This window comes from Vibrio sp. R-1 (genome assembly GCF_035615595.1).
Taxonomy (GTDB): Bacteria; Pseudomonadota; Gammaproteobacteria; order Enterobacterales; family Vibrionaceae; genus Vibrio; species Vibrio cholerae.
Map to the genome: position 1 here is coordinate 1 of NZ_WPDC01000023.1, position 47,402 is coordinate 47,402.

A 47,402-nucleotide genomic window follows, 5' to 3' on the forward strand; every position below is an offset into this window, starting at 1 on the left:
ATCATTGAGATAAAAAAATACCGCTCTTCAAGAGCGGTATTTTCCAATGCTTAAATCGATTTTCGATTATTTTACAAACTCAACACCGATTTGAATGTCGCCTTTGAGCGTATCTAACATGCCATCCAGCGCGGCTTGCTCATAAGCGCTCAGTTTGCCGATATCCAGCAACGCTTCAACGCCATTTTTACCTAGCTTGATAGGTTGGGCAAAGAATGGAGCGTACTCCCCCTCACCTTCTACATACGCGTACTCAACAACATCAGATTCGCCTTGCAGTGCTTTAACCAGTGCAAGACCAAAACGACATGCCGCTTGGCCCATAGAAAGAGTCGCTGAACCGCCACCCGCCTTAGCTTCAACCACCTCGGTACCCGCATTTTGGATACGTTTAGTCAACGCGGCGACTTCTTCATCGGTAAAGCTTACGCCTTCTACTTGCGACAACAGAGGCAGAATGGTAACCCCTGAGTGACCACCAATCACAGGCACACGAACTTGGCCCGGATCTTTATCTTTCAGTGCGGCAACGAAGGTTTCAGAGCGGATCACATCCAGTGTGGTGACACCAAATAGCTTACGCTTGTCATACACACCGGCTTTTTTCAGCACTTCGGCTGCGATAGGGACCGTTGTGTTCACTGGGTTAGTAATAATGCCAACACAGGCTTTCGGACACACCACAGCAATTTTTTCTGCCAATGCTTTCACAATACCAGCGTTCACATTGAACAGATCCGCACGATCCATACCCGGCTTACGTGCAACACCCGCAGAAACCAGAACCACATCCGCACCTTCCAACGCAGGCGCTGGGTCTTCACCCGCATAGCCTTTGATGGTAACTGGTGTTGGGATATGACTCAGATCCGCAGCGACACCCGGTGTGACAGGCGCAATATCATACAGCGCGAGATCAGAACCAGCAGGAAGACGGTTTTTGAGTAACAGAGCAAGGGCTTGACCAATGCCGCCAGCGGCACCAATAACAGCGACTTTCATCGTAAATCTCCTTGAGAGTAATCTCTTATATGTTTGTAGGGTGATTAGGTGTATCCGACCGTCAAACGCTATAGCAATCACAATCTGATTACAATCAATTAACGTCAGCTTTGCGACTTTGCGCAATACTGCTGAGAAGGCGTTACAGCATCGAAGACGATTATCGGTTAATGTTCAATTGAGACAAAGAGTTATACAGCGATCTAACCTGATAACAAAAACATTTACAGTGACAGTGAAGACAATTTTAGCGAGTCGTTTGGTGTGTCGTGCATAGGTATGCGAGAATATGCACAAATCGATCATTTAACCAAAGTAAGAAGAACCATGCGTAACGTAGATAAACAAGACAACCTAGTCCGAGCCTTCAAAGCCTTACTAAAAGAAGAACGCTTTGGCTCACAAGGCGATATTGTTGAAGCGCTAAAAAATGAAGGCTTTGACAACATCAACCAATCCAAAGTATCGCGCATGCTGACCAAGTTTGGCGCGGTACGTACCCGTAACGCTAAGATGGAGATGGTTTACTGCTTGCCTGCAGAATTAGGCGTACCGACAGCGAGTAGCTCACTGCGTGAATTAGTGCTGGATGTGGATTACAACAACGCGTTGGTGGTGATCCGCACAGGTCCGGGAGCGGCACAATTGATCGCTCGCTTGCTCGACTCTCTCGGCAAATCCGAAGGCATTCTCGGGGTAGTCGCTGGCGATGACACGATTTTTATCACCCCGACCTTGGATGTTCCAGTGAAAGAGCTGTTCCACTCTGTGTGCGAATTGTTTGAATACGCCGGTTAACCACTTTCTCATTTAATGATGTTTAGTCACGCCATAGTGCGTGACTAAACTCACATCTTAGAAACATCATTACTCACCATTTAAACAGACTAAGCATTTGAAATTAAAAGGGTATATTTACGGAATACTCAACGCTTTGCTGTTTAATAAATGAGTCAATCACACTATAAATTTTAACAGTTGTGTAATTATCTGTTGTTTTTTTGGTATGATTCCGCTGCTTTATCGTTCTTTGCCGCGAATAAAGCAACGTTTCTCAGGCAGGAAAGCTCGAAGCCGCGCTGACGCTTTGGGTTACATTACCAATGAAGGAAGGGAAATTCATGTCATTACCTAAAATAATCAAAATGGGTGCTATCGCAGCCGCAGTTATCGGCTCTGGTGTCGCCAGCGCGCAGGATTTCATTACTATCGGTACCGGTTCGGTTACTGGTGTTTATTACCCTACGGGCGGCGCTATCTGTAAATTAGTGAACAAGGATCGTAAAGATCACAACATTCGTTGTTCCGTTGAATCGACTGGCGGCTCTATTTACAACGTCAACACTATCCGTTCTGGCGAATTGGATTTCGGTATTGTGCAATCAGATTGGCAGTACCATGGCTACAACGGCACGAGCGAATTTGCAGAACAAGGCCCGTACAAGAAACTGCGCGCCGTATTCTCAATGCACACCGAGCCTTTCAATATCATCGCGCGTGCTGATTCAGGCATTGAAAACGTGAAAGACCTCGCGGGCAAGCGCGTGAACATTGGTAACCCAGGCTCAGGCGATCGCGCCACTATGCAAGTGGTGATGGATGCCTTCGGTTGGAATAACGACAGCTTTAAACTGGCGGCGGAGCTCAAAGGCTCAGAGCGCTCACAAGCGCTGTGTGACAACAAGATTGATGCCTTCATCTACATGGTTGGCCATCCAAATGGTGCCATCAAAGAAGCGACCACCTCTTGTGCTGCCAAACTGGTTCCCGCTACGGGCCCTGAGATCGAAAAGATCGTCGCCAACAACCCTTACTATGCTTACAGCGTTGTACCGGCTGGCATGTACAGCGGCACAGATCAAGAAGTGAAAAGCTTTGGTGTGGCAGCAACGTTAGTCACCACGGAAGATGTGTCTGAAGCGGTCGTCTACAACCTGACCAAAGCGGTATTTGAAAACTTCGATACCTTTACTCGCCTCCACCCAGCGTTTGCTAACTTGAAAAAAGAAGACATGGTAACCGCAGGGAACTCTATCCCACTCCACCCAGGTGCAGTGAAATACTACAAAGAAGCGGGTTTGATTAAGTAACGCGTTTCAACTGAGAAGGGAGAGGAAATCCTCTCCCGTAAAAATAAAAAAAGAGGAGGCAAATGCCTCCTCATTAGTATCACGTTCACGTTTGGTGATACTACTTTCAGGTACAACACTCTCAGTACCGATGACAAGTCTATGGAACATCAATAATAAGGATAAGGTACATGACGCAGACAACAACACCGTCGCAAGATGTGCAAGAGATGGTGGCGCAAGCAGACACTGGCGCTCGAGCCCCCAAAGGGCTTCCGGGGCGTGTGCTTTGGTTTGTTCCGCTCTGTTGGTCACTTTTCCAACTTTGGTACGCTTCACCACTCCCCTTTATCTTCGACTTTGGCGTACTCAATGATACGCAAGCTCGCTCCATTCACTTAACGTTTGCCGTTTTTCTCGCCTTCACGGCCTATCCGGCAATGAAAGGTTCGCCGCGCGATCGCATTCCTTTAACCGACTGGCTTTTGGCACTCGCGGGTAGCTTTTCCGCTGCTTATATCTATCTGTTTTACGCCGAGCTCGCAGGACGCTCAGGCGCACCCACTCAGTTTGATGTGATCGCCTCTGTGGTCGGCATGGTATTACTCCTCGAAGCGACACGCCGGGCATTAGGCCCACCACTGATGATGGTGGCCGCGCTCTTTTTACTTTACACCTTCGCTGGCCCTTACATGCCCGATGTGATTGCCCATAAAGGGGCGAGTCTAAATAAGGCGATGTCACACTTGTGGCTCACCACCGAAGGAGTATTTGGTGTCGCACTTGGGGTATCTACCTCATTCGTGTTCCTGTTCGTGCTTTTTGGTGCCATGCTGGAGCGGGCTGGCGCGGGCGCTTACTTCATCAAAGTGGCTTTCTCGATGCTTGGGCACATGCGTGGTGGTCCAGCCAAAGCGGCCGTGGTAGCGTCAGGCCTTTCCGGATTGGTTTCTGGCTCTTCAATCGCCAACGTGGTCACCACGGGAACTTTCACCATTCCTTTAATGAAACGTGTGGGTTTTCCCGGCACCAAAGCGGGTGCAGTGGAAGTGGCCGCCTCCACCAACGGCCAGCTGACGCCACCGATTATGGGTGCAGCGGCTTTCTTAATGGTGGAATATGTCGGGATTTCCTATGTTGAAGTGATCAAAGCGGCGATCCTACCCGCACTGATTTCTTATATCGCGCTGATTTATATCGTTCACCTTGAAGCGTGTAAGGCGGGCATGAGTGGTTTGCCTCGTCGTCATCAATCGACGGTGGCCCAAAAGCTGCTCTCATTTACCGCCACGATTCTTGGCTTATGCGTGATAAGTGCCGTGGTTTATTACGGTATCGGCTGGACTAAAGAAGCCTTTGGCGACGCAGCAACGCCCATCCTCACTGTGGTGTTATTGGCTGCTTATGTCGGCTTAGTGAAAATCTCCGCCCCCTACGCCAAAGAGGGTTTAGGGATTGATGAGAATTTGCAGTACGTCCCCGATGTCGCCCCGACGCTAAAATCCGGTCTACACTACTTGCTGCCGATTGTGGTATTGGTGTGGTGTTTGACGGTTGAGCGCTTCTCGCCCGGCTTATCGGCCTTCTGGGCCAGCGTGTTTATGATTTTCATCCTACTCACGCAACGTCCACTGATGGCTCTCTTTAATCGCACGGGTTCACTAGGTGATGCGGCGAAAGAGGGCGTGACTGACCTTTTTGAAAGCTTAGTCTCAGGTGCCCGCAATATGATCGGCATTGGGGTCGCGACCGCTGCCGCTGGCACAGTCGTGGGGGTAGTGACCCTGACTGGGATTGGTTTAGTGATGACCGACTTTGTCGAGTTTATCTCTGGCGGTAACTTGATGCTGATGCTGATTTTCACTGCCGTGATCAGCTTAATTCTGGGTATGGGCTTACCAACGACCGCCAACTACATCGTAGTTTCCACCTTGATGGCTCCAGTCATTGTCACTCTAGGCGCTGAACATGGCTTAATCATTCCACTGATTGCGGTGCATCTGTTCGTATTCTATTTCGGTATTTTGGCCGATGATACGCCTCCGGTCGGACTTGCCGCATTTGCCGCGGCGGCGATCGCCAAATCCGACCCGATCCGCACCGGTATCCAAGGCTTTGCCTACGATATCCGCACCGCGATTTTGCCTTTCATGTTTGTGTTTAATACCCAACTGCTGCTGATGGGTATTGATAGCTGGTGGCACTTAATGCTGACCATACTCTCTTCCATCACCGCCATGTTGCTGTTCTCGGCGGCAACCCAAGGGTGGTGGTTAACCAAGACCAAATGGTGGGAAGTCGTCGCGCTACTGGTGCTGACCTTCACCTTCTTCCGCCCCGGTTTTTGGTGGGACATGGTCTACCCAGCTCAAGTCATGTATGCCGGCACTAAGTTAGAGCAGATTGTCGAGCAAGCTCCCATTGGACAACCGATCCAAATGATCGTCGCGGGAGAGAATCTTAAAGGCGAATACACCTCTAAAACCGTGCAACTGCCATTTGAAGATCGCGCCGTCAGCGCTCAAGATCGGATCGCCTCTATGGGCTTAACTCTGCTTAATGATAAAAACCGCATGCTGGTAGAAATGGTTGAGTTTGGCAGCCCAGCCGAAGCGGCGGGCATCGATTTCGATTGGGAAATTCGCTCAGTGGTGGTCGATAGCGATCGACCAATGAAAGAGTGGGTATTCTTGCCTGCGATTTTGCTGACCTTACTGCTGGCTTGGAACCAAAAAAGACGGATAAAAAAGGCGTAACAAGGTGCTATGTCAATATGCCTGAGTCAAATCAGGCATATACTTATCCCGTCAATCAATCATCGCTAACGCATCCCTAAGACGCATGTTGCGGGATGACGAATAAACCCTAGAGAGCGTCATGTATAAACATATTCTTGTTCCGGTTGATTTGAATGAACAAGGCTTTGCCGACAAAGCGGTGCAACTTGCTGTCTGGCATGCTAAGCATTCCAATGCCGAAATTCACTTGCTGAACGTGTTGCCTGGTATTCACATGTCCATGGTGGCGACTTATTTTCCTAAAGACGCGGCCGCGCAGATGAAAAATGATGTGCGAGCACAACTCAAAGCCTTTGCGGAGAAGCACATCGCTGAAGAGGTGGTGTACAAACTCCACATCGCCGAAGGCAAACCTTACGCCACTATCCTTGATTATGCCGAGCGCTTAGGGGCTGACTTAATTGTTATGCCAAGCCACAAACGCTCACGCATCGATAAAGTGATGCTCGGCTCCGTGGCCAGTAAAGTAGTGGAAAATTCGCCCATTAATGTCATGGTCGTCAAACCACAAGGTTAATCGGCACTCATCTTCAATCGTTTATTCAAGGCGCATATTGCGCCTTTTTTGTTCACCGATTCCTATCACACTAATTGGTTTTGCCTGTTTGAATAACTGAGAACGATTATCGATAATCAACTCATCGAACAAGATCAGGTGGACTGAATCATGAAAAAGACATTAAGTTTTGCAGCAATACACTTTACCATCGCGTTTACGGTAGCGTATGTACTGACAGGCGATGTCATCATCGGCAGCCTGATTGCAATGCTCGAACCTATGGTGAACACCGTTGCGTTTTACTTCCATGAAAAAGCATGGGTGAAATCCGCTGCTTTACAACGCTTTGCGGGCGACCCAAGAATCAAAACGGCCAGCTTCGCGACGATTCACTTTACCGTAGCGTTCAGCGTGGCTTACCTGTTAACGGGCAGTTGGTTGGTCGGTGGGGTGATGGCGATGATTGAACCCAGCATCAACACTTGTGCCTACTACTTTCATGAGAAAGTTTGGCAAAGCAAACACGCAGGCCATCTTGGCTGCGCTCACTAAGTGATGCCAAAGCATCTTCAAACGCCTTCTTGATGAAGGCGTTTTGTATTGTTGATGCAAAAAACGTTACAGCGGGAAATGGCTAACACAATGCGCTTCACTCAAGCCCAGTCGGAAACGCTTAACTTGCCCATCCAACTGCACGGTGATCAGATACAGATCTTCTGCTCGCGGGTGGCGCACATCGTAAATCTTGGGGGCATCAACCTGAAAGAGTACGCTCGCATGATCGCTACGCACATCAATCGGCACTTGATAGGTTCGCCCATCAAATTTTACCGCAGCGGAAACCAAGCCCGGCGAATAGGTGGTGAAAAACAGGTTTACCAGCAACTCGCAACCGCTGTGATGCCAGATTTGCTCAGTTGAAACATGGGTCAGACGCAAATGACGGATGCATTGTAGATAAGGCGCTTTCCAGATCCCCATTCGCTGATCATAATTGGGCACATCCTGCTCGCCCAAGAAACACAACTCGCTCTCCTCTTCATCCAGCAACCCATCCTCATCCGCTTCTAAAAATAGAATTTCAAATCGGTTGCGACCCGGCTTCAATAATGGACGAATCTCTTTGCGGTAAATCGCTTGTGAGCCATCACAGTCAAACAGCGCCACACCGTTAAGGCGCACTTCAGCGTGGTAATCAATGCCTTCAATAACCAAATCAATAGCGGCAAAGCTCAACAAATCGTCATCCACCTCTATATCGTGCATTAAATGCCACTCTTGCTGCGCAATATCGTCTTCGCTCAATGTTTTGGGCAAAACGGCACTTAATGGCGCTGGAAAGGTGATGTCATCTTGAGGGATAGAGAGATCCGTCAGTGGAGAGAGTTGCCAAAGGCCGGCGAGTGAGAGCTGCATAAGGTTCCAATTCCTGTTGGTTTGCGCGCATTATACCCGAAGTGAAATCTATTGCAGCGTCCATGTAACACAGTGATTGTGGCTTACAATCGATTAGTACAGGCAAAAAAATACCAGCCCTGTGGCTGGTATCTTAGACTCGAGGATTAATGCTCGTCGTCTTCATCCTCATCTTCGTCAGAGTACAAAGCGTCTTCGCCTTCGTAATACGTACCCCAACCGTCATAAATGATGTCAAATTTTTCAGCCAGATTGACCAGTTTTTCCACTTGTTCATCAATCAGTTTGGCATCTAATGCAGACTGCATGGTGGCATCAAAGCAGAGCAGCTTATTACCATCTTCATCTTCCGTTTCTTCCGCTTCCAGCACTTCAAAACCCATTTTGAACGCTTCAACGGCCGCTTTTTCCAGCTTATCGAAATCTTCTGCAAACAGATGGTGCTCAATCTCATACAAGGCATCTGGATCACTGCCATCTTCGAGCAGGGCCTGAATAATATCGCGAGTCTCTTCCTTTTGGATCTCGATTAATTCTTCTACAGATAGATAATCATCTTGGTGAGACATGATGTGCTCCAGATAGTCAATGGGATCGGAAATTTGTGCGGCGCACTATCGCATGGATTGAAGGGAATTTCTAGCCACAAAACGATCTGGGAAGATCTTTCACTGAACTCACGATCCTTTCCTTATAAGGTTTTTAACATTTTTTTATCAAATGCCAAATTCAGCATAATCTGTGCTCTCTCTATCCGTTGAAATCGAGCGGCTGATTGCCTGTTTATGGAAAGATAATGCATAGCTAAAAACCGACTAAAAAAGGAAAAAATTCCACCCTTCCCTTCAAGCACTCACCCATTGTGAATAAATAGTTAATTAAAGAACCAAAAATGCATAAACACATCGGCTTATGCTGCGCATAGCTAAGCAAATTGAGCAACAACACACATCTTAGGTGCAAAAAGAATACAGCGCTAAAAACCACAGCTAAAAAAGACAAATAATCCAAAAAATAAAAATAAAGCGAAGTTTAATAACACAAAGCCAACTTGCAACTTCATAAAAATCTCTTCATAACTATATCGAACCGAAGAATTGGCAAGCAGGATGCTTGTTATACCCAAACTACTTGGAGTGGCAGGTAGGCAGCAAGAGAGTACATCCCCATGAGCATAGATAAACACTGCGACTGGGGTGAACGAACGTAGCCAACACCGCTGTAAATAGGAAAGGGATAAGCCATCGCTACCTACACATCGCTGCGGGTGGCACAAAAGAGAGGAAGGAAACCCGATGAATCGTTTGTATGTGGGCTCTGAAGTGGGGCAACTGCGCCGTGTATTGTTAAATCGTCCGGAGCGGGCACTCACCCATTTAACCCCCTCTAACTGCCATGAACTCTTGTTTGATGATGTACTGGCCGTTGAAGCGGCGGGCGTTGAGCACGATGCCTTTGCCAATACGTTGCGCACACAAGATGTGGAAGTGTTACTGCTGCACGATTTACTCGAAGAGACACTCGCCATTCCTGAAGCCAGACAATGGCTACTGAACACTCAGATCAGCGATTTTCGCTTTGGTCCAACCTTTGCTCGCGAGCTGCGCCACGCTCTTAACCATCTTGATGATCATCATCTCACCACGCTTTTACTGGGCGGGCTCGCTTTTTCTGAATTGCACCTCGAATCGGATTCCATGCTACCGAAAATGCGCCAGCCACTCGATTTTGTGATTGAGCCATTGCCCAATCACCTGTTTACTCGTGATACCTCATGCTGGGTGTATGGAGGGGTGTCACTCAATCCAATGATGAAGCCTGCTCGCCAGCGTGAAACCAACCATTTGCGCGCGATTTATCGCTGGCACCCGATTTTTGCCCAGCATCCTTTTATCCACTATTTCGGTATTGATGATCTGCACTACGACAACGCCAATATCGAGGGTGGTGATGTGCTGGTGATCGGCAAAGGCGCGGTGTTGATTGGAATGTCTGAACGCACTTCACCACAAGGGGTGGAAAATTTAGCGGCCGCACTCTTTAAACATGGTCAAGCCAGCGAAGTAATTGCGATCAACCTGCCCAAACATCGCTCATGCATGCATTTAGATACGGTGATGACTCATATAGATGTGGATACTTTTTCCGTTTATCCAGAGGTCATGCGTAAAGATCTGCCGACTTGGCGACTCACCCCCAAGGGCAACAACGGCGATATGCGCGTTGAGCAAGTCCCCAGCTATTTGCACGCTATTGAGCAAGCACTTGGAGTCGATTATTTGAAAATCATCACCACAGGTGGCAACAGTTACGAAGCCGAACGCGAGCAGTGGAATGACGCCAATAACGTCCTCACTGTCAAACCTGGGGTAGTGATTGGCTACGAACGTAACGTTTATACCAATGAGAAATACGATAAAGCAGGCATTAAGGTACTGACCATTCCCGGCAATGAGCTAGGACGTGGCCGCGGCGGCGCACGTTGTATGAGCTGCCCGATTGAGCGTGACGGGATTTAATCTCTCAACGCAAAACCACCGCGAATGGCGGTGGTTTTGCGTCGTAGTGTCTATTGTCAGGCTAACGGTTAGGACAACGAACCAGCAAAATTCGGTTACTCTGTCCCACCCACAGTCAGGGCATCCAACTTCAGAGTTGGCTGGCCAACGCCAACTGGCACGCTTTGTCCCGCTTTACCACACACGCCAACACCGCGATCCAGCGCCAGATCGTTACCGACCATAGAGACCTGCTGCATGGCTTCAATACCAGAACCAATCAGAGTTGCGCCTTTGATTGGACGGGTGATTTTGCCATTTTCAATCAAGTAGGCTTCTGAGGCCGAGAACACAAACTTACCGGAGGTGATATCCACCTGACCGCCACCAAAGTTCGGGGCGTAAATGCCTTTTTTCACCGAAGCGATGATTTCTTCTGGTGTGTGCTCGCCCGGTAGCATGTAAGTATTGGTCATACGCGGCATAGGCAGATGAGCGTAAGATTCACGGCGGCCATTCCCCGTCGGTGCTACGCCCATTAAACGGGCATTGAGCTTGTCTTGGATGTAGCCTTTCAAAATACCTTTTTCGATCAGCACGTTGTATTGACCACTCACCCCTTCATCATCCACGTTGAGAGAGCCGCGCAGATCTTTGAGTGTACCGTCATCGACAATCGTACACAGATCAGAAGTGACTTTTTTGCCGACTTTGCCTGCAAATACCGACGAGCCTTTACGGTTAAAATCGCCTTCCAGGCCATGACCGACCGCCTCATGCAGCAACACACCCGGCCAACCGGATCCGAGTACCACAGGCATGGTTCCGGCAGGAGCGGCTACCGCTTCAAGGTTAACGAGCGCTTGGCGAATCGCTTCATCGGCGAAAGAAAACGCGATTTTTTGTCCCGCTTCTTCTTGTAAGAAATAGTCGTAACCAAAACGGCCACCACCACCCGCGCTACCGCGCTCACGGCGATCGCCTTTTTGCGCTAGCACGCTAATCGAAAGACGAACCAGAGGACGAATATCCCCTGCGTACGTGCCATCAGTAGCCGCCACGAGGATCTGCTCATGCACACCGCTTAAACTGACTGACACTTCGGTGATGAGAGGCTCTTTAGTACGAATGTACGCATCAAGCTGTTTCAGCAGTTCGGTTTTTTGCTGTTTTTCCCAACTTTCCAGTGGGTTATGCGCGCCATAAAACTCAGGATGTTGCGCGCGCTTAAACGCTTGTACGGTGAGGTTTTGACCTTGTTGAGCAATCCCACGCGCCGCGATGGCACTCTGCTTTAAACCTTCTAACTGAATTTGATCAGAGTAAGCAAAACCGGTTTTTTCACCACTGACGGCGCGCACACCGACCCCACAATCAATATTGAATGAGCCGTCTTTAATGATGCTGTCTTCCAGTACCAGAGATTCATGCCAGCTGGATTGGAAATAAATATCGGCATAATCAATCTGGCGAGTCGCAATACTGGACAGCGTATCGGCAATATCCTGTTCAGTGAGCCCAGCGGGTGCCAGCAGTGCCGTTTCAATTTGGTTCATCGTCATCAGTGTGTGTTCTCTATTAATTGATGGGTAAAACGCGTGTGCTGTGTAATGGGCATTGCGCGTCTCACAGAATCGAGCGTTGCAAGATCGAACTCGACCACTTTACTTTGTACTTCGGCGCCTAAATTGGCGATCACTTCACCCCACGGGCTAATCACCATGGAATGTCCCCACGTCTCTCGTCCGCATGGATGATGTCCAGTTTGACCCACGGCAATCACCCAGCATTGCGTTTCAATGGCTCGGGCGCGTAACAAGACTTCCCAGTGGGCTTGGCCCGTCACCGCAGTAAAGGCCGCAGGAACCAGCAAAATCTGTGCACCTTGGCGCCGTAATTCTGCGTACAAGTGCGGAAAGCGCACATCGTAGCAAATCGATAGGCCCAACGCTCCAAACGGCGTTGAGGTGACGACCACCTGTTGCCCCGGCGTAAAGGTTTCGGATTCGCGATAACGCTGATGGCCATCAGCGACATCGACATCGAACATATGCAGTTTATCGTAAACCGCCACTCGCTCACCTTGTGCATTCCACAATAGGCTACTAGTGGTAATCCCGTCAGCGCGGCGGATCGGCATACTGCCTATTAATAACCATACACCATATTCTTTGGCGAGGCTCGCTAAGGCGTGCTGAACTGGACCGTGATCCAAAGATTCGGCTTGTTGATGGTATTGTTCACGATTCCCCAACAGCAGGGCATTTTCTGGTGTCACAATCCATTGCGCTCCTTGCTGAGCAAGCTTGGCCACCTCTTGTTTGAGATAAGTCAGATTACGACTTATCTCAGGGCCTGAGGTCATTTGCACCAGTCCAACTCGTTGCATTTTCTTCCCTATTCAGTCAGTTTACGCAGCTTTTCCGGCAACTTGAATTCGCCTTTACTGCGCGAAAGCTCTTTCACCGTCGGTGAATCGAGCGGTCCTTTTACTTCATAGTTGACTTGAGTAAACACTTCCACTACCGGAGAGATCACCGTGGTGATCGCCAGCACATACAAGGCGGTTTGCGGTGTCACCGCAAACGCCGTCAATACCGGAATGCCTGATGTAATGTCCGGGACGAAATTCACTTCTGCATCGACCGTGCGCGTATTGAGATCGGCGAGACCTTTAATCGTCATCTCTCCGGCCACCGCATCCATTTTGATGTTATTGGTGACAAAAATTCCTTGGGAAAGCTCACCACTGCCGGAGATCGAATCAAACGCCATCCCTTTATCAAATACATCGCTAAAGTCGAGCTGCATTTTGCGTATGATTGAATCAAGGCTAAATAGACCAAGTAACCTTGCCGCCCCACTCACATCGGAAATCACCCCTTTTCCAAGTTTGGTATCCACCTTGCCTTGCAAAGTGTTGACCTGCATTGACCACGGAGCGCCATCCCATTGCGTGCTTGCGGTAATCTCAAACGGCGCACGCTGGATACCTGAGTTGATCCCAAAACGTGCCATCAAGTCACTGTTGTTATCGCCCTTCATATCCAAATTCATTTGGGTTCGGCTCTGAGTATCAGTCAGCGTCCAAGTGCCATTAACATGCAGTTGGTTGGTACCACTAGTGAAATCAATGCTCTTCCACAGCAGCGTATCCCCTTGGCGCTGAAAATCGACATTCGCTTGGCCGATTTTGTAGCCTTGCAACCAAAAGTCTTTGATGGTCAACGTAAGGTTAGGCATCCATTGATGGAATTTACGATCAAAATCGGTGATAAGCGGTAATTTCTGACGATCAAGATCAACCAGCAACGCCTCTTCCCCCACCTCGAGCTGAGGCAAAAACAGATGCAGGCGCTCAAGCGCAATACTCAAATCATAAGGCTCAATATAATTGGCTTGGCCTTTGATCTCTTGGCTATCCAGATTGAGAAGCCAGCCGAGGTCTTTGCGCCGCGCATTAAGATCCACGTCATGCCAATCCAGCCCTGCAAAGGTCAGCTCTTTAACCGCCGCATCCACTCGCTCCGGCATTGGAAATGCCGGCGTATTTAAACTGGCCAGCTTAGATTTTCGCGATTTAGGCGCAGGCTTTTCATTCAAAATGGAGAGCCAATCATCCAGATTGAACGCTTGGCTACGCAACTGGACATGATGCCCCACCACTGGGCTAATTTTAAAACTGCCCTGCCCAAGCACCAGATTCGTGGCTTTCAGAACCGGTACTTTAGGCGTTAAATCGATCTCGGCCTGATATTTTGCTTGCGGCAGTTGCAAGCGCGCGGAAACCATCTCTTGATTGCCCGAGGCTTGCAACAGAGCCTGCCCTTTCACTTTGAGTGCTTTTTTAAGTGGGAAGGGGTAGCGGCTCTCTAACCCGCGCAAATCCGCCTTACCATCCAATTGGTAAGTAAAGCCCACATCATTGAGTTGAATGTCAACGCTCGCCTGCCAAGGTGCATGGCCTTTCACTCGGCTTAACCAGCGTTCGCCCACAAACGGGATCAGCGGTTTGACTTCCCAATCCCCAACCATATCAATGCCAACCGCATAACCCCGCTTGGCATCTTCGCCTTTAAAATCGATCGAGACGGGCTGTTTGAGCAAACGGGCATCAAGCCCCGCTGCACTCACGCGGTCATTATCGAACTCGATTTTGCCAGACACAGAGGTAAGGCTCATCGGCGGTGTATCAATATCCACCGCGTTATTGCTCAGCTCGGCAAAGCCCCAAGCCCGCGGCTCTGCGCCACTGTGGAATGGAATATTGAGTTGAAACTCTGAGCGCACCGGTCCTTTAACTTGAATCGTAGTCAGCGCCGCGCCTACGGAATCGACTAACGGGGTCGCCATCATGTAATTGCGAATCGCGTTACCTTGCTGGGCACTGGCTACCGCTTCAATCTCAATGTGACCCAGCTCGGCCAATTCAGGAATACGGCCGGTGATCCGTTCAGCACTGACTTCCATCAAGGTAGCAGAGCGCGAGTCGAGATACATGGCGTCATTTTCAAACAGCAGATCGAGCTGCAAATCGGTGATCGGTGGCCAAGCCGTATCAAAGGCAAATTTGGCCTCTTTTAAACCAACCCAAGCTTGGAACACGCCATTGTGCATACGATAAGGAAACTGATCTAACGCGCCATACCAGATCAGTTTCGCGGTATTGACTTGTCCCGCTTGAATCGCGGTCGAGAGATAATCGGTCAGCTCACGGCCTAACGCCAACGTCGGCAAGTAGCGCCATGTCTCCCCAGCATTAAAGAGATCGGCTTCGGCATAAAATGAGAGGAATGGGCTAGCATGATCCGGAAAATCGAGGCGAAATGCACCCAGCGCTTGCAAATCCGGCGTCGCTACCGTGACTTTATCGGACCAGAGCGACCATCCATATTGCTCTTGCTGCCAGACCAGATTCACTGCGCCTTGGCGGATATTCAGAGGAGCTTGAAACACCTCACCATAGGGCAACACGTCATCCACCATGCTGGCTTTAATGAGTGCTTTGCTCGGTGAGCCTTGAATTTGCGCTTGCAGAGCATTGACTTGGGGTAGCAACTCCCATTGCGCTATTCCGCCATCAATTAATGATGCCGAATAACGTAATGATTCTAACGTTGCGCCTTTGGCAATCCGCACATCTTCCAAAGTCCCTTTCGGCTTTAAGATTGTCAGCCAATGATTGAGCGTTTGTGACTCGGGGATCAACTTAGCCAGAGGTAACAGGTTCTCAATATTGAGCTGAGAGAGATTGAGCCGCCACTCATCGGGCTGCCAATCCATCGCCACATCCAACAGCGGCCATAGCTCATCATCACTTCGTAAACGCAGTGAGTGGGCATTTACTTGCCAACCTTTCTCGGTTGGTTTGAGTTCGACAATCCCTGACTCAAGCAGCAGTTCATGGGTCTGCTCACCGTTTTGCCACACCAACTCCGAAGGCTTAAATTCGACATAGCCATCTTTCGGCTGATTGTGCTCAAGGGTCGCCCAAGCATTTAAGCTTACTTGGCCTTTTTGAATGCCAGTTTGATCTTTTAAATATCGTGTTAGCCAAGGTAATACGCGCACTTTATCCGCACTGACATAGAAATCGCCCGACACATCGCGCAGCGAACCATGATCAATAAAGTTAGCACTTACCAACAAAGAGTTGATGTTGATGCCTGCAATACTGACCACCCCTTCAGCAAAGTGGCGTAGACCTTGGTTTTGCCAACGCAGTTTTTCAATATCGAGTTGGCGCAGATCGCCGGCAAAAGTGCGATACAAAATCGCTGAGTTTTTGAGGGTGAAATCATCCAGTTGACGCAGTAAGAGATCATCGAGCTGTTTGACTACGCGACCTTGACGCGACTGTTTCGGATTAGGATTTTGCTCTAAGGCCAGCCAGTCGATCGCCCGTAAATCAAGGACTAAACCATTGACAGTAAGATCGGCAACCACAGGTTGCCGCTGCCACACTGATTGCAGCAGGTCGAACTCAATCTCGACACTGGCCGCATTCAGCTGAATATCGTTACTGTCCGGCCAATGGGCTTGTAAGGTTTGCAGTGAGAGGGAGGGGTGCGTATTGCGCCAGTAACCTTGAACATCAGCAATCGCCACTTGTACCGACGAGTTTTGATTCAGCCAATGCTGAATTTCCGCCTGAAAACGGTTCATCTGTGGCAGCAAAATGCGCAGGGCTGTGACGGCCAAAGCCAACACAATCAGCAGGCTGACCAGCAGCCACATAAGGATCCGCCCGAGGCGGGTTACTGTCGAAATCACCCGATGCCCTATTTACATCATCACAACATCAAATTGCTCTTGGTTGTAGAGTGGTTCTGCTTGAATTCGCACTTCTTTACCAATGAACACTTCCAACTCCGCCAAGGCATGTGACTCTTCACCTTGCAAAGTATCGGCCACTGCCGGTGAAGCATAAACCACGAATTTGTCCGCATCGTAAGCTCGATTCACGCGCGTAATTTCGCGCAAAATCTCAAAGCACACCGTTTCCACAGTTTTCACGCTGCCTCGCCCTTCACACGTTGGACAAGTCGAACAGAGCACATGTTCAATGCTTTCTCGGGTTCTTTTACGCGTCATCTCCACCAACCCAAGCTGAGTAAAGCCATTGATGTTGGTTTTGACCCGATCTTTCATCAGCGCCGCTTCTAAAGAGGTGAGCACTCGCTTACGGTGCTCATCCGACGCCATATCGATAAAGTCAATAATGATAATCCCACCCAGATTGCGCAGACGCAGCTGACGAGCAATGGCTTGAGTCGCTTCAATATTGGTGTTGAAAATGGTCTCTTCGAGATTACGGCGGCCAACAAACGCGCCCGTATTGATGTCAATCGTGGTCATGGCTTCGGTCTGATCGATGATCAGATACCCCCCCGATTTGAGCTCCACTTTGCGTTCGAGAGAGCGCTGAATCTCATTTTCCGTATCGTACATGTCAAAAATGGGCTTATCGCCGTGGTACAGCTCTAATTTAGCCGTCAGCTCAGGGACATATTCGGAGGTAAACTCTTTGAGGTTTTCGAACTCTTGTCGTGAATCGATGAGAATTTTGGTCAGTTCGGTGCCGACAAAGTCACGCAAAATGCGCTGCGCCAGACCAAGCTCGCCATACAGCATAGAGCGGTTCTTGTATTTGCTGCGCCGCTCAATCACTTTTGACCACAAACGCTTAAGAAACGCCGCATCTTGAGTCAACTCTTTTTCGTTTGCCCCTTCTGCTGCTGTTCGGATAATGAACCCGCCATGCTCATCGCAATAATGAGAAACGATTTTCTTTAGGCGCTCGCGCTCCGCTTCGCTTTCGATGCGTTGTGATACGCCGACATGGCTTGCCCCCGGCATAAAGACCAGATAACGAGAAGGGAGTGTGATATCGGTAGTTAAACGCGCGCCCTTAGTACCAAGCGGGTCTTTGACCACTTGCACCACAATATCTTGCCCTTGGCGCACCAGCTCGGAAATATCACGCACTTGGAACTGCTGCTTCTCACTTTCGGCAACACACTCGGTGTGGGGCACAATATCCGAGGCATGTAAAAAAGCGGCCTTGTCGAGTCCAATATCCACAAAAGCAGCTTGCATGCCCGGTAATACCCGGCTGACTTTGCCTTTGTAAATATTGCCAACAATGCCGCGTTTGGCTTCACGTTCAATATGGATTTCCTGAAGGATTCCCCCTTCAATCATCGCCACCCGAGTTTCACTCGGGGTGACGTTTAACAGCAACTCTGCACTCATGAGCGCACCTCAATGATTAAAATGATTAGAATTTGTGCAGAAGCTGGTCAGTCTCGTAGAGTGGCAATCCGACTACCGCGTGGTAGCTGCCTTCAATCCTCGTAACAAATCGTCCACCCAATCCCTGAATGCCGTAACTGCCAGCTTTATCGCAGGGCTCACCACTTTGCCAATAGGCTTCTATTTCTTGTTCTGACAAAGTTTTAAACCACACCTCCGTAGTTACCACCACGGAGTGAGTGATACCGCGGCAAGTCACGCTCACCCCGGTCATCACTTGGTGTTGGCTACCGGAAAGCTTGAGTAACATGCGTTTTGCATCAGCAAAATCACGCGGCTTTTCCAACACCTGTTGATCTTTCACAACTATCGTATCTGAACCAATCACGACCGCTTCGGCCGTGACCAAGGCCGCTCCCGCTAAGGCTTTATCGCGAGAAAGCCGTTCAACATATTGCGCAGGCGACTCAGCCGCTGCGCGTTTCTCTTCAACATTCGGAACCACGACTTCAAACTGGTAGCCCATTTGAGCGAGCAGTTCACGACGTCTAGGGGATCCCGAAGCCAACACTAATTTCGATATTGTCATTTCACATGCCAATGGCGTCGAACTCGGCGCAGTAATAAAAACAACCACGGCCAAAGTATACAGGCAATCACTCCACTCCAGAGTGACAAAGGATTGAATGTCACATTCTGGATCAGGTACTCACCACAGAAAATCAGCACTTCCAATCCTATCGACAGCAAACCAATCACAATCGCTTGCTGCCATAGAGCCATGTTGCGCAGTACCAAGAAATTCATCGCGACCAGATAGATGATGATCGACATCATCATGCCGCGAATACCTAAGGTGGAACCGAGTAATAAGTCCCACAATAAGCCCATGACCAAAGCGCTGCCGACATTCACTCGGTGCGGCAGTGCCAATACCCAGTAACAACAGACCAGCAGCAGCCAAGGTGGCCGGAACAGATCTAAGGTTCCCGGCCATGGGATGGTTTGCAAAATCAGCGCCAGTAAAAATGAGGCAAGAATGACCATGCGGCCTTTAATATCACTGCTGAGCATTGGCTTCTTCCTCCAATAGCACCTGCGGATCAGCCTGCATCACTTTTTGTAAGCGATCTTCGTTTGGCCAAATCAGCAATAAGTAGCGCAAGCGATCAAATTCCACTACAGGATCGGCTTTGATCGAGGCAAACTCACGGCGCGTGTCTTTATCCACCTGTGACACAATCGCCACTGGGTAGCCTTCAGGGTAAACCCCACCCAAGCCAGAGGTGACGAGCATATCGCCGACTTCAATATCGGTACTGGTCGGTATATGTTCCAGTTGGATTTGATCGGTTTGTCCATTGCCTGAGGCGATGACTCGAATATCATTGCGAATGTTCTGTACCGGAATCGCGGTATTAGGGTCAATCAGGAGCAAGACTCGGCTATTGTGTGCTGCCACAAAGGTGACTTGTCCAACAATGCCTTTTTCATTGATGATCGGCTGACCTTCGTATACTCCATCTACTCGGCCTTTATCGATCACAACTTGGTGACGATAGGGCGACGTATCGACCGCCATCACTTCGGTCACCACCTTTTTCTCATCGCGCAAAAAGGAGGAGCCGAGTAACTTACGCAGCCGTTGGTTCTCTTCTTTGTACTGCTCAAGCAGTAACAGATTACTTTTCAGGGTCAGGACTTCACGTTTTAGCAGTTGGTTATTTTCCCGTAACTGCTGATGAGAGCTGATGCTGTCATAAAAATCGTCAAACAGTACGCGCGGCATATCCGCTGCGTACTGAATAGGCGCAACCAGACTATTGAGCAGAAAGCGTACATGTGAGAATGCACCTAAACGACTATCAGCCAGCATAAGGCTGGCTGATAGCATAACCGCAAAAAATAGCCGTAGCTGCAGAGAAGGTCCTCGACCAAAGATAGGTTTCATCCAATAACCATCCTAACTCTGAGCAAAGTGCCATGCATAAGGCACAACACTACGGTTTATTCTTCGCTAAACAGATCGCCGCCGTGCATATCGATCATTTCTAAGGCTTTACCACCCCCACGCGCCACACAGGTCAGCGGGTCATCGGCGATCACCACAGGAATGCCAGTTTCTTCCATTAGCAGACGATCCAGATCTTTCAGCAGTGCACCACCGCCTGTGAGAACCATACCGTTTTCAGAGATATCTGAAGCCAGCTCTGGTGGACACTGCTCGAGTGCAACCATCACCGCAGACACAATCCCCGTCAGCGGCTCTTGCAGCGCCTCAAGGATCTCGTTCGAATTCAGTGTGAAACTGCGTGGTACACCTTCTGCTAGGTTACGACCGCGCACTTCGATCTCTTGCACGTTATCGCCCGGATAAGCTGAGCCGATTTCGTGTTTGATCTTTTCTGCAGTGGCTTCACCAATCAAGCTACCGTAGTTACGGCGCACATAATTAATGATCGCTTCATCAAAACGGTCACCACCGATACGTACAGAAGAAGAGTAAACCACGCCATTGAGCGAGATCACCGCCACTTCCGTCGTACCACCACCGATATCAATCACCATTGAACCGGTTGGCTCAGAAACGCGCAAACCAGCACCGATGGCGGCCGCCATTGGCTCATCAATCAAGTAAACCTCACGAGCGCCCGCACCCAGTGCCGATTCACGGATCGCACGACGCTCAACTTGGGTTGAACCACAAGGAACACACACCAGTACGCGTGGGCTTGGCTTTAACACGCTGTTGTCGTGCACTTGGCGAATAAAATGCTGCAGCATTTTTTCAGTGACGTAGAAATCTGCGATCACACCATCTTTCATTGGGCGAATGGCTGAAATATTACCTGGGGTTCTACCGAGCATCTGTTTTGCGGCATGGCCAACCGCTGCAACGGTTTTACCGCCACGACCTTTGTCTTGACGAATTGCAACAACAGAAGGTTCATCAAGAACAATTCCCTGTCCTTTGACATAAATAAGTGTGTTGGCGGTACCTAAATCGATCGATAGGTCGTTAGAAAACATGCCACGAAGTTTTTTGAACATATTCTTCGTTCGTCCTGCAAGAAATGAGAAAAGGAAAATTGCACTAAATGTACCAATGCCTTGCCGTCACAGCAAGGCGTTGATCCATAAACATGGACTGAAACACGCAATTTCTAACAGTTCTCTAACGGAATGAGAGAAATCTGGATCCATTGAGTGCTTAATCGTTAATTCGATTCGCGCCACCAGATCACCCGATCACTGCCGCGATACAAGCCAAATTGCGCTCGACCTTGGGTGGTTTGATCAAAATTGCCGTCACCATCTTTGTCTTCGGCAAGCCACAGCAAGTTGTGCGCATTGAGATCCAACACCGAATCAATCACACCAAGAGCCCCTGCTCCCGGCGCACTAAAGCGGATGGAGCGCTGACCTGAATTTAAATTAGCCGCCGAATGCTCAGCCAAGACTTGGGGAGGAACCGCAACGCCAGTGGTCAATACGGTATAACCGTTGTTATTAGGATCCGATTGCAAGGTAAAGCCTGTGATCGCAGGCAGTGCGGTGCAACTGTCCTCAATCGTACGAACAAAACCATTGTTGGTGAAATGCTCGACATAGATGGGTTGCTCTAAGGCTTGAGTCTCTGGCCCATACACATCTTGAATGACTAATTTGCCCCAATACAGCGGCATGGCTCCATCAATGTGTGAAAACGTATATCCCAAACAAGGGGATGACGCATTTTGTCGGTAACAAACCCCATCCTGATCGGTTAAGTTAGAGTCACTCAAAGTCAAATCAAACGCCGCATTAAACACAGGTTTAGGTTGTAACGGTTTTTGATACCACACCCTTTCACCATTTAAGACAATGCCACTGTTGTTTGATGCCTGTCTGCCGATGGGCGAAGTCTGCAGATTATCGAAACCAAGATTCACACCGTTTGCGCTATCACTGTAAGTGCGACCATTCCATTGATTGTTATAACGCCACCAAGGGTCGATGAGGTAATTTTGCGTATCCGCATTATTGGCGGATTTAGGCTGTAAATAGAGTCCCGGACTATTGGAATACTCGAACGGCTGACCGAGATAACTAAAGGCATTACCGGTTTTACATGCCGCATCTAAGGTGACATTACTCATCGGAGATACCGAAAAGTAAGCGGGAATAAAGCGCCCAATCGATCCTGTTGACGTCACCGCAATCGGTAGATTGGCGCTGGCTAAGTCAAGGCCAAGATAATGGGTGGGTGCGACCAAAGAGAAATCAAACACCCCGACTTCGCTCACTTTTTGCGCAACGGTCGTTGTACCCCCAAGTAGATGAGTGTATTCATTTACGCCTAACACGCCCGACTGCCCTGTAGATGGCTGCACCAGAGTGTGTTGTAGCGCGATATTTTGTTGCTGGTAGTTATAAGCCGTTAAATTGTTTGTGAAATCATTATCTTCAATGGGCGCAGCAACAACGGCTCGAATATTCAGATCAAAGTTTTCATCAGCTCTCGCAAAAACATTACAACTGATATCTTCTGCAGAACATTGGCCATTTTGATGTGTCGGGTTATATGAATGATTAGCACTGAGTACCAATGCCCTAGGGACACGAATAAAGCTATCTTCTCCCTCCAAGAGCAGACCTTGCTCATCACCGCTGCCCGTGAAACGAGCATGCAGAGCTAGACTACCCACTTCACGATAAGAGATCGGGAAACTCGCCTCACCATTTTGATTAAAGTTCAAACTTATCGAGGTTGCGTTATTTGCAGACTGACCAATTGGCGTTCCATTTACCCCCACACTGACAGATTGGAATCCACTATTATTGGCCGTCGGATTGAGGTATTCACTCCAAAACGCCACTGATTTTTGGACATTGCCAAAACTTGGTAAGCATTGTTGTGAAGCATTATCTTTGCGCACCGCTTTTATGGTGCCCGTCACCGTCTGGTTAGCATAAGCATTGGGTACATCGACAATAAAACCGCTGTCTGCAAAGTTAACCGTACAATTGGCCGTCGAATAACTGTTGGGATTGTTCGTGTAGCTACAGAGGTTGACCTGAAAAGGCTTACTGGCAGGAGTCGAGCCAAGTACGTTGACTGACACATTCCCTACACTATTACGTCTCAGTTGCGCCGTGGCAATTCCATTATTGAAATTCACTTGTGAGCCACCCACCCAACCACCAGTCGCACTCGGTGCTGAATTTGGAGAGAGCGTAGCCGTCACAGGATCTGTGTACAGCTGACTACAATTGTCATTCGCACAAGCTTTGATCTGAACCTCAGAAGCGCTACAAGTCAGCCCTTGCTGTGGCAGAGTGAAACGAAAGTGGTCAATTAATTGTCCAACTGGGCGAGATTTCAATGCGCACACTTTGAAGTTCTCAATTTCATGGTTATTGACTGATGCGCCTGTCGAGCCCGCGAGAGAAAGTAGAAAGTCCGCGGGGGTTGCCCCTTGATTGGGATTACTCAACACGTTATGCCAATCAATGACCGTTTGCATAGTGCCATTCACGGAGCGATCGACACGAACCCAAACGGCCCCCCCACTGCGCGAATCAATGGTGATGAAATAACGATGGCCGGGGCCTGCACCAGGGAAACTGCAGAATGAACAAGCTCGACGCACATCTAATTTAGGATTGAGATTGGCGGCAGTGCCCACTAAATATTGATAATTCGCTGACTCAGAGCCACGAATCGCCACAGCTTGCTGACGAAAACCGGGGCCACCTTGTCGCCCTTCCGTCGCGTTCGAATAGTTACCCCATTCATCTAAGCCGACACCCAACCATCCCCCCGCAAAACCTGGTGTATCAGGATTAGTATCGGTTCTTTGCGCATAACCTAGAGAGCCACCAAAGCCGCCCGTTCTCGGAGTCACCGTCGCATCCGAAAAAATTACCGAAACCCCATCGGCTCCATTACCGGTTAAATTCGCCCATGCATAATAATCAAACTCTACGGTAACCAAATTGCCTGCAGCAGGAAAAATGCGCTGATAAGTCACCGCTGTCGCTTGATTGGTAATCGCTTCTGTTAAGCGCATTCGGTTACTAATAATACTCGGTGTGAAATTACCGCTACTGGTGTAAGGAATCCAATTTTGCCCAAGAGATGAGCGATTAAAATCATCGGTAAAACAAGCATAGCCTTGCTGTTCATTTTGGTTAATCTCAGTATTAGCCTCCATAAATAATCGACGACTTGTGACCCGTCCATTAATGACAGATGTGTTATGCAGAGTTAATGTGCCACCGACATAGAGATAAGCCTTTACCTGATTCGATTGATTTAATGTGATGTTGTTATAACCAACAATGGTTAAATTGCCTGATCCTGAGACATTAATCTGTGCACTATTCCAATCAGAACTATTTCGAATAAAAAGGCGTACATCCCCATCAACAACAACTTGGCTGCCTTGGTTTAACTCCAGTGATTCAATCCAGTAATCCCCCGACGAAAGCACAACCACTGCTCCTCCTCCCGCCGTGAGTGATGTCACTTTATACTCGTTCTGATTACTGAAAGTTAAAGTACAGGCTTGATACAATTCTATCCGTCCATGATTAGATTGGGTAACCTGTAAGCTTTGTCCACTCTGACATCCGTTAATTTGGGTACTCGTATTTGAGGAGAATTGAAATTGATTCCCCCCACTTAACGAGAGTGAGGGAACGGTATTTCCTGAAACTTGACAAAGATTATTATCACACCGAGCATCGGTGCGTTCTGATGTAGGGTTAATAGAACAAAAATCTACAACTGAATTATTCGTTCCGTTAATTCTTGCGCTGTTGTACTGAATTAACTGCGGATTCGGTGCGCCACTACAACTGCCATGGCCTTGAACAACATTGGGAAAATAAATTGAGTGATCAATATCCTGAAATGCCAAAGCATAAGCAGAGAGCAATGCAAAACATCCCAATCCCACTAGCGTTTTGGCTAACCACTTATTCACTTTTCACTCCTACTTCAATAATGCGTTGTAAGCTCCAATCTCCTACCTGACAACGCCCTATTGCGCTGAGTTGGTAGACTTCTTGCCCATTATCTAACGCCCCCAGAGATTGACACGTTACCGAGGCCACGCACTGCCCCAATCCTTCCCCCACAAAATCAATATTCTGTAAGGTGCTCGTATGGCAACTACCTGTGGTGGTTTGATAAAAACGACTGAGCTCGATATTAAGCGCCGAGCGTGCAGCCATTTCAGCTCGCGTCCCCAAAACCATAGACACCAGTTGTTGGCTACTACGCGCTTGATTGCGATTGGCCACCAGCGCAACAAATCCAACCACTACGATAATAAAAACCACGAGAATCAAGGCATTGCCCTGCTGCTTACGGTGTGTTGTAGACCAGAGCATCATGATCAAACCTTACTTGCTCACCTTTATCGGCAAAAGTCAGCTCAATTTTGACTAATCCATTGCGCTGCAACTGTGGGGCTAACACACTGAAATTGGCACCACTCAGGCTCTGCGCCATTAACACCCCATTCCCTAAATAGGTAGGTGACAAGGCCGTTCTATTCAAACTATAGCCTGCATAGCGGTAGATGCTGTTACCTTGGTAACAATATGCCACGGGGGTAGTATAAAAATAGGCGCGATTCGCGGGCGACTGTAGGGTAAACAAAGTGCCCTGCACTAAGGGGACATTCACCATAGTACGATCCTGTGGTGGGGTGAAATCAACGGTACTGGCCACTTCGGCAATTTGCCCCGCTGCTGACAAGAGAGCGGCGCGTAACGCAGCAGGATCATTGGGAGAAATCACTAAACGCTCTCCCGCTTGGATCGACTTAGTGATGGGCAAGAGGCGCAGAGTATTCACGGTATTCGTCGGTAATGACTGATAAATCGCGCTGTTTACAATCGGCAGAAACTCAATACAACCATTGGCCACCATGACACTATTGGGCACGGCTTCACGCAATTCACGGCTCATACGTTCCGTTAAAAAACGCCCTTGCTGGATTAAGGCTTCACGCGCTGTGGTATCGACGTAAATCCCCATCGCTTGCCCAGCAATATTGCCCAGAAATAAGCCAACAACGCCAAGCAAGATAATAGTGATCACCATTTCGATTAGGGTGAAACCACGGCTCATCAGTAGTTCCCCTTAATCGCAGCAAACGGATACGCATTACCTTGCGGATCGTAAATCACTAATGCAATACGTTTGTAGTGGGTTCGCTCTGTGGCAGGCGTTGCCGAAAATTGACCGCTATTATCTGATACATAAAACACTTGTATCGTTACGGTAAAGCGTTGGTATTCAGAGGAAATATCTGTACCCAGCACATCAGTGACGGGGATTGGGCTTGATGTGATGTAATCATCCACATCGTTGAATTCTGTGTTATTGGATTCACCTGTATCTTTACCTAACGCGGATGGTGCACTGCAAAGCGTACGTTCAGCCGTTTCCGTAATCACACATTCAGGTAAGCCACCATTCGGGCCTGAGTGTTGATCAAAAGCTCGCCCCAAGACTTCATCCAGTACTGCCCGCCCCAATTCTGCGGCTTTCACCGATAACACTTGCTCTGCACTCTGTTTGGAGCGTGGATATAATGAGGTGGTTACGCCGACCAGTGCAACGCCCAACACCACAATCACGATGATCATCTCAACCAAGGTAAAACCACGCTTAGCAATCATCGGCTTAACAGGCATAGATATACCCTTCGGTATTGATGCAGACTTGGCGAACCTCATTGTGCGTCGAACTGCTGATACTCACCGTGCACCCAGCACTGATACATTGCGTAGCACGGCCTAAACTATCGAAATCAAGAAAAGAAGCCCCACCCGAACCCGCTAAGGAAAGCGCCACACCACTGGCGGCGGCATCCACCCACGAAGGATCGGTAGGGTTACTGGGAAAAACGCTAAGACAACTACCTTGCATGGCTTGCGGGGAGACTTGCACTGCCGCAGCGCTGGTGAGCAACCAACGATTACAATACCCAGTACGCTGCATCGCGCGGCTTTGGGTTAATCGCAGTGAGGCTAATATTTCACTCTGCGTGGTTACCACCGCAAAGGAGGAAGGCCCCAAAAATCGGCTTGCCGCATAAGCAGAGAGTATCCCTAGTAGGATAATCACCACTACCAGTTCAATAAGAGTAAAACCTTGTGTTTTACCCTGAGACAACCCAATACTGCTTTGCCGCATGGCGAACAAATCTAGCTCAAGCCGTTAGAGAACAAAGGCCAGACAAGCTGGCCTTTGTTAATTAGCAACCAGTAGGCGTAACAGTAGTAACTGGTGCGGCACTTGAAGTTGCCTGTTGATAAACTACAGCACAAGTAGCGCTAGTGTTAGAACTAAAGCCATATGTAATGGAGGTAGCATTACTAGCCGCAACCGCCCAGTCATTAGTTAATCCAACTACCGCAGCACCAATGCCCGCTACAGTTGCGGCAGGATAGCCAAACACTATATCAATACTATCAACAGAGCCACTTGCAGCTTTATCCAAACCACTAACAGCTGCTTTTCCATATACAATTCCTGCCGCACCATCAATTGCACCTTTTAAGCCTTGCAGTGATGCCTGACGAGCATCCCCTTGCAAATTCAAGAAACGTGGTGCTGCTGTGACGGCCAAGATACCGAGAATTACAATCACCACGACCAGCTCGATTAGGGTGAAACCACCTTGTCTTTTCATTATTACCATCTCTCTTTCATGTGAATACGCAGCATTACTGCAAGGTTACGGTCACGCGACCAGTGTTAACTTCATAAACAAATTCATGTTGGCTGCCTTTTTCATTTTGCGCATAAGTGCATGTGGCAGCACCACTATTCGCTTTCGCTGAATATTTGTAATTAGAATTGCTCGCTGCTTGAGTTTCCGTGCCCACTTGAGGTGGGTTTTGCAGCAAATTGTTCATTAAATCTATACAAGCCTGATCCGTGATACCTGAAGGATAAGTCGCATCATCGGTATTCAAACCCAAAGGATAACCATCGCGATAGCCGCTGGTTGCGGAGGTGGTTAACCAAAAATTGACCCCATCATAATTAATTGAAGGGTAATTATTGGCGGTCAACGTGGGGCGAGCTTGCGCCTCCCATTGTGCTCGTGCAGAGAGGACACCAGTGGCAAAGCCCCCTGCTACCCCCTCAATACTGGCCTTCTTCGCCTCATCGGTCACATCAAGAAAACGGGGCAAAGCGGCGACAGCCAGTAACCCAACCACCACAATCACGATGACCAGTTCCACCAATGAAAAGCCTTGCTGCATTTTCTTCATATTTTTCAACTCACTTACGTAACGTACGGCGTGCATTATACGCCTGTTTTTAGCTTTGATGTGGTTAAAGTGTCAAAAATTCAGCGCATCAAAAAACTGGCATTTATCGCAAAGTAGCGATCCTTCAATTCCACGTCGAGTTGCACCATATCACCGTATTGATAACGGCACTGGTAGCCATTCGCGCGCTGGAAGGCAGTCACTCTTGGTAACCAGTCCAGCACCTTACGATCAGGATAGAGCAAAAATAGCACTTTTTCACAATCAACTCCTTGATCGAGCTTGGGAAAAACCCACCCATGTTGCATTGGAATCTCAGCTTGCTCTATCTGTAAGTGTGCAGGACGCCCTTGCAATACCCACTCTTGCTTATAAGCATTAGCCCGATCAATCAGTTGCAACCTTGTCATCTCTAAAGCGGTGTCTAGCGTATCACTGAACATCGACCGCCATACCGAAAACATCGCCGTCAATAAAACCACCACCAAGACAAACCAGAGAACAAATCGGACGCGCTCAAATCCTATTTTCATTATCAGCCCTTGAGTGCATCCATCATGCCCCACATAGGAAGGAAGATGCCCAGCGCCAATACCAGTACCATGGCCGCGACAAACACCAATAAAATAGGTTCAATACGTGCCGTGAGTGTTTTTAAATCATAGTCGACTTCACGATCATAAAAATCGGACACTTCCAACAGAAGTTCATCGATACGCCCGGTTTCTTCACCTACCGACATCATCTGAATCACTAGAGGGGTAAAAATGTTGGCATTGATCGCCGTAGCAGAAACCGCCACCCCAGATTCAATCTGACTTTTCATCTCTAAAATACGCTGCTCTAGAAACTTGTTATCTATTGCTTCTGCCGACAACGCTAGCGATTGGTTGAGCGGCACGCCGGCCGACAGCATCAAGGAAAAAGTACGCGCAAAGCGTGAGAGCTGCGCACGATTCACTATGTCTCCCACAATCGGCATGCGTAGACGCAAATGATCCCACTTAATGCGACCACGACTGGTATTGACCCAAGCCCGAAACGCAAACAATAAACCGACTATGATGCCAAGCAGTAAGCCCCAGTAGTTCACAAAGAAATCGGACGTGGTAATCAAAATACGCGTTGGTAAGGGTAAGTCGACCCCAAAGCGGCTAAACATGCTGGTAAATTGTGGGATCACTTTGACGTTCAAAATAAACATCGCTAGCAGTACAAACGTAATCACGAAAGTCGGATAGCGCATCGCCGTTTTGATTCTTTTGCGCGTTTCCACTTCTTGTTCGTAATAGCCAGCCAATTGCAACAAAGCCTGATCTAATCGCCCTGTGTTTTCTCCCACTTGAATCATGGAAACAAACAAAGGACTAAAAATCGCGGGATGCAACTGCATGGAAGCCGACAAGTTGCGGCCATTGGTCAGCTCATTACAGACTGAATCAAGTGCTGCTTTGAGCTGCTTATTGTGGCAGTTCTGGGCTAAGCCGCGCATAGAGCGCAGTAAAGGCACCCCCGCTTTGGTTAAGCTGAACATTTGTCGGCAAAAAATCACCAACACTTCCAGCGGTACGGAGGGAGTCAGTAGCGCTTTCCAGTTAAAATCGAAGGTACTTTTTTCCGCCGTCCCCTGCGCAATCGAAGTGGGCACAATACCTTTGTTGAGCAGCATTTCTGCGGCTAATTCCTCCGTGGCCGCCTCGACTAACCCAGAGGCTTTGCTGCCATCGGCATTACGCCCCTGATAATAAAACGTCGCCATGCCTACTCCTACAGATAAATCGGTTCAACCAAACCAGAGGAATCACCTTCACCCAGCGACATCACTTCATCAAGACTGACGATACCTTGCAGCGCTAACTCCATCGCCGAAGCCAGTAGCGGTTTATAATCTGTGTTACTGCGTGCGGCTTTAGAGAAGGCCACAGCATCATTTGCCCGCAAGCAATCCATCATCGGCTGATCCAGCTCAAGCATTTCGAATACACCGATCCGGCCGCGATAACCAGTTAAGTTACAGTTTTGACAGCCGCGTCCACGAGTGAATTTGGCGGCAACTTGATTAGGGAAACGCGTCACAAGCCATTGGCGACGCGCTTCATCCACCTCATCATGTCCACTACAATCTGGACAGACTTTTCGCACTAAACGCTGCGCAACCACGGCTCGTACCGCACTGGCGACCAGATAACCGGGCGCGCCCATATCAATCAAACGCAGCGCGCTATCGACGGCATCATTGGTGTGCAGAGTACTTAAGACTAAGTGACCGGTTAAGGCGGCGCGCAGGCCAATTTCGACCGTCTCTTGGTCACGCATCTCACCGATCAGAATAATATCTGGGTCTTGGCGCAAGAAAGTGCGCAGTAACGTCGAGAAATCGAGATTGATTTTCGGGTTCACTTGCACCTGATTGATCCGTGAAATTCGGTATTCCACCGGATCTTCCGCAGTAATGATTTTTTTGCCGGAGGTATTGAGCTCGTTGAGTGCGCCATACAGGGTGGTGGTTTTCCCCGAGCCGGTAGGCCCAGTCACCAGAATCATGCCATGAGGGCGTTTCAACTGATGGCGCAAACGCAGCAATAAATGAGGCGGAATACCGGACTCTTCGAGCTTTCTAACCCCTGCAGATTGGTTGAGCAGACGCATCACCACAGATTCACCATGCTGGATAGGCATGGTTGACATCCGGATATCGACGGATTGCCCTTTTACACGGATGTTAAAGCGGCCATCTTGCGGAAGGCGTTTTTCTGAAATATCCAGATTCGCCATCAATTTTAAGCGCAGCACTAAGGCGGAGGCGATATTCACTTCATGGAGCAAGGTTTCATGCAATACCCCATCGATCCGTTGACGCAAACGCAGTACGTTGGCATCTGGCTCAATGTGTATATCCGAGGCACCCACTTGAATCGCATCTTCAAACAGCGAGTTGATCAGTTTAACAACCGTCACTTCATCGCTATCTGAATCGGTGATCTCAAAATCAAAACTATCATTGGTTTTGTGTTCGGCATGCAATTGCTCGGCAAACGAGACAATTTCTTTGGTGCGGCGATAGTAACGATCAAAGCCATCGACCAACTGCTTCTCAGGGGCGATGACAAACTCAAAACCGTAATCAGGCAACTGGTTGAGCAAGGCTTCTTGAGCAAACAGATCCGCAGGATCACTCATGGCTATGCGCAGCGTATCACCACTGCGGCCTATCACCAGCGCCCGCAAACGGCGGGCATGAACTTCAGGCAGTAAAGGAACCGCATCAATATCAACATTAGCGCGGCTCAAATCGATCACAGGTAAACTCAATTGCTGCGCCAAAAAGTTCAGCAACTGGGTTTCGCTTAAAAAGCCAAGCGAAATTAAGGTATCCCCTAAGCGGCGTCCGGTATTTTTCTGGGCATTGAGCGCTTGTTCAAGCTGCGCTTCGCTCACAATCCCCTCTTCAACCAGCAAGTCACCAAGCCGTTTACGCAGTTTATTAATTGGCACTTTGTGTCTCCTCTAAACTGGCCAGTAATTGCAAGCGTTGATGAATAAAAGCTTGTGATTGACTGGATAATCCGACTTTATTGAGAGCCTGTTGATAGGCGTGCTGCGCCGCCGGCCATTGCAAAGCGCGCTCTTGTTGAATCGCCAACCCCAGCCACCAACGGCCATTATTGGGATCTTTTTCCGTCAGTTGCTGATAGCTTTCTCGCGCGATCTCATCTTGTTTTGTTTTCTGCGCGAGAGCAGCACGCAGTGACAGATACTCAATCGAGGGCTGCGAAGGAAGATAAGCCAAAGGTACCAAAGCCGAGGCCTCTTGCTTTTCTTTGACCAGTAATTTAGCGAGCGCCAAACGCAGTACTTCACCGTCCGGATTACGTTCAATCCCGGCTTGCATCAGATCAAACGCTTTGCGCCCATCGCCTTTGCCATAATAGAGTGCCGCCAGTTTTTGCCTGGCCATTTCATCATGCGGGGTATAACGCAGCGCTTCCGTGTAGGCGGAGACAGCCGTCTGTAACTCATTGCTTTCCATCGCTTTTTGCGCACGTTGCAGGGCTTTTTGCGCTAACTGTTCCGGCGTTAATGAGACTTGCTCTACGATCATCACCGGCGATGAGCTCGGTAAGCTTGAGACCTCTTCTTCGAAAAAGCTCGGCTCTGAATGATCAGCAAGATTCAGAACCGGCTCTGCGTTTAGCTCAGACCCTAGCGCGGTTTGCTCTCGCTGACGATTCGCAGTCTGCTTGAGTGAGGAGGGTGAGCTTTCTACCTTAGCAAGTACTGCGTTTTTGACAGCAGTTTCGTTCTTGGGCAACGTTTCTTTTTGGATCAAAGTTTCATTCTTCACCAAAGCTTCGCTGTTAACTGGTGCTTGATATAAGGCGATGGTTTGCTGTGTGGTCTTTTGGGTCGGTGACGGCACTTCTGGCCGCACAACCTCCGCTGACGACGGAATAGTATCCACCGATTGCAATGAGATAGACCAACCACCGACAGCAAGACTCACGCCAAAGCCTAGCATCCCCCATAACCACGCTGGACGAGCTTTCGGCTTTGCAACATCAATCCGCTCAATATTCGAAAGGCGTGAGTGACTTCGCTGCGCACTCTTTGCTAATGCTTCATTCACCACACTCATGGTTTGCTCCATCCCCACAAAATTGGGGTTTTAAATCTTGGTTTGCAGCTGTCATAGGTGTCATGAATCGCTGCAAAAAGATGATGTTGATTGACCAACGGGCTCTGCTCATGCCAAGCGAGTAACAGCGCCTTATGACAAATTTGATTGATCAAACGCGGGATCCCTTGTGATGCACGCCAGACGGCTTTTTTCAGGGTCGCATTGAACAGCGGATACGGCGCTTGGGCTTTCTGTAAACGGCTCTCAATGTACACCTCGGTTTCAGCTTGAGTTAACGGGCGCAAATTGGCGTTAAAAGTGATTCGCTGCCGAAACTGACGCAAATGATGCTGCGCGAGTCGCACATCGAGTTCAGGTTGCCCAATTAAGACAATCTGCAGCAGCTTAGTTTGTTCCGTTTCTAAGTTGCCAAATAAGCGCAAAGTTTCTAGTGCTTCATCAGACAACGCCTGCGCTTCATCGACCAAAGCAACCACGCGTTTACCTTGTTGGTGAAGCTCAATCAGTCGTGTTTGGATCTGCTCGACCACTCGCACGGGCGATGCTACATCCAACTGTAATTCCGCTGCGACCGCCTGCCTTAATTCTTCGCCGCTCAGCATAGGATTCGGCAGATAAATCAGCGCCACCTCATCGCCTAAGTGCGTCAATAGCATCCGACACACCATGGTTTTCCCGGTGCCGACCTCTCCGGTGAGCTTGCTGACGCCTTCCCCCATCTCAATCGCCGCACTTAAGGTTTGAATCGCCTCAAAGTGTGGAGCGAGCCCCAGAAACAATTCGGTATCCGGAGTCAAATGAAAAGGTAACTGTTCAAGGCCAAAGTGCGATAAATACATACGCTTATTGACTATCCGGGAACCATTCCTGTAGCAAACTGCGCGAGCGCTCCAGCTCTTTTTGCCAAGTATTTACCCCAACGACTGTCGGCTTGAGCAAAATAACCAGTTCTGTTTTTTGGGTCTGATTGGAGATGTTACGAAACAAATTTCCTAGCCCTGGAACATCACCTAAAAACGGCACTTTTGATACCCGCTCTATGGTATTGGTTTTCATCAATCCCCCAATGACTACCACATCGCCGTCTTTCGCCCGAATGACTGAGTCAGATTCACGAATCGAACTTCTTGCTAACGGCAAGGTAATTTCTTGGCTGTTGTAAGTGATAATCTTGGTTTGTTGCTCAACTTCAATCACAGCAGGGTGCACATGCAGTAATACGTTGCCTTGATCGTCAATTTGCGGCGTGACATCCAATGAAATCCCAGAGAAGAAAGGCGTAAGCGTAATATCGGGTGACGCTTGCGCGTTATCTCCAGTTCCAACCACGCTGGATAGGTCGGTCACATAGTATTCATCCGTCCCGACTTTGATCACCGCTTTCTGGTTGTTGGACGCGGTTACTCGCGGGCTAGACAGAACATTTAAATCACCTTGCGTCGCCATAAAACTGATCACAGCATCAAAGCTGCCACTGGAGATCACTACATTGGATTGACCGCCTAATAGACTACCTATCGCGTCTAAGCCGGGTAATGCAGAAGTGATGGGGTTGCCACTACTGTCTTGAGTAATGGTTCCGGAACCGATGTTGTAACCAGCACCATTGGAAGAAAAAGCTTTACTCCAGTTAATCCCCTGTTGGTAACCATCACTGAGGGTCACTTCAAGAATCTTAGCTTCGAGGATCACTTGTCGATGCATTCGCTGTTGCGAGATCCCCAGAAACTCGTTCACTTGACGAATTTCATCGGGATAAGCGCGCAAGGTTAATACTCCCGCCTGCGGATTGGCAATCACCGTTTGGCCACCGCTACCGCCAAGCAACTGAGCCACTGCTTTTTCTAGTAGCGGCCAGAAATCACTCTCGTTCGTGGTTTCAATTTCCGTCCCCCCTCGCGAATCACTTCTTCTTGAGCTAGAACTGCTTGAGTTACCATCAGACGAACCACTGCTCGATGAAGAGCTACTGCTTGAGTTATTGGTGTCCGTATTGGTGATGGTGCCCGTCGTAATCGACGTTAACGAACGCCCTGTGCGTTTAAATTGCAGATAATCAACCGGAATCGTGACCGTACGCAACCCTGCCGGATAGACTTGGATCACTTTACCCTCTTTTACCACCTCAAAACCGTACAAATCACGCACGACACCTAAGGCTTCATCTAGGGTCACGTCGGTCAAGTTGAGAGTAATTCGCCCAGTCACCGCAGGGTGGATCGCCGTACTGTACTCGGTTCCCTGCACTAAACTGGCAAAAAAGGCCTTCGCTTCGACATCCTCAGCTTGGATTCGAAAACGCTGCAAAGTTTTCGGTTCACTGGCAGTAAGAGTATCCATATCTGGCATCAAATCAGCCTCTACCGAAGGCGGTAATTGGTCAATCTGACGACTGTTCGTCTCGTTAATAGCTTGGTTCAGGGCTTGTTTAGCTTCAACAGGATCACGATGTCCCATTGAGCATCCCACCAAAGAAGTCACCACTGAAGCGAGTACGATTTTACGCATAAGACTCTGTTACCTTATTGTTTTATATCGAGCGTAAACAGGGCTAATCGCCACTCTTTACCTGCCCGGGTGAGTTTCACCTGATCGGGATGGATCGTTGCCACACGATACCCATTCACCACATCCCCCTGTGCTACGACTCTTTGTTCAATGATCGCATAGCAGCTGCGACCTTCTGCACAAACAATGCTTTGCAGAGTCGGTACCGGATAACTCGGCTTTTGCAATTCGGGTTTAGCGGGGCTTACCCAACCTAAAGGCGCTGTCGGATCTTCACCTGCATAACTGTAGGTGACGGCAATTAACGCCAAGAGCACACCATATCTAACCACCGATAAACTCCTCTCGACTGCCTAAAGTATAGACTTCTAGGATCACCCGAGCCTGTGGGTAGCTTTCCACTCGATAATGAAAGTGACGCCAATAATATTTCACAGGCAAAGCTTCCAAGGCTTGCAGATAATCTCGGATAGCAAAATAGGAGCCCGTTAACTCCATACGCACAGGGTGAATATAGTATTCAGACTCCGATCTCGATTCCGTTGCGCGCACAATCGGCTCTGCGGGTAAGGACTCCAAGGAAACCAACTTCAACTGTTGCCCTTGTTTTAATACGCTTTCGAGCAAATTTGGCATCTCTGACGGAGCGACCATCGAGGTCATTTTGGCCGCCAGCAGCTCGGAAATCTCCTGACTTTGCAACGTCAGTTGGCTCAGCTCCACATCCAACTCTTGGTCTGGGTTTTTCGCCAACTGCGCTTGCAGCGCCATGATTTCGCCTTGAAGTTGCAGGTTACTTGACCTCAGGGTTTGCATTTGCAATTGACGTGCTTGGCCCTGTTTTAAGGCGGGCTCAATCAATCCCAGCAATAGCATCATCACAATAAGCACGCTACCGCACACCGTAATTAACACCTTCTCTCGTTGCGACAGTGCGGAGAAGCGACTTTCAAAGTTTTGCCAACCCGATTTCATCTTTGTTCTCCTCGCTGAGTGTTGAGTTCAAAGGTGATCATGTCTTGATCATTACGGCCAATTTTCAGTTGCTCAAAGCTTCTGCCCATCAGATGCAGTTCTTGTTTAAATTGACTGATCCAGTTTGGAATCGAGGCAGGATCACGAGCGAGTCCCTGCACATTTAATTGCGAGGAATCCAAAGTAATACTGCTTAAAGAGATATCGCTACGCGCCAATTGAGCCAAAGAGTTCAATACGCCGGAATAGCCCGTTTGCTGAGCCACATCAAACTGCCCAATCGCGTCTAATGCTTGCTGTTTGCTAGAGATCTCTTGCTTTATGCGCCCTATCGCCGCCTGTTTAGCGGGCGAAGGAAGATGAACCGCCACCTGCTGACGTAAGTTAGCCGCTTGTTCTGTTAACGATTGATTATGTTGCTGCTGCTCTTGCCACTGCTGTTGGATAACCCAGTTTTGATAACCCACCCCTGCGTACCCAAGCAATAACACAACGCTCAATGCAAACCACGCTAACAAGAGATTGGTTAAGGTGAACTTTTCACGCTTCGGCTTGAGGTGATCTTGATAGAAATTGATGGTTTCTTGCGGGATATTGCGCGCATAACGTGCCAGTTGTTCACCACAGATGGTCGCTTCACCATCCAGTCCTGACGCTCGCACACTTAAGCGCTCATTGAGTCCGGTGATCAAAGCCTGTTGATCTTCACCATCACAACACACTTTTAGCTGTTGTAAAGAGCCGCCCTTTAACTGGGCGGATAAGTAATCAATCGAGCGCTGTAGCTCTAACGCCAAGCTATCTAACTGAAGGGCACTGGCCGCGTTATCAGTCACAGGCGCAGTGATCCCACGTAAGGTGCGTTGAAAACTGCACTGACGATCAACGAAAGCATCCAGCTTAAAGCTGCCACCCATGCTGCGATGCAGCAACAGGAAGTGGCTCAATTCTCCGCCCACCAATCCCCAAATCGCTTGCTCGGGGATCACTCGTCCTAGCGTTAATCCCGCCGACACCGCCATGCTTTGCAACTCAAGGATAGTACGCTTGCTGATCACATAGGCTTGTACTTTACCACTGCCGGGAAGAGGGTGAGCATCCGCCACTACATCCGTCACTTTCTCACTCAACATATCTTTGAGCAGGAAAGGCAAGGCTGCCGACCACTCTTCACGCGGAATGCTCGGCTGTTCAATTTGATAGGTTTGATAAAGCTGTGAATGCAGTACAAGGTGGATTTGTACATCATGGACGGCGTGCTTTTGCAGCGTTTGCACCAATACCGCTTGCCAACTTTGTTGCTGTAACGGCTGGGGAGGAATAGGCGACAAATCATCGGATGTGAAGTACAGGTGCTCTGGCTGCACCACAACATATAACTGTTGCGAGGCAACCTTAGGGGCAATCAGTTTCTCTATCCAACTCGGTTTCTTCATTCTCTACCACTGCTATTTGGTTCGCCATCGATTACGTTTGCCGATGGGCTTTACAGAGAGACGCGGAGGTCGTTTCAATGGCTCTAGTGGTAAAGGAGGCAACATCTGTTGCTCCTCATCAAACAACCGCCCTTGCACACCACTGACACCCAGCATCTGTAAGGTTTGCCACTCTTGAGTAGTTTCAACCCCAACCGCAACCACTTCTGCTTGGGTACCGCCACATACACCTACCAAACTGCGAACGAACAGCTGATTTTCATGGCGTTGGTCAATTTTCTTTATCAAACTCCGATGAAGTTTAAGATAGTTGACTTTTAAGTCTTTGATATAGTGCGTGCTGACAATTGTTCGTCCCGCTTGTCCCACCACTATCTTGCAACCCAGCCCCGCCAACATGCGAATGATGGGGCGCATATAGTCTAAATGGTTGACCAAATGCGCTTCTGAAAACTCAAAAGAGAGCGCCGTTCTAAGAGAAAAAGGCATCTGCATCAATTCGTTGCGAATCCAGCGAGCATACCGTTTATCGTTAAATGGAACAACGTGCAAGTTTACCGAGAGTGGTTCAGGCTGTTCAGAGCGCTTCAGAAAACTCACGACAGAGCTGAATACGGCACGATCCAACATGGCTTCATAACCGACCGTTTCTAAAGCTGAGCTAAAACGCGACGCTTTGAGAATGCCTTGTTGTGGATCCTGAATACGCGCAAATAACTCATAATGTAGAAACTCCCGCTCTCCATTGGCAGAGATACGATAACAGGCTTGGCGATAGAGCAAGATCTCTTCAGGACGAAGCACCTGTTCAAACAATGTACGCCACCGAACGCTACCGCGATCCTCTTGTAACTGTTTAGGTTTTTGAAAACGGCTCCACGCATTCACCCCTTGCAGTTGAGCACTTTTGAGCGCGGTTTCCATCTCATCAATAATCCGTCCACGCCGCTCACCTTCTTGATACATGGTTACACCAATGTGGAACCAATTGTCTTCTGGCAGTGGCTCAGGGGGATTGATGCGCTCAATCAACTTAATCGCCTGTGTCGCTACTTGAGCAATATCTTTACTACCCTGATGAGGAATAAACAGCGCAAACACATCCTCATAGTAGCGAGAAAGTATGGCATCCGGATAACGCTGTACTATGTTGGATAAACACTCCCCCACTTCAATGATAAACTCATCGACCGCACGTTTAGGGCTCTCTTCTCGCGCTGACTCTAAGTCATCGACACGCAGCATCATAACGCCGCCGTGAGCGCCACTCTCCAGTAAAGCCGATTCCAGCTTACTGTCATACAACACCCGATTCGCCGTCCCGGTCAGTTGATCGAGGAAGGTTTGGCTACGAATAAAGGTATCAAAACGACTACGTTCTTGACGGGCATCTTGCAACTCTTCAATCAGGCGATCTAAGGCTTCACTTGCGGTGAAAGGCCACTCTCGCGGATCCCCCTTGGCATGTTGCTCCACTCGTCCAGCAAGAATCATCCGTCCTCGCTCTTCCAGTAACTCCGATCCTAGTAGTTGCTCTTTCAACCATTTCAGACCGCGGATCAAGAAAAATACGATCAGTAGCACCGCTAAGGTGGTCGACCACATGGCTTGCAGTGAATAGTTGTAATTGAGGTAGGGAGGCACCGCTTTAAAATGCATCACATAACCGGGATTACGTTTGAGCGGTAAAGCGACTTGATGCAAACGTGAAGCTTCAATGGTGTTGGTGGTGTCTTTAAAACGGTAGACGGGGCCAGCTTCGGAAGTAAGCTGCATTTCAATGATGCCACTCGCTTGAAGCATTTTGGGCATCCAACGCTGCATAGAGTAAGCGGCGTCTGGATCTTCCATCTCCTTATCGACAACCTCAACTATCCCTTGTAGATAGTGGTTGAGGTATTCCTGCCCCAAACGCTGAAAAGATAAGGTGCCACCAAGGAACAGGATAAACATGGCACTGATCACCGTCATAGTGACGAACGCCACTAACCGAGTGCTCAGTTTTAATGTCGGTGTATACCTCATTTGTGCCACGTTCCTTATGTGCGCCGCTACCTATCATTCAGAGGCGAGAAGTGTACATTAAACAATTGAGATAACTATATAAAAAAGCCGCGGAATCCGCGGCTTTTTTCGTCAATTACAATACTAAAACGGGATGTCGTCATCAAAATCCATCGGCGGCTCATTATACTGCGGTTGCGAGTACTGTTGAGGCGCAGATTGTTGCATAGGCTGATGCTGCTTCGCTGGTTGTTGTGGTTGTCCCCAACTACCTTGCTGCGCAGGAGCATTCATGCCGCCTTGGGCTGGCATTCCACCTTGCTGTGCACGTCCACCCAGCATCTGCATGATACCGTTATAGCCTTGTACAACCACTTCGGTTGAGTAGCGATCTTGACCACTTTGATCTTGCCACTTACGCGTTTGCAGTTGGCCTTCAATGTAAACTTGAGAACCTTTGCGCAAATATTCACCGGCCACTTCTGCCAATTTTCCATACAGAGTGACTCGGTGCCATTCGGTTTTTTCCTTCTGTTCACCTGTGGCTTTATCACGCCAGGTTTCGGAGGTCGCGATGGTGATATTCGCTACTGCGCCGCCGCTTGGCATATAACGCACTTCAGGATCTTGGCCTAAGTTACCAATCAAAATTACTTTGTTCACGCCACGGCTTGCCATGTTTTGCTCCGTAATCAAGTCATGTCTATCAATTTGAAGTAGTCGGCAAGGATAACACCGTTTTGCTCACTGAACCAATCGAATTCCCTTATTCTGATGGTAGCCGAACTCATTTCACTGACCTTGTTTGCCCATTTTCAAGGCGGCTTCACCGAAATAACTCACTGATAAACTTATCGGTTACTTAGCCTATTGAGGTGCTCCGCAAACTGCTTTTATCGCATAGCGCCATAAGCTATTTTTCGCCATATTAAGTGCATTATTTCATATTAACTGGATCTGCAATTCATCATGCAACGAGCCAACTATGCACGCACGATTTATTTATTAACGACACAGCCGAAAACGTTACATCCCGGAGTTCAAGCCGCCATTGAGCAATTGAACCTGCCCGTCCCGGTGATTGAACCAGAACGCTTATTGCGCGAGTATCAATCCGATAAACACAAAATATTGTTGCTCGACCATGCGGAAAATGGCCTGATTCGCCAGCAATTGGGTCCCCTCAAGCTTACCAGCCCGTACTTCGAAACCATCTTGTTTAATGTCGAGAAACGGTTAAGAACGGAAGATCTGCTCACTTTTGGAAACCTCAAAGGTCTGTTTTATGCCAATGAAGACACAGGCTTTATTGCCCACGGTCTTGGGGAGATCATTAATGGCCAAAACTGGCTACCTCGCCATGTCAGCAGTCAGTTGCTGCATTACTATCGTTACGCTTTCCAAAGCCATCAAGTTCAAGCCACGGTCGATTTGACTGCACGTGAAATTCAGATCCTGCGCTGTTTACAAACTGGTGCATCGAATATGCAAATCGCTGAGAATTTATTTATTAGTGAGTTCACGGTGAAATCGCATCTTTATCAGATATTTAAAAAGCTAAACGTGAAAAATCGAGTCAAAGCGATCGCTTGGGTTAATCAAAATTTACTGTAAAGGCGCTCAACCTAGCGGAGTGAATTCACCATGAGTGAGTGGAGAAAAATGTAGTAACAATGCGACTTCACACACATTTTTTCGGCCAAGAGCCTCAACGTAATGCAGTCGCGAATCAGAAGTGGTAGAGTCAGCAAAAAATTTCTCCCTAGCACACCATAGAGCAAAAATGATGATTAAGAAGTGTCTATTTCCGGCAGCTGGCTACGGTACCCGATTCCTACCAGCGACTAAGTCGATGCCCAAAGAGATGATGCCTGTTGTTAACAAACCGCTGATTGAGTACGGTGTTGATGAAGCGATTCAAGCGGGTATCACAGGCATGTGTATTGTGACAGGTCGTGGTAAGCATTCGATCATGGATCACTTTGACATGAACTACGAGTTAGAGCACCAAATCCGCGGTACGAATAAAGAAGAGCTATTAGGTGATATCCGTAAAATCATCGAAAGCGCTAACTTTACCTTCATTCGCCAACGTGAGATGAAAGGCTTGGGGCATGCGATTTTAACCGGCAAAGAATTGGTCGGTGATGAGCCGTTTGCCGTTGTGCTAGCGGACGACCTGTGTGTGAACGAAGAGCAAGGCGTACTGGCACAGATGGTTGCACTGTACAAACAGTTCCGCTGCTCTATCGTCGCTGTGCAAGAGGTTCCAGAAAACGAAACTCACAAATACGGCGTGATCGCAGGTGAGATGATTAAAGACGATCTGTTCCGCGTCGATAACATGGTCGAAAAACCAGAGCCGGGCACAGCGCCAAGCAACCTCGCCATCATTGGCCGTTATATCCTCACACCAGATATTTTTGATCTGATTGAGCAGACCGAGCCGGGCAAAGGCGGTGAAATTCAAATCACTGACGCGCTGCTCAAACAAGCCAAAGCGGGTTGTGTACTGGCTTATAAATTCAAAGGTAAGCGCTTCGACTGTGGTAGCGTTGAAGGCTATATCGAAGCCACCAACTTCTGCTACGAAAACATGTACAAGAAAAATGACCAAAAAGTGGAGCTGGCTAAAAAGTCGACGCATAAAGGTCAGTAATTCGCTATCTAAACAATGCATTTAAAAGCCAACCTGCAACTTCTCAGGTTGGCTTTTTTGCTTTTGATATGACTGTTTTTTTATCCAGTATTTGCTTGCACTTTGTTCACGCTATGTAATACTTGCTGCACTTCGTTTAGCAAAGAGCAACCCAGATGGACAAAATCGAAGTACGCGGCGCTCGTACCCATAACCTCAAAAATATCAATCTGACCATTCCTCGTGACAAATTGATTGTCATCACCGGCCTCTCTGGTTCAGGTAAATCCTCACTGGCTTTTGATACGCTGTACGCAGAAGGTCAACGGCGTTATGTCGAATCGCTCTCAGCTTATGCGCGCCAATTCCTTTCTCTGATGGAAAAGCCGGATGTAGACCACATTGAGGGGCTTTCACCCGCGATTTCGATTGAGCAGAAGTCCACTTCCCATAACCCACGCTCTACTGTGGGTACGATTACGGAAGTGTATGACTATTTACGTCTACTCTACGCTCGGGTTGGTGAGCCACGCTGCCCCGAACACCAAGTGCCACTGAAAGCGCAAACCATCAGTCAGATGGTAGACAAAGTACTGGAATTGCCAGAAGGCAGCAAAATGATGCTGCTGGCAACCATAGTCAAAGAGCGCAAAGGCGAACACGTTAAAACATTGGAAAACCTTGCTGCGCAGGGCTTTATTCGTGCGCGTATCGATGGTGAAACCTGCGATCTGACCGATCCACCGAAACTCGAACTGCACAAAAAGCACACCATTGAAGTGATTGTCGACCGTTTCAAAGTGCGCAGTGATCTGCAGCAACGCTTAGCCGAATCCTTTGAAACCGCCTTAGAACTTTCCGGTGGTATCGTCGTTGTCGCACCGATGGAAGGCGATGGCGAAGAGCAGATTTTCTCGGCCAACTTTGCTTGTCCACATTGCGGTTACAGCATGCGCGAACTTGAACCACGCCTGTTCTCCTTCAACAACCCAGCCGGTGCTTGTCCAACCTGTGATGGTTTAGGAGTACAGCAGTATTTCGATCCAGATCGAGTGATTCAAGATGCCAATTTAAGTTTGGCACAAGGTGCGATCCGCGGTTGGGATCAAAAGAACTTTTATTATTTCCAGATGCTGACTGCACTGGCCGAGCACTACGATTTTGATGTACACACGCCCTTCTATAAGCTGAGCAAAAAGATTCAGGAAATCATTCTGCACGGCTCTGGTCGCACCGAAATTGAATTTAAGTACATCAATGATCGGGGTGATATTCGCCTTAAAAAACATCCTTTTGAAGGAATTTTGCATAATTTGGAGCGCCGCTATCGCGATACCGAATCCAACTCGGTGCGTGAGGAGCTGGCAAAATACATCTCCAACAAGCCTTGCAGCAGTTGTGATGGTACGCGCTTAAAAATCGAAGCACGCAATGTGTTTATTAATGATACTGCGTTGCCAACGATTGTAGAACTGAGCATTGCTGATGCGCTAACGTTCTTCCAAGAGCTCAAACTGGAAGGCCAACGTGCACAAATCGCTGAAAAAGTGATGAAAGAGATCAACGACCGGCTGCAATTTTTAGTCAATGTCGGGCTTAATTACTTAAATCTCTCGCGCAGCGCCGAGACGCTTTCCGGTGGCGAAGCACAGCGTATTCGCCTAGCCAGTCAGATTGGTGCGGGTTTAGTCGGTGTGATGTATGTCCTTGATGAACCGTCGATTGGCCTCCACCAACGCGACAACGAACGCTTGCTGCAAACCCTCACCCACTTACGCAATCTAGGTAATACCGTGTTAGTGGTTGAGCATGATGAAGATGCGATTCGCATGGCAGATCATGTGATTGATATTGGCCCAGGTGCTGGCGTACACGGCGGCATGGTGGTTGCCGAAGGTAATGTAGAGGAAATCATCGCCAATCCAAACTCACTCACAGGCCAATATCTCAGTGGCGTGAAAAAAATCGCGGTACCAGAGCAGCGCACACCAAAAGATGCGAAGAAAACGGTAGAGCTTAAAGGCGCAGTCGGTAATAACTTAAAAAATGTTGACCTGTCTATTCCTGTTGGCCTGTTTACTTGTGTGACGGGCGTTTCAGGTTCGGGAAAATCCACTCTGATCAACGATACCTTCTTTAAGATTGCCCATACCGCACTCAATGGCGCGACGACGGCGACACCTGCACCTTATCGCTCCATTCAAGGTCTAGAACACTTTGATAAAGTGATCGATATCGATCAGAGCCCAATTGGTCGCACTCCTCGCTCCAACCCTGCCACTTACACCGGAATCTTCACTCCAATCCGTGAATTGTTTGCAGGAACACAAGAGTCCCGCTCGCGTGGTTATCAGCCGGGACGCTTTAGTTTTAACGTGCGCGGAGGGCGCTGTGAAGCGTGTCAAGGCGATGGCGTGATCAAAGTTGAAATGCACTTCTTACCCGATGTGTATGTGCCTTGTGATGTGTGTAAAGGTAAACGCTATAACCGAGAAACACTGGAAGTGCGCTACAAAGGCAAGACGATTGATGAAGTTTTGGACATGACCGTTGAAGACGCACGCGAGTTTTTTGACCCCGTACCTGTGATAGCACGTAAGCTGCAAACCTTGATGGATGTTGGGTTGTCCTACATTCGTCTTGGGCAATCAGCCACCACCTTATCAGGAGGTGAAGCGCAGCGGGTAAAATTAGCGCGTGAACTCTCCAAACGAGATACGGGCAAAACCCTGTATATTTTGGATGAACCAACCACGGGCCTACACTTCCACGATATTCAGCAACTATTGAGCGTTCTTCACCGCTTGCGTGACCATGGCAATACCGTGGTGGTGATTGAGCATAACTTGGATGTGATCAAAACGGCTGACTGGATCATCGATTTAGGCCCCGAAGGCGGCCAAGGCGGCGGACTGATTATTGCAGAAGGAACACCAGAAGATGTGGCGCAGATCGAAGCTTCACATACCGCACGTTTCCTCAAGCCTTTGTTGAATTAGAAAAAAAGGCTAAAGTAATGAAACCAGCGAACTGTGCGCTGGTTTCTTTTTTAAGGTGAACTGCATGGCAACTTTGCTGTTAAGTGGCACTCGGTTGGAGCCTCACGCTCCGAGCCTACCACTCAATAAACCGTTTCTTTTTGCCTTGGCCGTGGTTTATCTGCTCGCCATGCATTTCTTTATGCCTAACCCCGGCGGTGCAGGGCTGGCGCTCTCCTTCAATACTACGGTCTGGATCGCGACCAGCATAACACTGGCGATTGGTCTGTATCAGTTGGCGAATAATCAAGCGCTGCGTTATTCCAAGCTGACCATTGGACTTTGGTTAAGCTGTGTTCTGCTAACCCTACCCATCACTTACTCGAATGCCGATTGGTTTCATACTCTTGGCCGCTTAGTGGGTCTCTGGGCTGGATTTACTCTGTTTCTCGTCTTACAACAATTTCGCTTTAGCAACAAACATAAACAGCGTTTGCTGTGGTTTATTCTACTGGGTAGCGTCATTGAAGCCGTGATCGGTTTAATTCAATACTTTTGGTTAGAGCCGGGTAACCCCTTTGGTTATGACACCGAAGCAAATCGACCGTATGGTATTTTCCAGCAACCAAATGTGATGGCCAGTTTCCTCGCAACAGGGCTGGTGTTGTCAGGTTATTTGCTGGCCAGACAACCGGAAAAATATGACTCGCGCTGGAGCAAAATCGGCATCCTTTACGCGACACCGCTACTCACGGCTCCCTTACTGGTCGTACTCGCCTCTCGCACTGGCTGGCTGGCCAGTTTATTGAGTATCGCTCTGGTTGCCCCTTACTTATATCGATTCGCTTCACGTCGGCGCTTTACGCTCTGGCTTCTTGCCATAGCTCTTGGGATTTGTGCAGGTTTTACCGCTATGTATGGCCAAGGAACCTCTAGTTTTGTCGCGAATAAGGCTGACTTAGAAAGCCCACGTCGTTTCACATTTCCACAAACCATAGATATGATCATCGAAAAGCCTTTTACAGGCTATGGTTATGGCAAATTTGAGGCGCAGTATCTGCTTTATACTGCTCGCCAGCATCAGTTAAATAGCAGCTATCCAGCAGGCTTAGCATCGATGGATCACCCACACAATGAGCTGTTGTATTGGGGGGTAGAAGGCGGATTACTACCTGTAATGGGTATATTACTCGCCGCCTGTTTTTGTGCTCTACGCATTTATGCCGCCAAACGTGGCACTCGCATGGCCATGCTGGCTCTGTTTGTGCCGATCACCTTACACGCTCAGTTGGAGTATCCGTTTTACCACTCCGCAATCCACTGGATCACCTTTATTATCCTCATATACTGGGTAGATCAACGAGTCGCACGCTATCGACTGGCCAGTTTCACCACGCTCACGAAATCTTTACTGCGCATTACCAGCTTAGTGCTGCCGATTGTCACCAGCTTGTATATGGTCACAGCGTTACACACCAATTATGTGTTAACGCAATTTGAAAAATCTCAGCCACTCAATCCTGAATTGCTGAAAAACGTGACTAACCCATTGGTATGGCAAGACAGATTTGATTGGGATATCTATAGCACCTATCTGAACATCGGGCTCCATGAACAAAAAGCGGAGCTTATCCAACCCTATATCGATTGGTCATTACAGATCATTCAACATAAACCGCGCCCGGCCTTCTATTCAAACCTGATTTTGGCTTATCAAGGTTTAGGCGATACGAGCCGTGCGCAGCAAATCCGCCGCGAGGCCGAATTTCTGTTCCCCAATCAAGATTTCAGTACAGTCCAGTACCACCCCTCGATAAAGGTCAACAGTGCCGCATCTGATGCTGAAGCTCCCTCAGCCGCGACACCCTAAGCTCTGCGAGAAACAATAAGGGTGGCTTTTAAG

The 47,402-nt window shown here is 48.6% G+C and carries 39 protein-coding genes; 10 read left to right on the forward strand and 29 right to left on the reverse strand.

From position 1 onward, the window contains the following. Positions 1–66 precede the first annotated feature (66 nt). Entirely contained in the window at positions 67–1,002 is a 936-nt protein-coding gene (gene mdh, locus GOU96_RS07245) for a malate dehydrogenase (RefSeq protein ID WP_267781538.1), read from the reverse strand. A gap of 327 nt (positions 1,003–1,329) precedes the next feature. Between mdh and argR the strand changes: the two genes are divergently transcribed. The 5 genes from argR to GOU96_RS07270 all read left to right on the forward strand — a co-directional run bounded on the left by argR (position 1,330) and on the right by GOU96_RS07270 (position 6,920). Next, positions 1,330–1,800 carry a transcriptional regulator ArgR gene (argR, locus tag GOU96_RS07250; RefSeq protein WP_001246635.1) on the forward strand — a complete coding sequence of 157 codons (471 nt, stop codon included), beginning with the start codon at positions 1,330–1,332 and terminating at the stop codon, positions 1,798–1,800. Between the two features lie 323 nt (positions 1,801–2,123). After that, entirely contained in the window at positions 2,124–3,092 is a 969-nt protein-coding gene (locus GOU96_RS07255; protein WP_000056629.1) for a TAXI family TRAP transporter solute-binding subunit, read from the forward strand. A 170-nt stretch (positions 3,093–3,262) separates the two neighbouring features. After that, positions 3,263–5,827, forward strand: a complete 2,565-nt coding sequence (locus GOU96_RS07260; protein WP_248388219.1) for a TRAP transporter permease — start codon at positions 3,263–3,265, stop codon at positions 5,825–5,827. Between the two features lie 121 nt (positions 5,828–5,948). Then, the gene (locus GOU96_RS07265; RefSeq protein WP_000276487.1) at positions 5,949–6,386 is read left to right on the forward strand and encodes a universal stress protein; all 438 of its coding nucleotides are present in this window, start codon (positions 5,949–5,951) and stop codon (positions 6,384–6,386) included. A 150-nt stretch (positions 6,387–6,536) separates the two neighbouring features. Then, a complete protein-coding gene (locus tag GOU96_RS07270) occupies positions 6,537–6,920 on the forward strand; it encodes a DUF2061 domain-containing protein (RefSeq protein ID WP_000753231.1) in 384 nt (127 codons plus the stop codon). A 66-nt stretch (positions 6,921–6,986) separates the two neighbouring features. Here GOU96_RS07270 and GOU96_RS07275 read toward each other — a convergent pair whose 3' ends face one another. Beyond that, a complete protein-coding gene (locus GOU96_RS07275; RefSeq protein WP_114812971.1) occupies positions 6,987–7,784 on the reverse strand; it encodes a glycosyl hydrolase 2 galactose-binding domain-containing protein in 798 nt (265 codons plus the stop codon). Positions 7,785–7,930: 146 nt separating this feature from the next. Next, positions 7,931–8,353 carry a ribonuclease E inhibitor RraB gene (rraB, locus tag GOU96_RS07280; protein ID WP_000019331.1) on the reverse strand — a complete coding sequence of 141 codons (423 nt, stop codon included), beginning with the start codon at positions 8,351–8,353 and terminating at the stop codon, positions 7,931–7,933. Positions 8,354–9,079: 726 nt separating this feature from the next. On the opposite strand from rraB, the gene arcA reads away from it, so the two are divergent. After that, positions 9,080–10,303 carry an arginine deiminase gene (gene arcA, locus GOU96_RS07285; protein ID WP_001081180.1) on the forward strand — a complete coding sequence of 408 codons (1,224 nt, stop codon included), beginning with the start codon at positions 9,080–9,082 and terminating at the stop codon, positions 10,301–10,303. Between the two features lie 95 nt (positions 10,304–10,398). On the opposite strand, the gene tldD is transcribed toward arcA, so the two are convergent. The 26 genes from tldD to GOU96_RS07415 all read right to left on the reverse strand — a co-directional run bounded on the left by tldD (position 10,399) and on the right by GOU96_RS07415 (position 40,561). After that, positions 10,399–11,844 (reverse strand): metalloprotease TldD, encoded by a 1,446-nt coding sequence (gene tldD, locus GOU96_RS07290; protein WP_000178537.1) that lies wholly within the window; start codon positions 11,842–11,844, stop codon positions 10,399–10,401. Continuing rightward, complete coding sequence (locus GOU96_RS07295) at positions 11,844–12,671, reverse strand: carbon-nitrogen hydrolase family protein (RefSeq protein ID WP_175248264.1); 828 nt, start codon at positions 12,669–12,671, stop codon at positions 11,844–11,846. The genes tldD and GOU96_RS07295 overlap by 1 nt, the downstream gene beginning before the upstream one ends. Before the next feature lie 8 nt (positions 12,672–12,679). Next, positions 12,680–16,555: a YhdP family protein gene (locus GOU96_RS07300; protein WP_175248265.1), complete on the reverse strand. Its 3,876-nt coding sequence runs from the start codon at positions 16,553–16,555 to the stop codon at positions 12,680–12,682. Between the two features lie 12 nt (positions 16,556–16,567). Then, complete coding sequence (rng, locus tag GOU96_RS07305) at positions 16,568–18,037, reverse strand: ribonuclease G (protein ID WP_001271878.1); 1,470 nt, start codon at positions 18,035–18,037, stop codon at positions 16,568–16,570. 25 nt (positions 18,038–18,062) lie between these two features. After that, entirely contained in the window at positions 18,063–18,626 is a 564-nt protein-coding gene (locus GOU96_RS07310; protein ID WP_258455248.1) for a Maf family protein, read from the reverse strand. Beyond that, positions 18,623–19,111 carry a rod shape-determining protein MreD gene (mreD, locus tag GOU96_RS07315; RefSeq protein ID WP_267781531.1) on the reverse strand — a complete coding sequence of 163 codons (489 nt, stop codon included), beginning with the start codon at positions 19,109–19,111 and terminating at the stop codon, positions 18,623–18,625. The genes GOU96_RS07310 and mreD overlap by 4 nt, the downstream gene beginning before the upstream one ends. Continuing rightward, entirely contained in the window at positions 19,098–19,988 is an 891-nt protein-coding gene (gene mreC, locus GOU96_RS07320) for a rod shape-determining protein MreC (protein ID WP_000802450.1), read from the reverse strand. Before mreC ends, mreD begins: the two co-directional genes overlap by 14 nt. A 56-nt stretch (positions 19,989–20,044) precedes the next feature. Then, the gene (locus tag GOU96_RS07325; RefSeq protein WP_000473776.1) at positions 20,045–21,088 is read right to left on the reverse strand and encodes a rod shape-determining protein; all 1,044 of its coding nucleotides are present in this window, start codon (positions 21,086–21,088) and stop codon (positions 20,045–20,047) included. Positions 21,089–21,255: 167 nt separating this feature from the next. Then, a complete protein-coding gene (locus GOU96_RS07330; RefSeq protein WP_267781529.1) occupies positions 21,256–25,008 on the reverse strand; it encodes a DUF6701 domain-containing protein in 3,753 nt (1,250 codons plus the stop codon). Then, positions 25,001–25,420 carry a hypothetical protein gene (locus tag GOU96_RS07335; protein ID WP_000979734.1) on the reverse strand — a complete coding sequence of 140 codons (420 nt, stop codon included), beginning with the start codon at positions 25,418–25,420 and terminating at the stop codon, positions 25,001–25,003. Before GOU96_RS07335 ends, GOU96_RS07330 begins: the two co-directional genes overlap by 8 nt. Further along, complete coding sequence (locus GOU96_RS07340) at positions 25,392–26,162, reverse strand: PilW family protein (RefSeq protein WP_174499828.1); 771 nt, start codon at positions 26,160–26,162, stop codon at positions 25,392–25,394. The genes GOU96_RS07335 and GOU96_RS07340 overlap by 29 nt, the downstream gene beginning before the upstream one ends. Next, positions 26,162–26,731 carry a type II secretion system protein gene (locus tag GOU96_RS07345; RefSeq protein ID WP_174499827.1) on the reverse strand — a complete coding sequence of 190 codons (570 nt, stop codon included), beginning with the start codon at positions 26,729–26,731 and terminating at the stop codon, positions 26,162–26,164. Before GOU96_RS07345 ends, GOU96_RS07340 begins: the two co-directional genes overlap by 1 nt. Then, entirely contained in the window at positions 26,721–27,233 is a 513-nt protein-coding gene (locus tag GOU96_RS07350; RefSeq protein WP_001249944.1) for a type II secretion system protein, read from the reverse strand. Before GOU96_RS07350 ends, GOU96_RS07345 begins: the two co-directional genes overlap by 11 nt. 61 nt (positions 27,234–27,294) lie before the next feature. Further along, positions 27,295–27,732, reverse strand: coding sequence for a type II secretion system protein (locus GOU96_RS07355; RefSeq protein WP_174499826.1), 438 nt, complete (start codon positions 27,730–27,732; stop codon positions 27,295–27,297). A gap of 34 nt (positions 27,733–27,766) precedes the next feature. Then, the gene (locus GOU96_RS07360; RefSeq protein ID WP_000738707.1) at positions 27,767–28,321 is read right to left on the reverse strand and encodes a prepilin-type N-terminal cleavage/methylation domain-containing protein; all 555 of its coding nucleotides are present in this window, start codon (positions 28,319–28,321) and stop codon (positions 27,767–27,769) included. A gap of 80 nt (positions 28,322–28,401) precedes the next feature. Then, a complete protein-coding gene (locus GOU96_RS07365; RefSeq protein ID WP_134986873.1) occupies positions 28,402–28,854 on the reverse strand; it encodes an MSHA biogenesis protein MshF in 453 nt (150 codons plus the stop codon). A 2-nt stretch (positions 28,855–28,856) separates the two neighbouring features. After that, entirely contained in the window at positions 28,857–30,080 is a 1,224-nt protein-coding gene (locus GOU96_RS07370) for a type II secretion system F family protein (RefSeq protein ID WP_267781524.1), read from the reverse strand. 8 nt (positions 30,081–30,088) lie between these two features. Beyond that, positions 30,089–31,816, reverse strand: a complete 1,728-nt coding sequence (locus GOU96_RS07375) for a GspE/PulE family protein (protein ID WP_258502409.1) — start codon at positions 31,814–31,816, stop codon at positions 30,089–30,091. After that, on the reverse strand, positions 31,806–32,957 hold the full coding sequence (locus GOU96_RS07380) for a tetratricopeptide repeat protein (RefSeq protein ID WP_258502407.1): 1,152 nt from the start codon (positions 32,955–32,957) through the stop codon (positions 31,806–31,808). The genes GOU96_RS07375 and GOU96_RS07380 overlap by 11 nt, the downstream gene beginning before the upstream one ends. Further along, a complete protein-coding gene (locus tag GOU96_RS07385) occupies positions 32,954–33,799 on the reverse strand; it encodes an ExeA family protein (RefSeq protein WP_000281360.1) in 846 nt (281 codons plus the stop codon). The genes GOU96_RS07380 and GOU96_RS07385 overlap by 4 nt, the downstream gene beginning before the upstream one ends. A gap of 4 nt (positions 33,800–33,803) precedes the next feature. After that, positions 33,804–35,468, reverse strand: a complete 1,665-nt coding sequence (gene mshL / locus GOU96_RS07390) for a pilus (MSHA type) biogenesis protein MshL (RefSeq protein ID WP_001227128.1) — start codon at positions 35,466–35,468, stop codon at positions 33,804–33,806. Between the two features lie 14 nt (positions 35,469–35,482). After that, positions 35,483–35,800 (reverse strand): MSHA biogenesis protein MshK, encoded by a 318-nt coding sequence (locus GOU96_RS07395; RefSeq protein ID WP_000252812.1) that lies wholly within the window; start codon positions 35,798–35,800, stop codon positions 35,483–35,485. Beyond that, positions 35,793–36,443: a type II secretion system protein GspM gene (gspM, locus tag GOU96_RS07400; RefSeq protein WP_219659310.1), complete on the reverse strand. Its 651-nt coding sequence runs from the start codon at positions 36,441–36,443 to the stop codon at positions 35,793–35,795. Before gspM ends, GOU96_RS07395 begins: the two co-directional genes overlap by 8 nt. After that, a complete protein-coding gene (locus GOU96_RS07405) occupies positions 36,440–37,879 on the reverse strand; it encodes a PilN domain-containing protein (RefSeq protein WP_000743251.1) in 1,440 nt (479 codons plus the stop codon). Before GOU96_RS07405 ends, gspM begins: the two co-directional genes overlap by 4 nt. 12 nt (positions 37,880–37,891) lie before the next feature. Continuing rightward, complete coding sequence (gene csrD / locus GOU96_RS07410; RefSeq protein WP_042988586.1) at positions 37,892–39,904, reverse strand: RNase E specificity factor CsrD; 2,013 nt, start codon at positions 39,902–39,904, stop codon at positions 37,892–37,894. Between the two features lie 123 nt (positions 39,905–40,027). Further along, complete coding sequence (locus GOU96_RS07415) at positions 40,028–40,561, reverse strand: single-stranded DNA-binding protein (RefSeq protein ID WP_000168287.1); 534 nt, start codon at positions 40,559–40,561, stop codon at positions 40,028–40,030. A gap of 291 nt (positions 40,562–40,852) precedes the next feature. On the opposite strand from GOU96_RS07415, the gene GOU96_RS07420 reads away from it, so the two are divergent. The 4 genes from GOU96_RS07420 to GOU96_RS07435 all read left to right on the forward strand — a co-directional run bounded on the left by GOU96_RS07420 (position 40,853) and on the right by GOU96_RS07435 (position 47,369). Next, complete coding sequence (locus GOU96_RS07420; RefSeq protein WP_001188318.1) at positions 40,853–41,497, forward strand: LuxR C-terminal-related transcriptional regulator; 645 nt, start codon at positions 40,853–40,855, stop codon at positions 41,495–41,497. Between the two features lie 172 nt (positions 41,498–41,669). Beyond that, the gene (gene galU, locus GOU96_RS07425) at positions 41,670–42,542 is read left to right on the forward strand and encodes a UTP--glucose-1-phosphate uridylyltransferase GalU (RefSeq protein ID WP_001920788.1); all 873 of its coding nucleotides are present in this window, start codon (positions 41,670–41,672) and stop codon (positions 42,540–42,542) included. Between the two features lie 155 nt (positions 42,543–42,697). Beyond that, positions 42,698–45,520, forward strand: a complete 2,823-nt coding sequence (gene uvrA, locus GOU96_RS07430; RefSeq protein WP_175248268.1) for an excinuclease ABC subunit UvrA — start codon at positions 42,698–42,700, stop codon at positions 45,518–45,520. Between the two features lie 64 nt (positions 45,521–45,584). Next, the gene (locus tag GOU96_RS07435; RefSeq protein WP_000212629.1) at positions 45,585–47,369 is read left to right on the forward strand and encodes an oligosaccharyltransferase; all 1,785 of its coding nucleotides are present in this window, start codon (positions 45,585–45,587) and stop codon (positions 47,367–47,369) included. The last annotated feature ends 33 nt before the right edge of the window (positions 47,370–47,402 follow it).

Coding starts and splice junctions, on each gene's coding strand:
- mdh (WP_267781538.1), bottom strand. CDS start 1,002: ATGAAAGTCGCTGTTATTGGTGCCGCTGGCGGCATTGGTCAAGCCCTT.
- argR (WP_001246635.1), top strand. CDS start 1,330: ATGCGTAACGTAGATAAACAAGACAACCTAGTCCGAGCCTTCAAAGCC.
- GOU96_RS07255 (WP_000056629.1), top strand. CDS start 2,124: ATGTCATTACCTAAAATAATCAAAATGGGTGCTATCGCAGCCGCAGTT.
- GOU96_RS07260 (WP_248388219.1), top strand. CDS start 3,263: ATGACGCAGACAACAACACCGTCGCAAGATGTGCAAGAGATGGTGGCG.
- GOU96_RS07265 (WP_000276487.1), top strand. CDS start 5,949: ATGTATAAACATATTCTTGTTCCGGTTGATTTGAATGAACAAGGCTTT.
- GOU96_RS07270 (WP_000753231.1), top strand. CDS start 6,537: ATGAAAAAGACATTAAGTTTTGCAGCAATACACTTTACCATCGCGTTT.
- GOU96_RS07275 (WP_114812971.1), bottom strand. CDS start 7,784: ATGCAGCTCTCACTCGCCGGCCTTTGGCAACTCTCTCCACTGACGGAT.
- rraB (WP_000019331.1), bottom strand. CDS start 8,353: ATGTCTCACCAAGATGATTATCTATCTGTAGAAGAATTAATCGAGATC.
- arcA (WP_001081180.1), top strand. CDS start 9,080: ATGAATCGTTTGTATGTGGGCTCTGAAGTGGGGCAACTGCGCCGTGTA.
- tldD (WP_000178537.1), bottom strand. CDS start 11,844: ATGACGATGAACCAAATTGAAACGGCACTGCTGGCACCCGCTGGGCTC.
- GOU96_RS07295 (WP_175248264.1), bottom strand. CDS start 12,671: ATGCAACGAGTTGGACTGGTGCAAATGACCTCAGGCCCTGAGATAAGT.
- rng (WP_001271878.1), bottom strand. CDS start 18,037: ATGAGTGCAGAGTTGCTGTTAAACGTCACCCCGAGTGAAACTCGGGTG.
- GOU96_RS07310 (WP_258455248.1), bottom strand. CDS start 18,626: ATGACAATATCGAAATTAGTGTTGGCTTCGGGATCCCCTAGACGTCGT.
- mreD (WP_267781531.1), bottom strand. CDS start 19,111: ATGCTCAGCAGTGATATTAAAGGCCGCATGGTCATTCTTGCCTCATTT.
- mreC (WP_000802450.1), bottom strand. CDS start 19,988: ATGAAACCTATCTTTGGTCGAGGACCTTCTCTGCAGCTACGGCTATTT.
- GOU96_RS07325 (WP_000473776.1), bottom strand. CDS start 21,088: ATGTTCAAAAAACTTCGTGGCATGTTTTCTAACGACCTATCGATCGAT.
- GOU96_RS07335 (WP_000979734.1), bottom strand. CDS start 25,420: ATGATGCTCTGGTCTACAACACACCGTAAGCAGCAGGGCAATGCCTTG.
- GOU96_RS07340 (WP_174499828.1), bottom strand. CDS start 26,162: ATGAGCCGTGGTTTCACCCTAATCGAAATGGTGATCACTATTATCTTG.
- GOU96_RS07345 (WP_174499827.1), bottom strand. CDS start 26,731: ATGCCTGTTAAGCCGATGATTGCTAAGCGTGGTTTTACCTTGGTTGAG.
- GOU96_RS07350 (WP_001249944.1), bottom strand. CDS start 27,233: ATGCGGCAAAGCAGTATTGGGTTGTCTCAGGGTAAAACACAAGGTTTT.
- GOU96_RS07355 (WP_174499826.1), bottom strand. CDS start 27,732: ATGAAAAGACAAGGTGGTTTCACCCTAATCGAGCTGGTCGTGGTGATT.
- GOU96_RS07360 (WP_000738707.1), bottom strand. CDS start 28,321: ATGAAGAAAATGCAGCAAGGCTTTTCATTGGTGGAACTGGTCATCGTG.
- GOU96_RS07365 (WP_134986873.1), bottom strand. CDS start 28,854: ATGAAAATAGGATTTGAGCGCGTCCGATTTGTTCTCTGGTTTGTCTTG.
- GOU96_RS07370 (WP_267781524.1), bottom strand. CDS start 30,080: ATGGCGACGTTTTATTATCAGGGGCGTAATGCCGATGGCAGCAAAGCC.
- GOU96_RS07380 (WP_258502407.1), bottom strand. CDS start 32,957: ATGAGTGTGGTGAATGAAGCATTAGCAAAGAGTGCGCAGCGAAGTCAC.
- GOU96_RS07385 (WP_000281360.1), bottom strand. CDS start 33,799: ATGTATTTATCGCACTTTGGCCTTGAACAGTTACCTTTTCATTTGACT.
- mshL (WP_001227128.1), bottom strand. CDS start 35,468: ATGCGTAAAATCGTACTCGCTTCAGTGGTGACTTCTTTGGTGGGATGC.
- gspM (WP_219659310.1), bottom strand. CDS start 36,443: ATGAAATCGGGTTGGCAAAACTTTGAAAGTCGCTTCTCCGCACTGTCG.
- GOU96_RS07405 (WP_000743251.1), bottom strand. CDS start 37,879: ATGAAGAAACCGAGTTGGATAGAGAAACTGATTGCCCCTAAGGTTGCC.
- csrD (WP_042988586.1), bottom strand. CDS start 39,904: ATGAGGTATACACCGACATTAAAACTGAGCACTCGGTTAGTGGCGTTC.
- GOU96_RS07415 (WP_000168287.1), bottom strand. CDS start 40,561: ATGGCAAGCCGTGGCGTGAACAAAGTAATTTTGATTGGTAACTTAGGC.
- GOU96_RS07420 (WP_001188318.1), top strand. CDS start 40,853: ATGCAACGAGCCAACTATGCACGCACGATTTATTTATTAACGACACAG.
- galU (WP_001920788.1), top strand. CDS start 41,670: ATGATTAAGAAGTGTCTATTTCCGGCAGCTGGCTACGGTACCCGATTC.
- uvrA (WP_175248268.1), top strand. CDS start 42,698: ATGGACAAAATCGAAGTACGCGGCGCTCGTACCCATAACCTCAAAAAT.
- GOU96_RS07435 (WP_000212629.1), top strand. CDS start 45,585: ATGGCAACTTTGCTGTTAAGTGGCACTCGGTTGGAGCCTCACGCTCCG.